Origin of the sequence: Nocardia asiatica NBRC 100129, assembly GCF_000308415.1 — a bacterium.
Classification (GTDB): Bacteria; Actinomycetota; Actinomycetes; order Mycobacteriales; family Mycobacteriaceae; genus Nocardia; species Nocardia asiatica.
Genome location: NZ_BAFS01000472.1, coordinates 1 through 55,515 on the forward strand (window position 1 = coordinate 1; position 55,515 = coordinate 55,515).

Consider the following 55,515-nt stretch of genomic DNA (forward strand, 5'->3'; position numbering starts at 1 on the left):
GGCCCATCGACCACTGCGCCAGCCCGCCGAGCAGGTGCGGGCCCCGTTCGGCGGCCACCGCCAGCAGCCGCTCGGCGAAGCCGGTCGCGCGCGGGTCGCCGAGCACCAGCGCGCACACGAAGGCGAAGGCGAGGCTGTCCATTTCCATCGCGTGGTGGCCGCACTCCGCGGCCAGGTGGGTCGCCGTCTCGGCCGACTCGAGCGCGCGAGCGGTGTCGCCGTCGTTGAAGGCCAGCAGCGCCGAGTCCAGCATCGCCTCGGCGAGAATGTCCGGAGCGTTCAATTTCCTTGCCAGCGTGACGCATTCGTCCACCAGCTGGCGGGCGGACCCGCGATCGGACAGCAGTGCCGCCAGCGAGGCGGCCGCGGACAGCGCGCGGGCCCGCGGCTGGGCCGGTTCGCCGGACTTGGACAGCGCGTCGGTCAGCCAGCGATAGCCCTCGGTGAGGAAGCGATTGTGCTCCCAGAACGGTCGCAGCGCCGCGGCCATCTCCAGCGCCCACTCGGGCCTGCTCGCCAAGCCGCACTGCAGCGCCGCGCGCAGGTTCGCGTGCTCGCGGTTGAGTTCGCGGAACCAGTCCACGTCGTCGGAGCTCCAGTACGCGGTCCGGCCGCGCAGCGCCAGCCTGCGGTAGTGCTCCAGGTGGCGCGTCCGGGCCGCGGGTTCGCCGCCTCGGTCGACCAGCCGGTCGTGGGCGAACTGCCGGATCGGCTCCAGCATCGCGTACCGGCCGACCTCGCCGTCGTAGCGCAAACTCAGCACCGATTTGTCGACCAGGCCGGTGAGCGCGTCGAAAAGCGCGCGCTGACCGGCCTCCGCCGCGCACACCGCCTCCGCCGCTTCGATGTCGAAACCGCCGGCGAACACCGACAGCTGCTCCCACAACCGCTGTTCGGCGGGAGCGCACAGGTCGTAACTCCAGCGGATCGCCCCCTCGATGGTCTGCTGTCGTTGCGGCGCCAGGCGCGGTCCGGCGCTGAGCAGGCCCATGGTGTCGTCGAGCCGGGCCAGGATCTGTTCGGGGGTGAAGATGCGAAACCGCAACGCGGCCAGTTCCAATGCCAACGGGATGCCGTCGAGCCGACGGCAGATCGCCGTCAGCGCGCCGCGGTTCGCGGCCGTGGCCGCGAAACTGGGGTTGGCGGCCGCGGCCCGCTCGGCGAGCAGTCGCATCGCGTCGCTCTCGGCGGTCTCGTCGTCCGGTAGCGGCAGGGGTGCGACGGGCATGACCTGTTCGCCCTGCACCCCCAGCACCTCCCGGCTGGTCGCCAGCACCCGAACGTCGGCGGTGGCGGTCACCACCTCGCCGACGAGCTCCGCGCAGGCATGGATCAGGTGCTCGCAGTTGTCCAGGATCAACAGCAACCGTTTGTCCGCGAGGAACTCGGTCAGGCGCGGCAGCGGCGCCGCCGTGTCGTCGCGCAGCGCCAGCACCTCCGCGACGGTCACGGTCACCAGGTCGGGATCGTGCACGTCGGCCAGCTCCACCAGCCACACGCCATCCGGGAAGGCGCGCGCGACCGCGACGCCGACCTGGCGGGACAGTCGCGTCTTGCCGACGCCGCCCGGCCCGAGCAGGGTCAGCACCCGTGTCGTGGGCAGCAGCCGCTTCGCGGCGGCGAGTTCCTCCCGGCGCCCGACGAAGCTGGTGACCTCGGCAGGGAGATTGCCGATTGGACGCCGCGCCATGGGTGTCAACCCTAGGTACCGCGCGTGGCGCGCAGGAGCGTTCTGGGCGAATTCGACACCGAACCGCCGCTGATCATCGGGCGGCGACCGCGGCGTCGATCCCGCTCAACTGATGGCGCATGCGGTCCCGCTTGGCCCGCAGATAGCGCACGTTGTGCTCGGTGGGTCTGGTCTGCAAGGGTATTCGCCGCTGGACGGCGATGCCGTACTCGGTCAGCCCGGCTTGCTTGGCCGGGTTGTTGCTGAGCAAACGGACCGACCGCACGCCCAGATCGGCCAGGATCCGCGCGGCGGCGTCGTAGCGGCGGGCATCGACCGGCAGCCCCAGTCGCAGGTTCGCGTCGACCGTGTCGGCGCCTTGGTCTTGCAGCTCGTAGGCGCGCAGCTTGTTCAGCAGACCGACGCCGCGTCCCTCCTGCCCGCGCAGGTACACCACGACGCCGCGGCCCTCGGCGGCCACAGCTCGCAGGGCGGCGTCCAACTGCTCGCCGCAGTCGCAGCGCAGTGAGCCGAACGCGTCGCCGGTGAGGCATTCCGAGTGGATACGGGTGAGCACGTCCTCGTCGCCGGGCGCGCCGAACACCAGCGCCAGGTGCTCGGCGTCGGTGGTCTCGTCCCGGTAGCCGATCACCCGGAAGTCGCCGAAACGGGTGGGCAGGCGGGTCTCGACGATCCGGGCGACGCCCGACTCGATCCGGTGGCGGTAGCCGATCAGATCGGCGATGGAGATGATGGGGATGCCGTGCACCCGGGCCATGGTCAGCAGTTCGGGCAGCCGAGCCATCGACCCGTCGTCGCGGACCACCTCGGCGATCACGCCTGCCGGGCGCAGACCCGCCAGTCGCACCAGGTCGACCGCGGCTTCGGTGTGGCCCGGCCGACCCAGAACGCCCGCCGGATGGGCCCGGAGCGGGAACACGTGCCCGGGGCGAGTGAGATCCGCCGCCGTGGTGGCGGGATCGGCCAGCAGGCGCATGGTGCGCGCCCGGTCGGCGGCCGAGATACCGGTATCGATGCCCCCCGCGGCGTCGACGGAGACCGTGTACGCGGTGCCCTTCGGATCCTGGTTCACCGCCGTCATCGGCGGCAGGTCCAGCCGGTCCAGATCGCCGCCCGCCATCGGAACGCACAGGACGCCGCTGGTGTGCCGCACCAGGAACCCGATGTTCGCCGCGGTCGCCTTCTCCGCGGCGAGCACCAGATCGCCTTCGTTCTCGCGGTCCTCGTCGTCCACCACGAGCACCATGCCCCCGCTCGCGATCGCCGCCACCGCGGCAGGCACCGAGTCCAGTTCACCGGTCATGTCCGCCACCTCCATATGCCTGATCGAAATATGGCGGGGCCGGAACTACCAGGCGGCGTCTCACTCAGTGAGGCGATCGATGTCCGCGAGCAACTCCCGGGCGAGATCGCGCTCGGCCTCGTAGTGCCGCACACACCAGCGCAGCACCAGTTCCGGATAGGCCCAGTCCGGATTGGCCTCGGCGCCCTCGGCGTCGGCCTCGGCGCGCCTGCGCATCCGCTCGGCGTAAGAGATGTGCTCGGTGAGGATCTCGCGCATCCGGTCGGGCTCGGCGAGGTTGCCGAGCCACGCTCGCAGCATCACGCTGTGCTTGAGCACCGGCGCCTCGACCGGCGCGTGGTTGACCCAGTTCGCGGCGGCGGCACGGCCTTCCGGCGTGATGGCGTACATCCGCTTGCCGCGCACGCCGTCCTCCTGCGCGACGGTGCGGGAGGTGGCGTAGCCGTGCTTCTCCAGCCGTTTGAGTTCGGCGTAGATCTGGCTGAACGACGGACTCCAGTAGAAGAACTGGAGACTCCAGTCGGCCCACTTCTTCAGGTCGTAGCCGGAGAGTTCCTCGGCGTGCGAGAGCATTCCGAGCACGGCCCACGCGGTGGTCGGCAGATCGGGCACCGCGGGTGTGAGGCCATCGGTCATCGTCGGACTGTACCGCCCGGACATCTGCGGATTCCGGACTAGCGCCAGCGCGCCCGGCGGGCGAACAGCGTCCGGCCTGCCTCGTGGGAGATCTCCAGCAGCACTCGCGCCAGCTTGTCGAAACTCATCGCTTCCGCCCGCCCGGACAGCGACAGGGCCGCGGGTGCGGTGCCACGGCCGCGCAACGGCGCCGCGACGCAGGCGATTCCGTCCATCGACTCCTCGCGGTCCAGCGCCACGCCCTGCCGCAGCCGGATCTGGGCCAGGGTGCGATGCAGCGCGCCGGGCTCGGTGATCGTGTGCGCGGTCAGTCGCGGCAGGGGGGTGCGGAACGCGGCTTCGGCGATGCTCGGCTCCAAACCGGCCAGCATCGCCTTGCCGAGCGCGGTGCAGTGCGCGGGCATGCGGCCGCCGAGCCGGGTGGGCAGCATCGCCGCCAAGCGTCCACCGGCTTTGTCCAGGTAGACGACTTCGCGTCCGTCGAGCACCGCCAGATGCCCGACCATGCCGGTGCGCTGACACAGCTCGTGCAGCAGCGGGCTGACCGCGTCGCGGATCTCGTTGTGATCGGCGGTGAGCCCGCCCAGCTCCAACGTGCGCATGCCGAGCCGGTACCCGCCGGAGGCGTGGGCCAGCCAGCGCAGCCGGATCATCTGATCGAGGATCCGATGGACGGTGGAGCGCGGCAGCCCGGTGCGCTCCACCAGTCCGAGCAGCGTCAACGACGGGGTCGCGGCGTCGAACGCGTCCAGGATGAGGGTCATCCGCTCGATCATCGACACCGGCACGTCGGCGGAGCCGGGTCCGTCCGCCGGGGGCCGGCCGCGGTGCGGGACGCGGCCGGTGCTCGGCTGCGGGTCGGGCAGCAGGGTGACGGTCATCTGAACCTCCGTCGGTCGGATTCGGTCGAGGTCGACCAGGCATCGGGTGCTAGATCGCTTGTGTCTCCCATCACACTGACGGGTTCGGGACCGGGCCGAATCGGGAGAACTACGTAGCTTCCACGGATCTCTATCTCGGTGACCGGACATCGTTCTTGACGCTCGCCGTGCGGTGCCTGCTGTCATAGCTGTCAGGTATATGCCTGACAGAAAGAGGAAGGCCAGATGGAACCGGTGCTCGAGATGGACGGATCGCCGCTGGACCCGCGCGACTTCAAGGCGGTACTCGGCCGCTTCTGCACGGGCGTCACGGTGATCACGGCGCGATCCGAGAACGGGCCGGTCGGTTTCACCTGCCAGTCGTTCTCGGCGCTGTCGCTGGAGCCGCCCGCGGTCTGCTTCTGCCCCGCCCGTACGTCCACCTCCTGGCCGCGCATCCGGACGGCGGGCCGGTTCTGCGTCAACATCCTGGCGCACGACCAGCAGGAGATCTGCAAGCAGCTGGCGCGCAGCGGCACGGACAAGTTCGCGGGTGTCGACTGGGCGCCCTCCCCGAACGGCTCGCCCAGGCTGGCCGGAACCATGGCGTGGCTCGACTGCGAGCTGGAGCGGGAGGTCGACGGTGGTGACCACACCATCGTGATCGCGCGCGTCACCGCACTGTCGGAACATCGGGAGGTCCCGCCCCTGCTGTTCTACCGCTCCGCGTTCGGGCGGCTCGATTCGGCCTGAACGTCGCCCGGCCAGTGGGACTGCGCATTTCCGCAACGGCAAGACGAACCGAAGTATCGAGGCGACAAACGTGCGCGAATTGTGGAGGAACCGATGACTACCGACCCCGAGATTCGAGTGATCGATGCGGGCGCTCCGCCGGCCCGGTACGCGCGCGGCTGGCACTGCCTGGGGCTGGCGGCGGACTTCCGGGACGGGAAGCCGCACACCGTAGAGATCTTCGGCACCGAACTGGTGGTCTTCGCAGGCTCCGGCGGCGAACTCTCCGTGCTGGACGCCTACTGCAGGCACATGGGCGGAAACCTGGGCGACGGCCGGATCGAAGGGGACTCGATCGCCTGCCCGTTCCACGACTGGCGTTGGGGCGGCAACGGCCGCTGCACCGGCATCCCCTACGGCCGCCGCGTGCCGCCCCGGGCGCGGACCCGCTCGTGGCCGACGTTGGAACAGAACAAGCAACTGTTCGTATGGAACGACCCGGAAGGCAATCCGCCGCCCGAGCAGGTCAGCATCCCGCGCATCGAGGGCGCGTTCAGCGACGAGTGGACCGACTGGACCTGGAACACCATGGCGATCGACGGCGCCAACTGCCGTGAGGTGGTCGACAACGTGGTGGACATGGCGCATTTCTTCTACGTGCACTTCGGGTTCCCCACCTACTTCAAGAACGTCTTCGAAGGCCACGTCGCCAGTCAGTACATGACGTCGGTCTCCCGCGAGGACATGCTGGGGGAGACCGCGAAGGCGCTGGGCGGCAAGAACGTGCTGCATTCGGACGCTTCCTACTACGGCCCGTCCTACATGATCGATCACCTCCGCAGCGAGAGCGCGGGCCTGACGGTCGAGGGCATCCTCATCAACTGCCACTACCCGGTGTCACCCACGAAATTCGTGCTGCAGTACGGAGCGATCGTGAAGAAGCCGCACGGCGTGCCGCCGGAGCAGGCCGAGGAGATCGCGGCGAAATTCGCCAGCGGTCTGGGGCGCGGCTTCGAGCAGGACGCCGCGATCTGGCAGCGCAAGACCCGCATCGACAATCCGCTGCTGTGCGAGGAGGACGGGCCCGTCTACCAGCTGCGACGCTGGTACGAGCAGTTCTACACCGACGTGGCCGACATCGACCCGAAGATGACCGACCGCTTCGAATTCGAAGTCGACACCACCCGGGCGGTCACCGCGTGGGAGGCGGAGGTCGCCGAGAATCTCGCCGCGCGCCGCGCCGCCGCCGGAGCCTGAGCGGTCATGGCACCGATCACCTGCCATACCTGCGAGGCCCGCGTGCTGGCGGAGAAGTTCAGCCCGCAGCACACCAGCGTGCAATGGACCGGCGTCGCGGTGGCGGCCTGCGCCGAATTCGCCGGAGCGGACAGTGCACGGACGCGGACCTGCGCCGCGCTGCGCGACAGCATCGACGCCGCCGTCGCGGACGGCTCGCTCGCGGTCAGCACGCGCGACGGAGACGTGCCGTGAGCGCGCGGCACGCGACAGCCCCGCACGAGCGGAGAGACACGACAGTGGATCGCGTGGAAGCGGCGGCACTGCCGCCTACCGGCCTTCCCGCCGGGCCGCCGGGCCGACCGGGCGAAATCCTGAGCCTGCGCGTGCGGCGGGTGATCGGGGAAACCGACGACGCGGTGTCGCTCGAGCTGGATCTCGCGGCCGAGCACTCGATGTCGATCGGCTATCGCCCCGGCCAGTTCCTCACCCTGCGCATACCGAGCGAGCTGACAGGCTCGGTGAGCCGCTGCTATTCCCTGTCCAGTGCGCCGCACGAGGATGGGCCGCTGAAGGTCACGGTCAAGCGGACACCCGAGGGCTACGGATCGAACTGGTTGTGCGACAACGCCGTCGCCGGGACGGTCCTCGACGCGCTGCCACCCGCCGGCGTCTTCACCCCGGCCTCGCTCGACGACGATCTGCTGCTGTTCGCGGCGGGCAGTGGGATCACCCCGGTGCTGTCGATCCTGAAATCGGTGCTGGCGGGCGGGTCGGGTCATTGCACCCTGATCTACGCCAACCGCGACGAGCGGTCGGTGATCTTCGCCGCCGAACTCGCCGATCTCACGGCCCGGCACCCAGACCGCCTGCGCGTAGTGCACTGGCTGGAGACCCTGCAAGGGCTGCCGGCCCGCGCGCAGCTGGCGGCGCTGGCCGCACCGTGGGCGGATCGCGAGGCGTTCGTCTGTGGCCCGGGTCCGTTCATGGACGCCGTCTGCGCCGCCCTCACCGGGCTGGGCGCCGACCGCAAGCGAGTGCACGTCGAGAAATTCGTGTCGCTGAACGGCAACCCGTTCCGGACCGATACCTCCGAGCTGACCGATTCGGCCGACAGCGCGGCGGTCGAAGTCGAACTCGACGGCGAGACGCGCGTCCTGCTCTGGCCGCGCGAGCAGGTGTTGCTCGACGTGCTGCTGGTCAACGGGCTGGCCGCGCCCTACTCCTGCCGCGAGGGCGCTTGCAGCGCCTGCACCTGCCGGGTCGTCTCGGGACAGGTCCGGATGCGGCACAACGAAGTTCTCGACGACGCCGACCTGACCGAGGGTTACGTGCTGGCCTGCCAGGCGGTCCCGGTCACCGACACGGTGCGCGTCACCTATTCCTGAGGAGTACGAACAACCATGGCTGACATCGCCGCGCTCGGCTACCTCCGAGTCGCCATCGCCGACGTGGACGCCTGGCGGGCGTTCGCTTTCGACGTTCTGGGTTTCGCGCAGGGCACCGGCCCGAATCCCGGCAGCGTGTACCTGCGGATGGACGAGCACGCCTACCGCTTCGAACTCGTTCCGGCCGAACGCGATCGAGTGCTCGCCGTCGGCTGGGAGGTCCGCGACTATCGCGCACTCGTCCGGGTACGGGAAACGCTGGAACAGGCGGGCGTAGCGGTCACACCGCTCGCTCAGGAGCAGGTCGACGCGCTGCGCGTGGAAGAAGCTTTCACTTTCACCGATCCCGCCGGGTTCACCGTGGAGGTCTTCCACGGGCCCGTGCTCGAGCACAGCCCGGTCGTCACCGCGCACGGGCACCGTTTCGTCACCGAGGGGCTCGGGCTCGGCCATGTCGTGCTGCCGGTGCCGGACCTCGCGGAGGCGAACCGTTTCTACTGCGAGGTTCTCGGGTTTCTGCCCCGCGGTTCGTTCCGGGTGCCGACTCCGCCCGGCGTCGGGCCGGTGCGCGTGCGATTCCTGGGTGTCAACCAGCGCCACCACAGCCTCGCCCTGATTCCCGGCACCCGCTCCGACGGTCCCGGCCTGGTGCACGTCATGGTCGAGGTGGCCGAACTCGACGCCGTGGGCCGGGCGCTCGACCGCGTCGTGCGCGCGGGCTATCCGTTGTCCTCGACCCTCGGCCGGCACACCAACGACAAGATGATCTCCTTCTACGTCCGCACTCCCGGTGGCTGGGATCTGGAATTCGGCACCGAGGGCGCGCTGGTCGACGAGTCCACCTACAGCGCCGAAGAGATCACCGCCGACAGCTACTGGGGCCACGAATGGTCGCGCGGTTGATCCGGCGCCCGGAGCCTGCTTGCGCACGGAGTTCGCCCGAGAGCCGCTCTGCGCCAGCCCGATTCCGGCGCTGCGCCTAGACTGACGGTTCGAGGAGGAAGGACGCTGATGAAGCGGAGACTGAACTGCCCCTGCGGGGAGTCGATCGTCGGAACCGACGAGGACGATCTCGTGGCGAAGACCCAAGCCCATCTGGCCGAGAAGCATCCCGGTCACGACTACTCACGCGACGAGATCCTGTTCATCGCGTACTGACCGACGGATCCGGCCCGAGGACCCGTGCCCGCCGCTCGGTCCGGACGGGTGCTCGAGAGGCGTCGGCCTCGGTTACGACAGGCTCCGGTGCCCCGCATCCGCACCGGCGATCCGTGCCGTGGCCTGCGAGAAACCACCACGGTGCCCGCCGCTCGCGAAGGCGTGCATCAACGCCCGTTCCCGCGCGGTCGAGCGGTGCGGCGAAACGGAATCTCGCCGTAGTCGATGCCCATCCTGGCTCTACGGCGCGCTCGGAGGCGGCGGAGCAGATCCCAATGCCGGTCGAGTTCCTGCTCGATGCGGTGCAGCTCGCGCAGGTCTTCGTTCGTGACATCACGTCCGATCAGGGACCGCTCGAAGACGTGCTCCTCGTCGGCGAGCCGGTTGATCCGCGCGAGAATCTCCCGTTCCTCGTCCAAGTCTCCTCCTAAGTGCACACCCGGCGTCGGCTTCCGCAGCGCCGGACGGGACGTCCGGTCCGCGAATCCGCGATCGGCGCAGACAGTCGAACCCGGCTCCGGCAAGCTCCGTCGGTCCTTTCATCACCCTCGCAGACACGCCGGGCGCTGCGCGTGCACCCGGCAGGACGAACTCGGCCCGGCCGCCTCGGCCTGAGAGACCCACACCGGCACTCGCCCGGAAACGACGAGCGCCCGCACCCACCGGGCGGTCACCCGATGGATCACCGCGGGCGCAGGCCGTCGATCATGTGCGTGATGGTCTCGTCCAGAAGTTCCTCGGCGGTCTCCGCCGCGATCACGCCGGAGCCGACGAAGGTGGCAAGGCCCTGCAGCGTGGCGACCGCGGAGAGCGCGATGCGGCGCGGGTCGCCCTCGATCACCTCCCCGAGTCGCTGCGCTTCGGCGATCAGCGCGACGGGAGTCGCGAACGCGGCGTCCACCACCTGGGACATCGCGTCACCGGCCGCCGGGCTGTGCCTGCGCGCGAACATCAGCGCGACCAGCGCCGGGTTGTCGGTGGCGAACCGGAGATAGGTTCGGGCCAGGGCGCGGACGTGCCCGTCGATCGAGCCGGCGGCCGCGGTCTGCGCCAGGGCGGCGGCCAGGCGCTCGAATCCGGATACCGCGATGGCGTCCAGCAGCGCCTGCTTGTCCTTGAAGTGCCGGGTGGGGGCGGCGTGGCTGACTCCGACGTCACGCGCCAGGCGACGCAGTGACAACCCGTCGACGCCGGATTCGCGCAGGGTCGCCTCGGCCCGCTGCAACAACTCGGCGCGCAGGTCGCCGTGGTGATAGGACCGGCTTCGGGTGATCGGCATGGTGTTCGCAGAATAACAAAATGTAGGCATTGCCTACTTTGTAGGCACTGACTACATTGGCTCGCATGACGGTTCGGACCTTCACCGCCCCGATCGCAGTGCTGACGGTCTTCGCGGCACTGCTCGCCACCATGTATCTCGGCTACGCGGGCAACACCGAAAGGAATCTGCACGACTTCCCGGTGGCCCTGGTGAACCAGGACGTCGGCGACACCCTCGACGGCAAGCCCGCGAACATCGGCGCCCAGGTCGCCGACGCGCTGGTCGCCGGCATCCCGGCGGAGAAGATCGACCTGCGCGTCGTCGGTATCGCCGAGGCGCGCGAGCAGTTGCGGCACGGCGAGGTCTACGGCGCCATCGTCATCCCGTCCGATTTCACCAAGCGGCTGGCGATCCTGGGCGCGGCCGCGGTGATTCCCGGGGAGATCGAGCGGCCGGTGATCACCGTCCACACCAATCCCCGGATCGGCCCTTACACCACCGGCATCATGCAGCGCATCGCGGATCGCGCGTTGCGCCAAGTGGACGAAACGGTCGGCAAGAACCTGACCGACCAGGTGAACGCCGCCCTCGCCGCGGGTCCCGGCGCGCCTGTCGAACTCAGCGGCGCCGCCCGCCTGATGCTCGCCGACCCCGTGCAGATCGTCACCGCGCCGTACCGCCCGATGGACGACGGCGCCGGGCAGGGTCTCGTCGCGTTCTTCTACACCCTGATCCTGCTGCTGGCCGGATTCACCGGCGCGATGATCATCAACACGCTCATCGATTCGGTCCTCGGTTTCACGCCTACCGAGTACGGGCCGTGGTTCGTCCATCCGCCGGCCACCGGGATCTCCCGCTTCCGGACCCTGTTGCTGAAGTGGGTGGTCCTCGTCACCGCTGCGCCGATCCTGTCCGGGACATTCCTCGCCGTGGCGGCGGCGCTGGGCGTTCCGCTGGGCAGCCCGCTGCTGTTGTGGCTGTACGGAACCCTGGCCATCGCCGCCGTCGGAGTCACCGCGCTCGCCGTGCTGGCCGCCTTCGGCACCGCCGGATTGCTGATCAACCTGATCGTGTTCGTGGTACTCGGTCTGCCGTCCTCGGCCGCCACGGTGCCACTGGAAGCGACACCCGCGTATATCGCGCATCTGGCCGCTTTCGAACCGATGCACCAGATCTACCTGGCCGTGCGCGCCATCCTGTTCTTCGACGCGCGCGTCGAAGCCGGTTTCGGTTCCGGGCTGTGGATGACGTTGCTCGGCCTGGGAATCGGTCTGCTCCTCGGCGTCACGGCCACCTGTGCCTACGACCGCCGCGGGCTGCACCGGGCCACAGCGCCCGCCGGCGGCACACCGGTCACCGGTGTGCCCGCCGTCGCCCGATGAGCGCCGACTCGGTGATGCCGTTTCGAATCGCGGCCGGTGTGCCGGGGGATCGGCGCTCAGTCCTCGGCGGCGGCCAGCAGCGCGTCCAGTTTTCCGGGGTCCACGCCGAAACCGATGAGGCGGTTCAGCGGGATGGAGGCGATCATCCGCATCATGTCCACGCCGAGCGCCGTGGCGTCGCCCATGCTCTCGGACATGCCGCCGAACACCTCGGCCAGTGCGGCCGCCGCGGTCGGGTCGGCCAGCGCCTCACCGAGAGTCGACTCCGCCGTGATCGGGATCCGCAGCTCGTCTCCGGTGATGTCGATCCGCCCGGTGACGCGCAGATCCCGGCTCGAGGCGCCCGCCCAAACCTGATAGGCACCGCCCTCCACGACCCAGCGGTCGACGCGCGTCTCCCAGTAGGCCAGATCGTCGCGGGACAGCAGGATCGAGACCTCCTCGGCGGCACCGGGTTCCAGGTCGGCGGTGACCGCGACGCCCTTCAGCTCGCGGACCGGACGCGCGACGGCGGAGCCGGGCACCGCCGTGTAGACCTGCACCACCTCGCGGCCCCCACGGGCACCCGTGTTGGTGATCGTGAGGCGCACCGTGACCCCTGCCGCGTCCGCGGTGAGCGCCAGATCGGTGTAGTCGAACGTGGTGTAGGACAGGCCGTGCCCGAACGGGAAGGTCACCTCCACCTCCCGGCTGTCGTACCAGCGGTAGCCCACGTACAAGCCTTCGCCGTAGCGCACGTGGGAGTTCTCCCCGGGGAAATTCAAGTAGGCGGGGGTGTCCTGCAGCCGTACCGGCACCGTTTCCGCGAGACGCCCCGACGGATTCACCACACCGAACAGCACGTCGGCGAGCGCGCCGCCGCCGGCTTGCCCGAGCAGGCCGCCGTCCAGGATCGCGGCGGCCCGCGCGGCCACCGGGGCCAGCCGCACCACTCCGCCGTGCGCGAGCACGACCACGGTGTCCGGTTGGACCCGGACCACCGCGTCCAGCAGATCCAGCTGATCGGCGGGCAGTTCGAGGTGTTCCCGGTCGAATCCCTCGGATTCCTGGCTGGCGGCCAGGCCGAGGAAGACAATGGCGACATCCGCGTTCTGGGCGGCGGCGACGGCTTCGGCGCGCAGCGCGTCGTGGTCCGCCTCCGTGTCGCTGGTGGTGAAACCCCGGGTGTAGGAGACGGTTTCGGCGCCGGCCAGCGCGCGAATCTCCGTGAGCGGCACATCGAGCCGGGTGGGGGTGACGTGGGAGCTGCCGCCGCCCTGATACCGCGGTTCCACCGCGAATTCGCCGATCACCGCGAGCGAGCGACCCGGGGTCAGCGGCAGCAGGTCGCGGTCGTTCCGCAAGAGGACGACGCAGCGCGCGGCTACCTCGCGGGCCAGCCGATGGTGGTCGCCGGTGGCGCCGGGGGCGTCGCCGAGTTCGCGTCCGGCCACCACCCTCGCCGCCAGTCGCGCCACGTTCCGCGCGGCGCGGTCGACGTCCGCCGGGTCGAGCGTGCCCGCGGCCATGGCCGCCACCACCTGTGCGTCGGAGACGCCGCTGCCGCCGGGCATCTCCAGATCCAGCCCGGCGGTCACGGAGGCGGGCCGGTCGGCCACCGCTCCCCAGTCGGAGACCACCGCGCCGTCGAATGCCCATTCGCCGCGCAGGACCTCGGTGAGCAGCCAGCGATTCTGCGCGGCGTGCACACCGTTGATCCGGTTGTAGGAGCACATCACCGTCCACGGCCGCGCGGTGCGCACGATGTGGGCGAATGCGCGCAGGTAGATCTCCCGCAGCGGGCGCGGATCGATGTCGGAGCTCGAACGCATCCGGTCGTGCTCGGCGTTGTTGGCGGCGAAATGCTTCAACGCGGCGCCCACTCCGGTGCTCTGCATGCCCGTCACCCATGCCGCGCCGAGCAGGCCGGTGAGCAGCGGATCCTCCGAGTAGTACTCGAAATTGCGCCCGCCGCGCGGATCCCGCTTGATATTGACGCCCGGCCCCAGCAGCACGTCGACGCCCAGCCCGCGGGCTTCCCGGCCGAGCGCTTCGCCCACCCGCCGCACCGACTCGGCGTCCCAGCTCTGCGCGAGCCCGACCGCGGGCGGGAAGCAGGTGGCGGGCAGGCTCTCGGCGAGCCCGAGGTGGTCGGTGGCGCCCGCCTGCCTGCGCACGCCGTGCGGGCCGTCGGTCATGGCGATCGAGGCGACCGGGCCGAGGGCCTTCGTGGTCCAGAAGTCGGCGCCGCTGCCGAGCGCCGCGCGGTCCTGCGGCGACAGGTCGGTGAGGTCGGGCTCGGTCGTCATAGCAGCTCCTCGGGTGGAAACCGGTCTACGCCCGATTCTCCGCCGAGGCCACCCGTCCGGAACATCCCGCCCACGACTACTTCCGCGACCGCTACCGCGACGCCCTCGCCCGCGCCGTCGCCTGCTTCGCGACTCCGGCCGTCTGCCCGCCGACCTCGACCCGGACCGCTTCGCCGTCATCGCCGTCGCCCTGCTCGACGGCCCGCAGACGCAGTGGTTGTACGACCCGGCCGTGGACATGGCCGAGCACGTGGTCTACCTGTGGGAGCTGATCGAACGCCGCGGCGAGGGATCCGAACGATCGCGCCCGCCCCGGTAGTATCGGGATTAGCGGTTTCGCGTCGGCCGTGCCGTATTCGGCCGGGCGGCAGCCGCGGGAGCGGGAGATGAGCGCACGCGACGGCCCCAGCCTGCGGCGGTTGCATCGCAGCACTCGAGTGCTGGTGATCGCCGCCACGGTGTTCGTCGTGCTCATGCTCGTCGTGCCTCGCCTGATCAGGGCTTATGTCAGCTGGCTTTGGTTCGGTGAGGTCGGATTCCGCGGCGTCTGGCTCACCGCGCTGCTCACCCGGCTATCGCTGTTCCTCGTCGTCGGCCTGCTCATCGGTGCGGCCGTGCTGGCGGCGATGTGGCTCGCCTTCGCGTTCCGTCCGCCGTTCGTCCCCCATGCCGGGGAGGAGGACAGCCTCCTGCCGTATCGAGCGATGGTGTTGCGACGGCGGCGGCGATTCGGGGTGGGCATCGCCGCCACGCTCGGCGTAATCTGCGGCCTGATCGCGCAGTCGAGCTGGATGCGGGTCCAACTGTTCCGCCATGGCGGGTCCTTCGGTGTGACGGACCCCCAGTTCGGCCACGACGTCGGGTTCTTCGTCTTCGACCTGCCGTTCTACCGGCTCGTCGTCAACTGGTTGTTCGCGGCCGTCGTGCTCGCGTTTCTCGTCTGTCTCGCGACGCACTACCTGTTCGGGGGGTTGCGTCTGCCCGGAAAGGCGGGCGGTGTGACGCATGCGGCCCGCGTCCAACTAGCGGTACTGGCAGGCGCGTTCATCCTCTTGAAGGCCGTGGCCTACTGGCTCGACCGGTACTCGCTGCTCGCGAGCCGCAGCAAGGAGCCCACTTTCGCGGGCCCGGGCTACACGGACATCAACGCCGTGCTGCCGGCTCGCTTGATCCTGTTCGCCATCGCGGTCATCTGCGCGGTGGCGGTATTCGCCGCCGTCGTCGTGCGGGACCTGCGCATTCCGGCGATGGCCGCCGCGCTTCTGCTGCTGTCGTCGATCCTGGTGGGAGCAGTGTGGCCGTTGGCCGTGGAGCAGTTGTCCGTCCGCCCGAATGCCGCCGACATGGAGCGCGTCTATATCGAACGCAATATCGCGGCGACGCGCCAGGCGTACGGCATCGGCAGCGATCGGGTCGAGTACCAGCCGTATCCCGGGGTGGGCAGCAAGCCGCCGACCGAGGTACCGGCGGACGCCACCACGATCGCGAACATGCGTCTGCTCGACCCCAACGTGCTCTCGCGAACGTTCACCCAGCAGCAACAGCTGAAGAACTTCTACAGTTTCCCGCCGCATCTGGACCTGGATCGCTACCGCGTCGGTGGGCAACTGCGCGACTACGTGGTCGCGGCGCGGGAGCTGACTCCGAGCGCGCTGAGCGGCAACCAGCGCCACTGGGTCAACCGGCACACCGTCTACACCCACGGCAACGGGTTCGTCGCCGCACCCGCCAACCGCGTCAACGCGGCCGTCCGTGAGGCCGCCGGTGATGCCGCCAGCAGCAACAGCGGATACCCGATCTATGCGGTCAGTGACATAGCCTCGCAGGCATCCGGGAACCAGGTGATCCGGGTGGATCAGCCCCGTATCTACTTCGGGGAAGTGATCGCGGGCGCCGAGCCGGACTACGCCATCGTCGGCGGCGGCGCCGAACCCCGGGAGTACGATACCGACGCCAGCAAGTACACCTACACGGGTGCGGGGGGCGTCTCCATCGGGAACTGGCTCAATCGGTTCGCCTTCGCGGTGACCTACACCGAACGCAACATCATCTTCTCCAAGGCGATCGGCCCCGAGTCGAAGATCATCTTCAATCGCGATCCGCGCCACCGCGTCGAACTGGTCGCGCCGTGGTTGACCACCGACAACAATCCCTACCCGGCGGTGGTGGACGGGCGGATCGTCTGGATCGTCGACGCCTACACCGCCATCGACGGCTACCCCTACGCCAAGCGCAGCTCGCTCGAAGCGCTCGAGCCGGGCGATACCCGCCGCGGCTCCCCGCGCCAGGTGTCCTACGTGCGGAATTCGGTCAAAGCCACGGTCGACGCGTACGACGGCACCGTCACCCTGTATCAACTCGACCGGCAGGACCCGGTATTGGCGGCGTGGATGAAGGTCTTCCCCGGTACGGTCGAACCAGAGGAGTCGATCACCCCGGAACTGCGCGCCCACTTCCGCTACCCGGAGGACCTGTTCACGATCCAGCGCGAGATGCTCGCCAAATACCACGTGGACGAACCGCGCGAATTCTTCACCACCAACGCGTTCTGGTCGGTGCCCAGCGACCCCACGGTGGAGACCAACCCGCACCAGCCGCCGTTCTATGTCCTGCTCGGCGGCCAGGACACCGCCGAGCCGTCGTTCCGGTTGTCGAGCGCGATGGTCGGCTACAACCGGGAATTCCTCTCCGCCTACGTGTCCGCGCACTCCGACCCCGCGAACTACGGGAAGCTCAGCGTCTTGCAGCTGCCCACCGACACGCTCACCCAGGGGCCGCAGCAGATCCAGAACTCGATGATCTCCGACACCAGAGTGGCCTCCGAGCGAACCCTGCTGGAGCGATCGAACCGCATCCAGTACGGCAACCTGCTCACGCTGCCGATCGCCGACGGCGGGGTGCTCTACGTCGAGCCGCTTTTCACCGAGCGGATCTCGACCACACCGAACGCCTCGACGTTCCCCCAGCTGGCGCGGGTGCTGGTGAGCTACCGCGAACCCGGGACCGGCGGCGTCCTCGTCGGCTACGCGCCGACCCTCGCCGAGGCGCTCGACCAGGTCTTCGGCCCCGGCACCGGCCGGCTCGCCACGCCGCCGGGCGGCGGCCCCGGCGTTCCGCTGCCCCCGGGCCAGCAGCCGGCCGCCCCGCAGCCCGCGCCTGCTCCGGCGGAAGCCGCGCCGCAGGATCAGGCGAAAATCGCCGAACTCAACGCGCAGATCGACGAGATCCGCGCCGCGCTCGAACGTCTCCAGAAGCAGCTGAACGAACTCGACCGCAACGGCCGCTGACGCTCGCGTCGTCGATCCGCGGAATCGCGCCTGCTCCTACTTCGAGTCAATTGCCGCCGAGACACTTTCGGAGGCGGCGGTGGTCGGGGAGTCGGGCAGGTGAACGAGAATCAACCCGACACCGGCGATCAAGAAGTTCTGCAACGCGGCCGACGACGCATTCACGTCGTCGTTCGCCCACATGCGGAACCATTCGCCGGCGACGGTCAGGAACCCGCCCGCGAACAGCAGCACCGCCATGGTCCAGCCCAGGCTCGACAGCTTGACGGCTACATCGACACCGGCTCGCAGCCGGCGCGGCCGTCCGGTCAGTACCCGGCCCCACACGCCCGCGGCGGCCAGCAGCGCGAAAGCGATCAGGAACTCCCAGATCACCACCAGGATGTAGGCGACGAGCGCGACATTGCCGCTGGTGATCGCGCGCCAGTCGGTGCCGGGATGATGAATCGTCGCCTTCATCGACAGCACGGCGGCCACACCGTTGCGGTTGGTGTCGGTGTCCACACAGTTGGTGAACGCGACGAACAGGTAGTAGAAGCCGGTGATGGCGGCCAGCGTCGCCACCGCCATCCGCCGGCTACCCAGCACGTCGAGAACCTTTGTGCCGCTGCGCGTCATCTGCCTACCTCGGATCGACTGGCGTGAATGTCCGGACATTCGGGCGCCGACGATCATATCGGTCACCGACCATGTCTCCTCCCCACAGCGGGGAGCCGAGGTTGAGCCCGAGGTGACACGAGAAGCTCGTTACCGCAACATGTTCAGAGGTCGGACGGAACTTCGATGTCCAGCGCTGAGACCTCGAACGGCATCAGATGTTGCCGTCGAGCACCTCGCGGAGTTCGGCTGCGAAAGCCTCCGGCTGGCCCGCGTACCCGAACTCTCCGTCGAGGAAGCCGCCGTGGTGGCTGGGGAACACGGTCGCCTGCTGACCGAGCAGCGCGGCGGTCGCGGCGGCCGTACGTCCGGTGAACGTGCCCGCGGACTCCTCGCCCACGGCGACCACCACCCGAGTCGGCGCCGCGGTGAGCGCGGCCGCGTCCGGCAGATAGTCGCTGACCGCCCAGGATCGGTCCGACAGCAGCGGGTCGTCGCGGGTACCGTCGTCCTCGGTCGGCATGCCGAACAGCGCCGGGTCCGCGGCGGGCTGGGCGAAGTAGTCGTCGGTGAACTCGCCTTGCCATGACGTCATGGCGATGAAGGCCGCCATGCCCGCACCGAAACCTTTGGCCTCGTAGGCGTCGCGCACGTCGGCGCGGGCGCGCTCGGCTGCCGCGGCGTCGGGAAGCACCGGGATGAGCGGCGGCTCGTGGGCCACCAGCGTGACCAGGTCGTCCGGGTAGGCGGCCACGAGCGCGAGCGCGGTGACCGCGCCGCCGCTGCTGGCGAACATCTCCACCGGCCCGGCGCCGAGCGCTTCGATCACAGCGTGCACGTCCCGCGCCTGCACTTCGGGCGTATGGTCGACGCGGCCGTCTTTCCGTGTGCTGCGGCCGAGGCCGCGCGGGTCGTAGGTGACCACGGTGCGATCCGGGAAGTGCGCGGCCAGCGCCCGGAAGCCGCCGGCGTCCATCGGCTGGCCGATCAGCAGCAGTGGCGGGCGTCCCGTGGCGGTGGGCAGCGGTCCGTGCACGTCGTAGGCGATATCGGCGCCGGGTGTCTCGAGCAGATGGGTCGTCGTCATACCACTGTCGACGGCGTCCGCGCCGGAAACTCATCGGACCGTTCCGGGTTCGACATCCGCGGAGGGCACCGAACGCGACGACTGCGCCACCTGGCATGGTGGCGCAGTCGCTCCGACAGCTCGACGGGGTATCGGGCGCGTCCCCGCCGAGCTCACCAGGTCCTACTGTGCGGTGGCCTGCCGCTTCGGCAGTTTCCATCCGGGACGCGGGAAGTGGCAGGTGTAGCCGTCCGGGTAGCGCAGCAGGTAGTCCTGATGCTCGGGCTCGGCTTCCCAGAACTCGCTGGCGGGAGTCACCTCGGTGACCACCTTGCCCGGCCACAGGCCCGAGGCATCCACGTCGGCGATGGTGTCGATCGCCACACGCTTCTGGTCCTCATCGAGGTAGAAGATCGCCGAACGGTAGCTGGTTCCGATGTCGTTGCCCTGCCGGTCCTTCGTCGTCGGATCGTGGATCTGGAAGAAGAATTCCAGCAGTTCCCGGTAGTCCGTCCGGGCCGGGTCGTAGACGATCTCCACCGCCTCCGCATGCCCGGGGTGATTGCGATAGGTGGGGTGGTCGTTGCGGCCACCGGTGTAGCCGACGCGTGTCGACACCACCCCTGGTTGCTTGCGGATCAGGTCCTGCACGCCCCAGAAGCATCCACCGGCCAGAACGGCCTTCCGCGTGTCGGTCACGCCTCCTCCTTCGCGAAGAGAGTCCTGTACTGCCCGTATCCTTCCGCCTCGAGGTCGTCGAGGTGGATGAATCGCAGCGCTTTCGAATTGATGCAGTACCGCAGGCCGCCCGCCGCGCGGGGGCCGTCGGTGAACACGTGCCCGAGATGGCTGTCCCCGTGCGCCGAACGCACCTCGGTGCGGACCATCAGATGGCTGAAGTCCCGCTTCTCGACCACGTGCGCGGCATCGATCGGTTTGGTGAAACTGGGCCATCCCGTGCCACTGTCGAACTTGTCGACCGAGGCGAACAACGGCTCGCCCGACACCACGTCGACGTAGATACCCGGCTCGTGGTTGTCCCAGTACTCGCCCGTGAACGCCCGCTCGGTGCCGTTCTCCTGAGTGACGTGGTACTGCTCAGGCGACAGCGCGGCGACCGCCGCGGGATTCCGGTTGTACTCCCGTGCCACATGACCTCCTCATATCGGCCCCACGTACAACCCGTTCGACGGCTCGGAAAATCCCGGCCGAGCCGGGCGTCACACCCCGGTCGAGCCGATCTCGCCCCGCGGTAGCCGGGCCACCCGTCACCGGCGGCGTGGCCGCTCGCCACCAGCTACGTCGTGGGACTGGCAGCTGTTTGCTGCTCAGCAGGGACAGCGCCGTTCTCCGCCGTCTTGCGTGGCACCGTGTATACGGCGATCACGCACAAGATCGCGACGGCGAAGCAGGCGAGGGTGTACCAGAGATTTCCGATCGGGTCCCCTTCGCTCGTCCTGCCGTCGACGGCCCCGAAGAAATCGGGCAACGCGGTCACCCACAGGAAAGCCATCACGCACAGGTACACCACGCTGTAGCCGCGGACGAAGTCGTTGGTGTAAGGCGTGGTGTCCGGGTCGCTCCGCCGCAGCCGCAGCCATTGGCGGGTGAGTACCAGGACGGCGACGATAGTGACGACGACCAGTTCGGCGGCGTAGAGGACGCCGCGCACGGTGGTGCTACCCATGCCGAACACGGTTGCGGGAATGGGCAATACGGCGGTGCCCAGCGATGCGAGCACGCCGATGACGACGGTGCGCCAGACCAATTGCGCACCGGAGAACGCCTGCCCCTGGTCGACGTGGCGGCCGACGAACAATTGGACGCAGAACGCGAGCGACATCGGCCACAGCGCGGCGAACACGACCACGCTCGGAAGCGGCACCGAATCGAACATCGGTTGGTTGATCGGATTGTCGATCGACCATTCCCACCACCGCAACTGCGGGCCGAGGTGATCGAAGATCTCATAGAAGGCGTGGTGGACGAAGCCCACGCAAGCGGATCCGACGAGCACCCCGTACCGGCGGAAGACGCCGAGGATTCTGACCGTCTCGAAGGCCAGCGTGGCCATGAACGGGTAGATCGCGACGATGTAGAGCGGTAACCGGCCCCACAGGAATTCGACGGTGAACAGGTTGTGCGCGAACATCGTGTCGACGTGCGCGTCGATGCCGAAGGCCGCGGGAAAATACAGCGGCGGTTCGATGATGAACAGGTACGCGGTCGCGCCGAACCAGAGCACCAGGTTGGTGGGGTCCGCGTGGCGGCGCAAGCGCACGATCGCGTAGCAGAGCGCGAGTACCGCGCCCAGGACGATCGTGACCTCGAGGACGGGCAGCGTCCAGTTCTCCAACGCGAAGGGGTTGCGTACCTCGACGAGTCCGCCTGCCTCCTCGCACGTGAAGCCGAGCTCTGTCGCGAGCTGATCGAAAGTCGGTGCGCAATGATCTGCCATCGGTCCGGCTCCTAAGGTGTGACCGTGCCGGCGGTGTACCAGTGCGAGACGTCGTAGCCGGCGTCGTAGCGCTGGAACCACACGTCCGCGAGTGCGGGCAGTTTCTCGTGGTCCGGGTTGTGCTTGGGCAACTGGCTGCGAACGACGCCGACCAGGGCCACGAGCTGCTCACGGAGGGGGAGGTGGTCGAAGGCGCGCGGCATCGGGCCGTTGTCCTCCGCGTGCAGGAAGGGCAACCGCCTGCGCAGCTTCTGCATGCGCCGATAGGACGCGAACATCGATAGCGCGTCGACCTTTCGCTCCTCCAGCGGCACATGCTTGTTGAAGCCCGCGCAGGCCAGCCTGATCACCTTCATCACGTGCCGGAAGATCGACGGCGCCATGCGCATCCGGTACACGTCGCTTCCCACCACGGAATCGAAGATGATGAGCGCGGAACTGCGATGCTCCACTTCTTCGACGAAATGCCAGATGAACAGCGACGCGACCCGGTCGTCTCCCGGCCGGAACAAGGTCGAATCGTTGTCGAGCATCAGTTTGAACACCGGGGTGAAGGTCGCCTCCAGGTCGGCGGTGTAGGCCAGCCGGTATTCGACCGGAGTCTGCACCGTGAGGCGGTCGAATTCCGCGATCACTTCGTTGAGCGTCTCCTGCAATCCCGGGTATCGCCGGATCAGGCCGTTGGCGTGCTGGCGATGGGCGGTGGAGTGCTGCCCTTCCTGCCGCACGAACGCGTCGGCTTCCTCCGCGACCGCCGGATCCGTGATCAGGGGCATGGCCTCGCGGATCATGTTGACGATCATCTTCTCGAAGCCGATCGCCAGGAAGGACACCGCGTTGGCCATCGACGAGAAGGCCGGATTCTCCTCGTTCCACAGGAAGGGCACGTCGTAGTCGGCGAATGCGAAGCGCATCTTCCGGACTTGAAGATCGGTCACTGGGCTGTACCTCGTCTTTCGGAATCGAACCGGGCCGGCGGCATCGCTCGACGCCACCGAGCCGCGTTGGACGTGATCATACATACAACGGTCGATGTGTATGATAAGAATCGACGCTCGATCCGCGGAACGGGCGACGGCGCCGCCCTGTGATACCGTCGAGCCCTTGATCCGGATGGTCGGCAGGCTTCCCATCAGGGGATTCGCGAGCTACAGGCCAGGAGTCGAGGAAGCGGGCAGTGGCAGGAAGGCGCGGGTGGGGCGGTAGTCCGCCGAAAGACGACGAGGAAGCGTCTCGTCGCATAGTCGCCGCCGCCGTCGAGCTGATCGGCCGGACCGGTTCGGAGATCAGCATCGCCGACGTCGCCGAGTCGCTGGGCGTCATCCGTCAGACGGTGTACCGGTATTTCCCCAGCGCCGACGCGCTGATGACGGCCGCGGCGATGGCGTCGGTCGACGGTTTCCTCGATCGGCTGACCCGGCACGTCAGCGGTATGGAAGACGCGGTGGAAGCGATGACCGAGGGCGTCGTGTACACCCTGGCCGAGGTGCGCCGGACACCCCATCTGGGCATTCTGCTGTCGAGCACCTACTCGAACGTCCACCCCGAAAGCCTCACCTCCGAAGAGGCGCAAGCTTTCGGGATGACGATGATCAAACGATTCGACGTCGATTGGGAGCGCTACGGGTACGACGACGAATCGCTGCACGAACTCGTGGAATACGTGCTGCGCACGATGCAGTCGTTCTTCATCTCCCCGGGGAATCCGCCGCGCGGGGAAGACGACCTTCGGCGGTATCTACGGCGCTGGATGGGCGCCGCGATCATCGCCCAGTTGAAACCGTCCGCCAGCGTCTAGCGGCTCGTCGCGGTACGGATCACGGCAGCGACCATGAGCAGGGCGACGCGGTCAGGTCAGTAGCCGGTATCCGTTGACATCGAAACGGCGATCAGCTCGCGTCGTCCAGCCGCACCTTCACGAAGACGCGGCCGCGTTCGTCGCGCTGCGCTACCGCGTGCCCGCGCCGATCCGCGCCGTCGAGGTGCAGCGTGATCGGGCCGCCCTCGTCCGTGAAGTTCCGCCACCAGCTCTTCTTGTCCGGCATGGCGACGCCGATGACGAGCTCGTCCCCCTTGCGCCAGTAGTTGACCGGCGTGCTGAACGTCCGCCCGGACCGCCGCCCCACATACGTGATCACCACGAATCCCTTGCCCAGCAGCTTCCCGAGCAGCGGCACGTCGAGCAGGGCGACCACCCCGCCGTTCACCGCTCGCACGGTACGCCCCAGCACCGTCTTCAGCGCCACATCTTCCTCCCGGCCGTCCCGCGGACACATCCAACACCGCCACCCTATCCGCCACGGTGTCGATCGGCCCGTCCAAGCCCGCGCCCGTGCAGGCCGGCCGGTTCGAAATTTCCGTTTTGCGACAGTCGAGTTCGGGTTGGAGGCAGGATCCGGCCGTTGCTCGGCCCGTCGGCCGATCTCGCCCTGATACTCGTGCACGACCGTCGTCACGACGGCTGGAAGGCTCACGCGCAGAAGGGAATCCCCATGACAACCAGCCTGCCCGCATTCCCCGCCCCGAACGAGGAACTGCTGGACACCTGCATCCGGCTCCGGGAGATCGCGCCGGTGGTCGAGGTGGAGTTTCCCGGCGGCGTGCCCGCCTATCTGGCGCTGACACACGAGGCGGTGCGCGAGATCCTCGCCGGGGACAACAAGACCTTCGCCCGAGACCCGAAGCACTGGCCCGCCCTGTACGACGGTTCCATTCCGGAGGATTGGCCCTTGCGCGCCATCGTGCAGGGCGATCACCTGTCCACCAAGGACGGCGCCGACCATCGGCGGCTCCGGGGCCTGATCAGCAAAGCGTTCACCCCGGGCCGGGTGCAGGCGCTGGAGCCGCGTATCCAAGCGATCATCGACGGGCTGCTGGACCAGGTCGTGGCCGCGGGCGACGGTGTGGACCTGGTGCCCACCTTCACCGAGGCGTTGCCGATGGCGGTGATCTGCGAATTGTTCGGCGTGCCCGAATCGGAACGGGAGCGGCTGCGGCGCTGGACCGCGACGCTGTTGGCGCACACCACCCCGCCGGAAGAGGCATTCGCGACGCAGAACGCGCTGATGGGGTATCTCTACGAACTGACCGACCGCAAGCAGCGCGAGCCGGGCGACGATTTGACCTCGGGGCTGGTGCAGGCCCGCGACGAAGGCGACAAGCTCACGACCGAAGAACTGGTCGCCGTTCTGTGGATCATGCTGGTCGCCGGTCACGAGACCACGGTGCACATGCTCGGGAACGCCATCCTGGCGCTGTCGCGGCACCCCGAACAGCTCGCGCTGGCCAAGGCCGAGGACCGCTGGGCAGACGTCGTGGAAGAGACTGTCCGATACCGTCATTCGGTGATGATGACCAGCTGGCGGTTCACGCTGACCGAGGTCACGGTGGCGGGCGTGACCGTGCCCAAGGGCAGCGCGGTCGGCGTGGCCTATCAGGCGTGCGGAATCGACCCGGCGGAATACGGCGAGACCGCGAACGAGTTCGACATCACCCGCGAGCAGCGGGGCGGACATCTCGGTTTCGGCCACGGCCCGCGTTACTGCATCGGCGCCGGGCTGGCGCGTCTGGAGGGGCGGCTCGCGCTGGCCTCCCTGTATCGGCGGCTGCCGGATCTCGAACTCGCCACCGACCCGGAGGGTATCCCGTACTCGCCGTCGTTCTTCACCATCGGCCCGCTGTCGGTGCCGGTCAAGCTGGGCGTCGAGAAGCGGTAAGGGTCCGGCTCACCCGAGGACGAACGGGAGTCGCGCGGCCAGCTCGTCCAGTTCGGCCTTCTCCGTGTCGGTCGGCGGACGTCGGCCGGTGCCGACCAGCAGCGCGTCGGTGTCGGAGAACGACGCGGGGAAGGCGACCCCGGCGATCTTCTCCAGCAGTTCGCGCGACCGGGCAAGCCCCTCCGCGGGCGGCTCGTCCACGACCGGGAGGTGCGCGACCAGGTCGAGGTGATGCAAGGTGCTCTCCAAGACGTACGCGCACAGGTAGTCGCCCGCGGTGAGCACCTCGTCGCGGGTGCCGACGCGGCGGCCGGGGTCGGCGAGTGCGGCCGCGCGCCCGGCTGCCGAGCCGACGTCGTCGAAGTGGATTTTGAGCAGCCGTGGCTCCTGGTACGCGGCGGCGAGCCGCACGATCAGCGCGTCGAGCGGGTCGTCGCCGGTCGGCGCGGTATCGGCGACCTCCCAGTAGGTCACCGCGTCGCGCGTGGGTTCGGCCTCGGTGGGGGTCACGAGGGTGATCAGGACGTCCTGAGCATCGATGATCAGATGGCACACCAGATCGCGCACGAGCCAGCCGGTACAGCCCGACGGCTGCGCGAAATCCGCGTCCGAAAGGCCGGCGACCGCCGAGCACAACGCTGCCCAAGAGCGTGAGAAGTGATCCACGGCCGGGAAGCTAGCAGCGCGCGCGACCCTTCGCAGCGTTTTCGCTGGTCATCGGCCTGTTGCGAATGAAGAACACATCGGGTGATCCGGGGACAGGCTGTTGCATGTCGTGTCAAGCTCCTGCTCGTCCGCAGTTCCGGAGTAACTGGCAGGAAGGATCGATGACGCCGATGTCGCAAGGAGATTCGATCGTCGGGACCACGTCCGCACAGCTCGCCCGGATTTCCGCCGAGGGGGTCTGGGACGCGCAGGGGCAGGTCCGCCCGGAAGCAGTGCAGTTCGCGTCGAACTTGGTGACCGCGGTGCGCGAGCGCGGTGGCGAAGGACTGGTTCCCACCGAGGTGGCGGACCTGGTGAGTCGAGCGCTGAGGGTGGCCGTCCCGACGTTTCCGCGGATCGAGGCGTCCGACGGGATCGGGCTGTCGGCGCACATGCTGCGGCAGACCACCGACGAGCCGTGCCCGCTGGTGGTCTTTCCCGCCGGGTGGACGCCCGTGGGCTGGCCGTTGTTCGAGTACGCCTACCTCACCCTCGCGGTCCGGGGCTATCACGTACTGGCCTACACGCCACGCGGCATCGGCTGGTCGGTTCTGCCGGGGACGAACCTGCCGTGGTTCGGCACGTCCGAAGGCACCGTGGACGTCGCCGGTCCGAAGGACCGGGAGGACGGCTCGACCGTCCTGGAGTACGCGATAGAGGCGCTCGCCCCCAGCGGCGTCGCCTTCATGGGCGAGTCGTACGGTTCGGGCATCAGTCAGCTGGTGGCCGCGCACGACGAGGACGTCGACGTCGTCGTCGCGCTCAGTACCTGGGGCAATCTCGCGACCAGCCTGTACGACAACGGCACCCGCCATGTGCGGGCCGTCCAGGCGCTGATCGGCCTCACCGGCGGTGAGCTGACGGACAAGTTCGATCAGAGAGCGCAGGAGATCCTCGCCAAGTTCGACGAGGGCAAGGACATGGATCCGGTCGTCGACTGGGGGACCGAGCGCTCGCCGGAAAGCTACATCGGCACCCGCAGGATTCCGACCTTCTTCTCCAACACCTGGCACGAGGGGCTGTTCCCGGTGAACGAGATGCTGGAGACCTTCGAGAAGCTACCCCGGCCCAAACGGTTGAACATGTGGATCGGCGATCACGCGGCGCCGGAAGGGCCCGGCTTGATCGCGCCCCCCGCGCCGGGAGCCGGGCCGAACGTGCCGCTGCTGGAGGCGTACGCGTGGCTCGATCACCACCTGAAAGGCGAGGACAACGGCGTCGACGCTTGGCCGGAGATCAGCAATCAGGTGATGTTCACCTACGTGACCACTCCCGGGTCCGGGGACGGAAACGTGATCATCGAACCCGCGCGGCGCGAGGAGAAGGCTTCGTGGGGCGACGTCACCACCGACACCGAGTCGCTGACCCTGACCGACACGCGCGAGGGTGGCGACGGTGCGTTGATCGCCGATGTCACGTCTGGTTGGGAGCGTGAATTCACGGTGGGCGAGCTGCCCGAGATCGTCGCCATGGACAAGCTCATGACGACCGGTCAGGAGGAATGGGCCGGCAATCCCAGGATCTACCGGACCGACGAGATCGACCGCGGTCATGCCCTGGTCTGGACGACGGGGCCGCTGCTCGCTGTGCGCGGTGGGGTGGCCCGGCAGATCCGCGGCATTCCCAGGTTGCAGCTGACCGTCGACAGCACCGACGACTGTGCGACGGTGGTGGCCTACCTGCTCGACGTCGATGAGCACGGTTCGGCGCGGATCATCACCCACGAGCCGAAAACCGTCGAGTCGAGCATGCCCGCCACCGTGGCCTGGGAGTTGCAGGCGGCCGCCTACGATGTGCCGGACGGCCACCGGTTGATGCTGGTCGTCGACGGCATGGATCCCCTCTACTCCAGCGTCAACACGGTCGGAGCGAGAATCACCATCAGTTCGCCGCAGGGCGCTCCGTGCTGCCTCGAGTTGCCGCTCGGTTGATCGCCGCGCGTGGCCCGGATCCGGCGACGGGCCCGAGCCACGTCACGATCGATGGATCGAGAACGGCTGATCCACCTCATTCAGCCCGGCGCGAAGGTCACCACCAGGACATCGCGATAGGCGGGGTGGGTCGGGTCCATCGGACGTATGGGGGAGACGCTGTGCAAGGTGCGGCGGTCGTCGCCGAGCAGTAGCGTTCCGGGCCGGTGCAGCGTGGTGCGCAGCAGCCGTCTTCCGCTCGGATCGAACACCGAGCTGGCGCCGCCCACAGCGTTCTGCCTGCCCACCAGAAGTGACGACACCAAGGTGACACCGTCTCGGTGCCTGCCTTCCGGTGTGGGCGAGCCGGTCGTGTCCGCCGAGGCGATCACCCGGAAGGGATGGACCTTCGCACTCCACTTCGGCGGGTCGTCCAATGCCGTCGCCAATCGCGCGAGCAGCCGCAACACCGCCCGGAACACAGGGTCGGCCACGAAGGCGTCCGTCAGCGGCTCGAACCTACGATCGACGCCTACGTAGAGCGGGTTGCTGTTCTCCGGCTGCACGAACGAATTCTGCGGTCGCAGCCCGATCGGCCCGTCGGGGTCGGTGAGCGAGAAGTGACCGTATCGGCGCAGCCTGCACGTACCACGGGCGCCGGCGTAGATGTCCGTGCTCAACTCGTCCCAATGCCGTCGGAAGCGGTCCCAGTCCGCTGTCGCCACGCCGAGGCGAGATGTCGTGACGGCGGCGGGCATGAGGTGCACGCCGTCGCGGGACAATGCGAGGCGTGCTGCTTCGACCGCCTGCTCGCTGCGTGGGAGGGCAGTCCGCGTATCCGCTGCTGCCGCGGTAGAAATCCGCTTCACTGGTGGTCCGCCTTCCTCCGATCGCTAGGGACTCGGTCGGTCAACCGGCCTTGGATTCGGTGGGCGCGGAGAGGATGCGATTGGCCCTGGCCTTGATCGAGTCGGGCAGCACATGGTTGGCCAAGCCGAAGGCCTTGGAGAACAACGACGCGGCGAAGATTTGCGGCCGGTCGCTGAGCAAGGCCGAGACACCTTGGCGGGCGACTTCGGCGGGGTCGTCCTTGGGCAGTCGCCCGATCCGGGTGCCGAGCATCCCGGCGCGGCGGAAGAAGTCGGTTTCGGTGGGGCCGGGGAGCAGAGCGGTCACCGTGATGTCGGTGTCGCGCAGTTCTTCGCGCAGCGCCTTGGCGAAGGACTGAATGAAGGATTTGGACGCGTTGTACACCGCTTGCCGGGCGCCCGGCATCGTGGCGGCGATAGAGGAGGTGAACAGCAGTTTGCCCTCGCCGCGCTCGACCATGTCGCGCAGCACGAGTTTGGCCAGGTGCACCGTCGAGCGGACGTCGAGGTCGATGACGGCGAGTTCGTCGTCGAGGTCGGTCTCCGTGAACGCGCCGCCACGGCCGACTCCCGCGTTCAGCGCGACGGCAACGGGCTTTCGCCCGTTCTCGGTGGCCGCCCGGTACAACTGTTCGACTCCGTCCGCCGTGCGCAGGTCGACCTGCACCGGCCGCACCTCGTGCCGCGGGTCGTGCAGCGCGGCGGCGGCGGTCTTGATGGCGTCGTCCTCCGCGGTGACCACGACGTCGTAGCCGTGCTCGAGGAACTGCCGGGCCAGTTCGAAGCCGATACCGCTGGACGCCCCGGTGACGAGTGCTAGGGGTTTCTCGGTCATGTGCTGCGGCTACCCATTGCCGCGGCACCCATACCCGCTATCGTGCGTCGAGCCTTCAGCGCTCATCCGGGCCTGGACGCGGAGCCGGGACGCGGTCGCTCGGTAGTCTGCAGGGGTGTCCGCCGCGCCCGCCGACGCTGACGCACCGCTCGTGCCGGTGCGCAACGGCGTGTTCTTCACCCTCCCGGAGGCGCTGCCCCGCGGCAGGCACAATCTGGCTCGGGAGCAGGTGATGGCCGCGCAGCGGGAGCGACTGCTCGCCGCCGTGACCGAACTGCTGGCCGCTCGCGGCTACGCCGGGTTCGGCCCCGCCGACATCGCGAAACGTGCCGGGGTCTCGCTGGCGGCCTTCTACGACGCGTTCGCGAACAAGGACGAGTGCGTATTCGCGGGTTACGACCGCTTCATCCAAGTACTGCTGACGCAACTGACCGCGGCACGGATGGCGGGCCGGGACCGCCGGTCCATCGTTGCCGACGCGCTCGGACAGTACCTGGGCACTCTGCAGAACGACCTGGTGGTCGCCCGCGCCTACCAGGTGGAGATCGACGCGCTGGGGCCCGCCGTGCGCGAGCGCAGGCGGAAGTCGCTGCGACTGTTCGCCGCATACATCCGCGAGCTGGTGCGCAGCGCGAGCGGGAATCGGCTACCGGCGCTGTCGGTCACGGCTTATGTGGGCGTGGTGTACGCGGTGCGTCAACTCACCGCCGACGCGCTCGACGAGTCGAAGGAGCCGGACCTGACCGCGCTGAGCGCCGACCTCGAGCCGTGGCTCACCGATCTCTTCCGCGAGCGCTGACGCAGGCCCGCGGCCGCAACGCCCGCTTGACACGACAGCTGCCGTCCAGCAGCATTGGCGTAAATTTTGTTACTCCGATACCCGCCTCGGCCGTGGTGGTTACCGCAGCCGAATGTCCGATAACCGCCGTCGCGATCCGCTCGACGGATGCCAGTCGTCGAAAATGACCATCGAATGGCCGTAACAATCGCACTTTTCACCCGTGACCTGCGTGTCAATGACAACCCGGTTCTGTTGGCCGCCGTGCGCGAGGGCGCCGCGGTGGTTCCGCTCTTCGTGGTCGACGACCGCATCGTCGGCAGCTCCCGCCCCGCGGGCAATCAACTTCGATTCCTGTCCGCCGCGCTGGCCGAACTCGACGCCGAACTCCGCTGCGCGGGAGGGCAACTGGTGATCCGGCACGGAGACTATGTCGACGCGGTGGACAAGGTGGCGGCGCAGGTGCACGCCGACACTGTCCATGTCGCCGAAGACGTCACCTGGTACGGCCGATGCCGGGCGCGGGCTCTGCGCGAACGGCTGGCCCGGCGCAGCTGCCTGGTGCACACCCATCCCGCGACCGTCACGGCCGTGGATGCCGCCCATAGCGCCCAGCCCGGTCGCGACGACCTGATACCGGACTTCGCGACATACTTCCGCCGGTGGCTGGAGGCTCCCAAACGGCTCCCGCTGGACAAACCCGAGGAGTTGATCGTCCCGCGCGTCGACAGCGATCCCGTGCCCAAGTTCGACGAACTCGGCGATGCGGCGGTGTCACCGCAGCTGGCCGTCGGCGGCGAGATCACCGGCCGCGCCCTGTGGCGGGGCTGCACCGCGGGCCAGAAACAGGCCCTCGGCCGAGCCCGCGGCGACCTCACCCGGGAGGGATTCTCCCGGCTGTCGCCGTACCTGCATTTCGGCTGCCTTTCCGCGGCCGAAATGGTGTACCGCGCCGACATGGCGACGGCGGACGGACGCGCCTTCGTCCGCCTGCTCGCCCGGCGCGACTTCCATCTCCAGTTCCTCGCCGCCCGCGCCGACATCGCGCGGTCCGACGATCGTCACCGTGGGCGACGGGCGCACGACCCGATCGTGGTCGGCGCCTGGCGGGACGGCCGCACCGGATACCCGATCGTCGACGCGGGCATGCGGCAACTGGCCGCACAGGGATGGATGCCCGAGCGCGCCCGGGTGATCGCCGCCAGTTTCCTCACCACGACGCTGCACGTGGACTGGCGCGTCGGCGCCGACCATTTCCGTCGCTGGCTGCTCGACGCCGACGCCGCGAGCAACCGCTTCACCTGGCAGCAGGTGGGGCGGCTCGATCCGCGAGCCGCGGGCCGGGCCGAACGTTACGATCCCGAGGGAAACTACGTGCGACGCTGGATACCGGAACTGGCTTCGCTGCCCGGTTCGGAAATCCATCGTCCGTGGCGCCACAGTGTGCCGACCTCGATATATCCCGCCCCCATAGCGGATACCGGCCGTAATTGACGGGCCGGTGGCGCGATTCGTCGGAATGCTGTCGGTAGCGCAGCGGCGAAACTGTCCGCCGTCGGCTGTCGACACCCGCGGCGCGCGGCTGGTGCCGCCGCGCGCCGCCCGTCGACGGCTCGGCCATCAGACCGCGATGGTCAGTCCGGTATGTGCGATTCGTGGGTGAACGGTTTGCTGCCCTGGACCGCGGGCTCGCCCGCCGGGTTGGTCTCGGCACCGTGATTCACACGGTCGTCGGATTCGAGCCATTCGGTGACCGGATTGTCGATGTAGCGCCACTCCGTCCCCGTGGGCCATGGGCCCTGCCCCTCGTTCCACGGGCCGCGGGCGCTCGCCGCGCCGTTGGACATGTTGAACGCGACGTTCTGGAACCGGTCGTCGCCGGGCAGCGCGCCCGGCGGGAAATTGACCGGCAATTCGTTCAACGCCGCGGTGAACTGCTGGAAATGCGCGATCTCGCGGGTCATCAGGAACGAAAGCGTGTCCTGCACACCCGGGTCGTCGGTGAACTGCTTGAGATACTCGTAGACGATCTTGGCGCGTGACTCGGCTGCCAGGTTGCTGCGCAAGTCGACCGAAGGCTCCCCGTTGGCGTCGACGTAGGAGCCCGACCACGGCACGCCCGCGGCGTCCTTGACGACGGGCCCGCCGCCGCTGAGCGCGAAGTACAGCGGATTCACCGCGACCTGATGGATCACCTGGTCACGTCCCTCGGATGTGCCCACCACCGGCATCCAGTCGCACCGCTCGTTGGCTTGCTTGAGATCGTCGTTGAGCCCGTCGAGCAACATGGTGATCATGGCGCCGACGATTTCCAGGTGACTCAATTCCTCGGTGGCGATGTCCATGAAAAGGTCGTAGGTTTTCGGATGCTTGCCACGCAGCATGAATGCCTGGTTGAAATATTGCATGGCGGCCTTCAATTCGCCGTTGGCGCCGCCGAACTGTTCTTGCAGCAGGGTCGCGAAACGCGGATCGGGACGGTCCACGCGAACCTCGAACTGGAGATCCTTGTTGTGTGTGAACATCGCTCTCCTTACCAGTATGGTCGGCCGTTCGAATGCCTTGCCACCCGGCGATTCGGCATCCGTGCCGACGACGTCCGAACCACGCTGTTCGGCCCGGCGGCAGCAGTTCCGGTGTGGACTGCCATAGCTGCGCCTCCAGCGCGTTTTCGTGCCTTACCCAGCGCAGGACGAGAAAGAGATGCGGTACTTGATTCGGTGGCGACGATACGGGCTCCAATAGCCGGTCGTTCGCAACGACACGAAGTGCCACCGGGCGACGGTCCTTCCTCGCGGCTACGGGCGATCGCGCCGATGCATGCCGCGGGGACGTTGGCTCTGGTGCGACGGGCGGCCGACCTCGATCCGCCGGGCGGGCGCCAGGGGCGGGCTGTGGCCGGTCTGTCCGGCACGCAGCGCGGACACCAGTTCCGCGCACACCTCGTCCGCGCCGAAGCGGGGCGCCCAGCCGAGCTCGCGCCGCGCCTTGGCGGAGTCGATCAGGGACGCGCGGTCGGCGAGCGCGAGCCATGCCGGATGCAGGGGTTGCAGGCCGCTGCGCCATCCCGGCCAGGCGACGGCGTCGAGCGCCCACCGCGGGGTCGGTAGGAGGAAACCCCCGAAGATCGTCGCGAGCGCGTCCGCGCGCAGGCACGGCTCGGCGGATAGGTTGAACGCTCCCTCCGCACGACGGCGCACTATCTGCCGGATCGCGGCGGCCACATCGCTGCTGTGCACCAGTTGCAGCCGGAACTCCCGCCACAGCGGCACGGGCAGCAAGCGCCGGCCCAGCAGCCGCCGGGGCAACCACGGCGGCAGGATCCAGTCCGCGAGTTCGGCGGCGGCCTCGGTCCCGGCGATGCCGCAGGGCCGGATTCGAGCGGTGCGGATTCCGGGGTGGTCGGCCTCGAAGCAGTCCAATCGCGTCTCCAGCTCCGCCTTGGCGATGCTGTACGCACTCCCGGACACGCCCGAGGTCCGCCATTCCTCGGAAATCCGGCGCCACCGCTCGGCGGGGGTGTAGGCGGCACACGAGGAGGCTACGACGAGCTGGGGGACCGCCGTCTCCACGACGGCGCGCAGCACGTTCTCCGTGCCGGTGCGGTTGGTTCTGCGCATCGGCGGGTCCCCGCGCCGCGGATGGATCGCCCACGCCAAATGGACCACGGCGTCGGCGCCCGCGCACGCGGCGCGCAGCGGCTCGACCGCGTCGTCGGTTCCGATGTCGCGGACGATCCAGTGGGCGGCCGAATAGGGCTCGTACGCGAGATCCGGTGCGCGGCGGGCTATTCCGACGATCTCGCATCCGTCTGCGCGTAGCGCGCGCAGCAACGCCGTTCCGACGTTGCCAGTGGCGCCCGTGACGACCACCTTCATGTGTCACGCCGCTCGGGCCCGGGTGCGCCGAAGGGCATGATCTCGCGGCGCACGCCATGCCTGGGAACCGACGCAGCGCGAGGACCCCTGAGGTGCTCGGCAGCCAGGATCGGGCGCCTTCCCCGGACCCGAGGTGGTCCTGGCGCAGGTGTGGCGCCCGGCGGTGCAGCCACGGGGTCGCACCACCGAGAGGTATCCACAGTCATGTCCCGCCTCCTCTCGGCTCGTTCCAGGCCGGGTACCCGAAATCGCCGCTCATATCGTGGTGGGATGTTTCGAGTCCATCGCGCGGAGCGTGGCCGGGGCCTGGGGCGGGGTGTGGTCTGTGCCCGTCCGGGTAGTCGCGGAACATGGCTACTACAGCTCCACTTCCGGAAGAACGGGCAGGCGCTCCGCGGCGAGCCGTGGTGACCGGAGGCGACTCCGGCATCGGTGCGGCGATCGCGGTCGCGTTGGCCGCGGGCGGGACCGATGTCGGGTTGACGTTCCGCAGTGACGAGCAGGGTGCGCGCGACACCGCGGCGCAGGTGCGCGAACAGGGCAGAACCGCCGCCGTGCGCCGCCTCGACCTGGCGAATCCGTCGACCGCCCGCACGGTCATCGATGAACTGGCCGACGAACTGGGCGGCCTCGATGTCCTGGTGAACTGTGCGGGCACGGGGTCGGCGCAGAAGGTCATGGACATGGACTTCGACACCTGGCGGCAGGTGCTGTCGGTCGATCTCGACGGCGCGTTCGTCTGTGCGCAGCGCGCCGCCGAACACATGATCGCCGCGGGGGAGGGCGGCCGGATCGTCAACATCACCAGCGTGCACGAACACGCTCCGCGAGTCGGCGCCGCGCCGTATTGCGCCGCCAAAGCGGGCCTCGGAGCGCTGACGAAAGTGCTGGCACTGGAACTCGCTGAACACGACATCACCGTCAATTCGGTGGCGCCGGGGGAGATCTCGACGCCGATGACCGGACAGGAAGACGCCGATCCGCGTGAGCAGCACCGCCCCGGCGTGCCACTGGGACGAACCGGCCACGCCAAGGAGGTCGCCGCCGTAGTGGCGTTCTTGGCCACCCCGGCGGCGAGCTATATCACCGGGGCGTCATATGTCGTGGACGGCGGCATGCTTCTCATGGGCCCGCAGGCGAGCACCCTGCTGTCCGACGAGAAATGGCGCACCCCGTAGGACACCGCCATCTCTCGCCGCTCGGGCAGCGCACCGAGTCGTGAAAACGTCGGCGAGCGGTGCAGCTGCTATCTGTCCGCTACCGGGGTCGTGCAGCTGGCCGGAGGGTCGACGAACAGGCAGATGGCCGGGCCGCGAGTGGGACGGTAGTTGTCGGGGACGCCGCCCGCGGCGATGATCTGGGTGTAGGCGCCGACGGCGTCGGTGGGGCGGCGGGTGAGGGTGGGGTCGGTGCGCACGTCCACCGTGTAGAGGCCGAATCGTGGGGTGTAGCTGCCCCATTCGTAATTGTCGGTGAGGCTCCAGTAGTTGTAGCCCATGAGGTTCATGCCGTCGGCCTTGGCGCGCTGGAGCCAATAGACGGTGTCGCGCAGGTGATCGCCGCGGGCGTAGCCGTCGGCGCGGGGACGGCCGTTCTCGGTGGGCATGCCGTTCTCGACCACGTAGAGCGGCTTGCCCGGAAAGCGGCGCGAATAGAATTGCAGCGCGTAATAGATGCCCTCGGTGCGCAGCGGCAGCTCCCAGATCTGCGGCCCCGGCAGGTTCGGCATCGCCGAGCCGCTGGCCCGCACGATGGACTCGATCAGCGACTGAGCCGGATCGTAGGCGAAATAGTAGTCGACGCCGACATAGTCGAGCCGGTCGCCGATGCGGTCGACCAGCGGACCGTTGACCTGGGCCTCGGAGCCGGCCACATAGCCGACATTGCTGGTCACCTGGGCGCCCGGCTGCCGCGAATGGATGTGGTCGTAGATGGCGTTGTGCGCCTGCGCGACTCGCTCCAGCATCTCTGCGGCGTCGGCGGCGCCGCGGCGCACCTCGTGCATGATGTAGGCGACCGGCTCGTTGATGGTGACCCACAACGGATTACGGGACGCGTAGCGGTCGACGACGTTGCGCATATTGGCCAGCCAGTCCTCGACCATCCGCGGATTACGCCATCCGCCGCGGTCCACGGCCCAGCCGGGGTAGACCCAGTGGTCGAGAGTGAGCATGGGGCGCATCCCGGCCCGCTCGACGCTCGCGATGACCGCGTCGTAGAAGCGGAACGCGCCCTCGTCCCACACCCCCGGCGCGGGTTGCAGTCGCGCCCATTCGATCCCGATCCGGAACACCTGCGTGCCGAGCCCGGCCGCGAGCTGGATGTCCGAGTCGTACCGGTTGTAGAAGTCGACCGAATCGCGCAGTTCGTCGTAGCCCGGGTTCGCGGCGACGTACCGCGTCCAATTGCTGTCGGGCGCATGGCCTTCGGACTGGAATCCCGAAGTCGAGACGCCCCAGAGGAAGTCCGAGCCCAGCGGCGGCGGGCCTGCGACCGGCTGGATCAGCGGGTCGGCCGTGGCGTGAGCGGCCAGCAGCAACGTGGATGCCGCGGCGGCGAGCGCGGCCAGGACGTACCGACGGAACCGAGATCGCATCCGCCCAGGGTAGCCGCGCTCGTCGGGCGCGTGTCGAAATCCGCGCATCAGGGCGATTCGAAGACGTGGACAGCCGACGCCGAACGCACCGTGGCTACTGCATCGCGAAACGCAGCAGTGCTTGCATGTCACCCTGCTTGATCTTGCCTTGGCGGTTGAGGACTTCCAGCTGCCACTGATCGCCGTTGCGGAAGGCGCGGGCGACCGCGTTGGCGTTGTCGGTGCCCAGCAGCGAGGGCCAGATATCGGCGACCTGCTGACTGTTGCCGCCGGTCGCGTCGTAGATCTTGAAGGAGATGTTGTTCGCCTTCTCGAAAGAGCTGCCCTTCTTGAACGCGGCGGCGACGAAGATGATCGCGGTGATCGCGGTGGGGACGTCGGCGAAGGTGACGTGGATGGTCTCGTCGTCGCCGGAAGCGGCGCCGGTCTGCTCGTCACCGGTGTGCGCGACCGCGCCGTTGCCCAAGGGGTCCAGCGAATCCAGGCCGGCGAAGCGCACCGGGTCGTTGCCCTGCATGAGGATGGCGATCAGATCGAGATCGACACCTTTCTTGCGGCGCGCCCAGCCGAGTGCACCGCCGCTCGTGCCGGAGGACGGATCCCAGCTCACCCCCACACTCAACTTCGAGATACCTGCGAGGTCTGCGGCACCGTCTTCTTTTCTGAGCGTAATCACGACATCAGGATACTGATGGTTTCCGGTCGCGCTGGCCGAGAAACCAGTTCGCGCCCGCGAGGCGAGCAGCCCGCGGGATACGTCACCGTTCCCGCCGCAACCGTCACCGATTCACTCGGCGCGCCCACCATGCTTTGGCGAGTCCGGCAGCCCCGACCCGGGCCCGCCGCCGGTTGGGCACGGTGGCGCGATGGTGGAACACGGCGAAGTCGCTGTCCTCGATGCGGTCGAGGATTTCGGAGTACAGCGTCGCCGCCGTCGCGACACACGGGCGCGAGCGACCGTGCAGCAGAGCGGTTCCGGCGTCGGCGAAGCGGTAGATGTCGCGAGTGAGCGCGCATTGGGCCGCCAGTGCCCGGCGGACCCGGGGTTCGGTGCGCTGCCGAGCCAGGCACCAGTGCATGAGGTCGCGATCGACGCCGCAAGCGGCCAATTCGTCGGCGGGTAGGTACACCCGGTCGCGCAGCAGGTCTTCGCCGACATCGCGCAGGAAGTTGGTCAGTTGGAACGCCTTGCCGAGTGCGGCGGCATAGGGTGCGGCCTCCGTCGCGCAGGCGGTCCCCAACACCGGCAGGAGCTGCAATCCGATCACTTCGGCCGAACCGTAGATGTAAGTGTCGAGCGCGGCGCGGTCGGGATAGTCGGTCACGGTCAGATCCATCTGCATCGATGCGAGGAAAGCGTCGAACAGGGCTGCGGGGATGCGATAGCGATCAGCGGTGTCGAGAACCGCGGGCAGGACAGCGTCGGCACTGGCCTGGCGCTCGCGCAAACATGCTGCGAGAGCGTCCAGTTGCCGAGCTCTTTCCGCGGTGCCGCGCTGCGGGGCGAACTCGTCGAGTATGTCGTCGGCTCGCCGTGCGAATCCGTACAAGGCGTGCACAGCGGGGCGTTGATCGGCAGCGAGCAATCGGGTCGCCAGGAAGAAGGTCTTCCCATGGCGCGCGTTGAGCTGCCTGCAGTACCGGTAGGACCGGTGCAATTGCGGTTCGCTGATCCGGGGGGTGCCGAGGGCGGTACGAGTCATCTCGATTCCGATCACAGTCATCGATCGATGCGGGCGGCGGTTGGCGCTGTGCCCACGGGCACGGTGGGGCGATGCCGAGCGGGCCGGAGGCCGGTGATGCGGTCCGCGGCGAGCCTGCCCGAGATCAGCACCGGCGGAATTCCCACGCCGGGCACGGTCGAGCCGCCGGCCAACACGACGTTGTCCATGCCGCGCGGCATGTTGGCGGGCCGGAACGGACCGGTCTGGGCGAAAGTGTGGGCGAGCGCGAACGGACTTCCGGCGAGCATGCCGCGGCGCGCCCACTCGGCGGGCGTGTCCACGCGCAACAGGTCGACCTCGCCGAGGCGGCAACCGAGACGCTGCTGCGCGATCTCCACGATGCGCTCGGCGTATCCGGATCTCTCGCGATCCCAATCGATAGGTCCCCGGTCGAGATTCGGGACCGGCGCGAGAACCGACAACAGGTCCCGCCGCGCCGGAGCCAGCGACGGATCGCTGACCGTGGGACGAGTGACCAGCAGCGACGGATCGCGCATCACCTGCCCCCGGTCGATGACGTCTCGGAAGGACTCCTCCCACGCGTCCCCGAACAGCAGACTGTGGTGCGATACCCCGGTCGCGGGCGCGCATGAGAGATGGGCGATCACCGCCGATGGGGCCGAGGTCAGCGCGACCGGCCGCCGTGGTGCGCGCCCGAGCAGCCGGTATGCCTCGTGTAGTTCCGTCGTCAGCACGACGGCGTCGCAGGGTATCCGGTCGCCGTCCTGGGTGAGCACGCCGGTGATCCGGGAGCCCACGCGTTCCAGGGCGGTCACCGCGGTGCCGTAGCCGAATCGGACACCGGCGTCGGTTGCCGCGCCTGCGAGCGCGTCCGGAAGCGCGCGCATCCCGCCCTCCGGGAAGAAGACGCCGCCGATGGTGTCCATATAGGCGATGACCGCATAGGCGGCCAGCGCCCGAGTAGGCGCGACGCCCGCGTAGAGCGACTGAAAGGTGAAGATACGCCGCAGCTCCGGGTCGTGTATGTAGCGAGCGACGGCGCGATCCCACCTCCCGAAACCGCCCAGCGCGACCAGCCGGGCCAGCGAAGGAGTCAGCATCGACAGCGGTGAGTCGAAATTCGCCGCGATGAACCGGTCCATCTCCACTCGGTACAAACGCGTCAGCCAGTGCCGCAGTCGGCGGTAGCCGTCCGCGTGAGCCGCGCCCGCGAAGCGGCGGATCTCCTCCTGCATCCGCTCGGCGTCCGTGTGTACCTCCAGCGTCCGCCCATCGGCGAAATGCGCCCGGTACGCGGGGTCGACCGGCAGTAGCCGCAACCGGTCCGCGGCGCGGAATCCGGCGGACGCGAAGACGCCTTCCACGAGTTCCGGCATGGTGAGGACCGTCGGGCCGGTGTCGAGGCGATAACCCCCGAGATCCGCGTGGCCTGCTCGGCCGCCCGGTACCGAATCGCGTTCCAGTACCGTCACCTCCCGGGACCGGCCGACCAGGTGCATGGCCGCGGATAGGCCCGCCAGACCGGCCCCGACGATCACGACCCGGTCGGTGGCGCCATTGACGGTGCGCATCGATACAACCTCCTGTCAGGCGACGCGCTCGGCGCAGGCGGTGGCCATGCTTCCGAGGGCGGCGCGCAGTGGTGCGGTGAAGATCGCGCTGTCCAGTGCGCTGTGTGCTCGGGCTACCCGCTCGGCGATCATCGCCTCCGCTGCCGCGGGCGCGCCCGATTCGGCGATCAGGGCGCGGGCTCGCTCGAATTCCTCGGCGCCGAGCCGGGGGCGGTTCAGCAGCTCCGCGAGTTCGGCGCGCGCCGACGGGGTCGCCATCTCGCGCGCGAGGACCACCACGGTGGTCGCCGTGCGCTCCGCGAGATCGCCGTCCGCGGGCTTGCCGGTGACCGCCTGCGATCCGAAAACGCCCAGAATGTCGTCGCGCAACTGGAACGCCTCGCCGATCGCGGTGCCGTATCGGCCCAGCGCCGCGAGGACGGGGGCACCGCAACCGGCGAGTGCGGCGCCCATCTCCAAAGGGCGTCGCACCGTGTAGTTGCCGGACTTGGCTCGCGCGATAGCCAGGACCGAGGCTGTCGTGGGCTCGGTGCGCGCGTCATTGAGCAGATCGGCGAACTGCCCGGTCGCCAGCTCCAACCGCATGGCGTCGTAGCGCGGCCATACCGCGCGCAGTGCCGACTCGGCGCAGCCGCTTTCCCGTAGCATCTGCTCGGCCCACACCAGGCACATGTCACCGAGCAATGTCGCGGCCGATTCGCCGTACCTGGTGGAGGAGCCGGGCGCGCCGCTCTCGCGGTGCAGTGCGGCGAACCGGACATGCGCGGCCGGGGCGGCTCGGCGGGTCGCGGACTGGTCCATGACGTCGTCCTGCAGCAAGGCGAACGCGTGGAGCAGTTCCAGGCTCGCGGCGGCCCGCAGCGCCGCCGCGTCCTCCGATGCGCCGCACAGCCAGCCGAGATACATGAACGTCGAGCGCAGGCACTTGCCGCCGATCGCGTACCGGCGCAGGACCTCCGGCGCGCCGAGGCGGTGAAGGGCCGGGGGGCATTCGCGAAGGAGGAAACCGCGGATCTCGTCGAGCACCGCTCGGCGCACCGCCGCACGCCACTGCGGGAACGAGTCCCCCACCTCGAGCGCCGGGATTCCCCCGACCGGATCGGCGGCCGTCGATTCGGGCGACGCGATGCTCATCACCGATCCCTTTTCCATGCTTCGGGTTACCACTCGAACCTCCAAGACGTTACATTCAACGATGCACTATCGCTGCGAAAGGCAGCTCTGCCAGGTTTGGAGATCACCGGCGAAGGCGAAACCGCCGCCGCACGTCGGCGCCGAGGTTCCGGTCACCGCGACCGTCGCCCCGGGGCCTGCGATGCCGATCGACAATCCAGGGCGCACGCCGGTGGTCGTGACGGTCGCGCCCGGTCCGATGGCGATCGCGGCGGGGCCGGACAGGAAGGTCGAGTTCGAACTCGCCGCGCCCCCGTTCTGGGCGATGGCCAGCGACAGGCTGGTCGGCGCGGCATTCGCGGCGGCGGTGCCGTCGAGCCCGTAAGCGGCGGCCGCACCGCCCGCGGCACTGGTGGCCGAACACGAGGCGCTGCCGTCCGAGGTCTGTGTCGTCGCGGCGCCCGGGGCTTGGCAGGCCGCGGGAGCGGCGGTGCTGGTCGGCGCGGCGACGAGGATGCCCAACGCCGCCGCCGCGACGCCGGTCGTCAGTCCGATAGTTCGTGTGCTGATCGGTCGAAGCATGACGTCTCCTCCGGTTGGTGGGTCTATAGCGCTTCACACTACGCCATTAATGATGCAAAATCGATGCATCATTCGGATGTTTTGTCCCGCCTCGCTGAAAGCCGGGTTCGGATGCCGGACGGTTCGCGCAACCGGCCTCGGCTCGCTGGAGGGCGGCACGAAGCCTGTTCTCGGTAGGAGGAATACCAGTTGAGTCGAGAGCCTCCGGCTACGGAGTACACCGTGGGCGCGGTGGCGGCGCGACTCGGTGTTCCGGTCGCCACGCTGCGCAGCTGGAATCAGCGCTACGCGATCGGCCCGCCGAGGGAGCGGACCGGCGCCCACCGGCGCTATTCCGAAGCCGACATCGCGACCTTGCGGCGCATGATCGGGCTCGTCAGGGCGGGCGCCACGCCCGCGAGTGCGGCGCGACAGGCGCTCGACGAGGCCGAAACCGATCCGGCGGCCGCGGATCGCGGCGCCCTGCTGACGGCGGCCGAAGGGCTCGAACCGGATATCGCGCTCACCCTGCTCACGGCCCGGCTCGCGCGCGACGGCGTCGTCTCGACCTGGAACACGCTGTGCCGCCCGGTATTCGCGGCGATCGTCGCCGGTCAGGAGCGGGGCCGCGGCCTGATCGAGGTCGAGCATCTGCTGTCCTGGGTGACGATCGCGGCACTGCACCGCGTGTTCCCGCCGGCCCGGCGCCCACGTTCCCAGGCGCCGATTCTCCTGGCCTGCACGGCGGGGGAGAACCACGTGTTGCCGATCGAAGTGCTGCGGGCCGCGCTGGCGGAGCGCGGCATCGTCGCGCTGTTGCTGGGCGCGGCGGTGCCCGACTCCGCCCTGACCGATGCCCTGTCGCACCAGCGGCGACCGAGCGTGCTCTTGCTATGGGCGCAGACGCGGGCGACCGCCGGGCCGGAAACGGTGTCCGCCGTTCGACCGGCGGCGCGGGTGCTGGTCGCCGGACCGGGCTGGGCCTCGGTTCCGTTGCCGTCCGAGGTGGTTTACGTCCGGGCCTTGGAGGACGCGCTCGACGCGCTGAGCGGGCACGGCGTTCGCCACGACATCTGGTGATCGATCCACCCGGCGGGGCTCATGCGGGCCGGAAGCGCGTGCCCCGCAGATGGTTCGGCCGGGCTCCGTACGCCGCCCCGGAACTCGGACGCGACAGGATCCGGCGTCGAACGCGCGACACGATCTCGGCCGCGTGACGATCGAGATCTGCTCGGCGCGACGGCCTAATCGCCAGCGGGCGGCGGCCGCAGAAGATGCTCTCCGGCGAGTTGAACGGCTTCGCGCCTGGAGTATCCGGGATGGTCGGCCACGATGAAGTGGCGGCCGATCGCCAGGGCGAAGGTCAGGGTGCTGCGTGCCTCGATCTCGTCGGGGTCGGTGATGAAGGCTCCGAACATCCTGCGCAGGTAGGCCATGCGCTCGTTGTCGATACGCCGCAGGCGCGCCGCGACGGATTCGTCGTTGCGGGCCCAGGCGCGGACCGCGAGATCGATCCGGTGCAGGTCTTCGGCGAAGGTCAGTCGTCCCGCGCGGCGGATTCGATCGGCGGCGTCGACGCCTTCGACGTCGGCTTGGGCGATCACTTCCGTCGTGCAGCGCCGCTCCCATTCGTCGAGCATTTCGCCGAGCAACGCGGGGCGGCCGTCGAAGTGCCCGTAGAAACCGCCTTTCGTGACGCCGAGTTCGGCGGCGAGCGTCTCGACGCGGACCGCCTCGGGTCCGCCTCGGGCCAAGGCGGCGAGTCCGGCTTCGATCCAGCGGGCTCGTGTTGTGCGGGGAACAGCGGGAATCGGGTCACCTCCATTGATCGCCCCGGATTTATACGTTACCGTACAGAACAACCGTACGGCACCGTATAAAAGAGCGGCCGCACCCTGCCCCGCGCCAGCGCGACAGAGTCGGGCGGAAGACAGGAAGGTCACCATGGACGCCAAGGGAAAGCTCCGCTGGGCAAGCGGCATCATGCTCGTGCTGGGCGCCGGACATCTACTTCTGCTGGCGCTTGCCGCCTGGGAGGAGGTCACCGGCTGGGTGGAGAAGGGGATCTGGGCGGCCGTCCCGCTCACGCTTTCCGGCGCGGAGACAGCGCAGACCGTGGAATCCCTGGAGAACAAAGTCACCTTCTGGGCCGGGCCTGGAAGTTTCGCCGTGCCGCTGATCCTTCTGGGTCTGCTGATCTGGCACCTCGCCGGCCGTGGGGTGGCCGTACCCGCCTGGCTCGGCTGGAGTCTTGCGCTGTGGTGTGTGCTGGGCGGCGTCCTTCTCGTGCCGTCCCCGTACTTCGTCGGCGTCATCGCCGGGGTGCTGGTCATCTGGGCGGCGCGACAGGACGATGGAGCGCCGATCGAGGGGGCATCTGCATCGTCCGCGGCTGAGCGAATCTGATCAACCATGGCGAGCGGCCATGCCGCATTTCCGGGCCGGGGGCGAATCCACGCCCCCGGCCCGTCTGCTACTTGGCCGGCACGATCGGCGTTGCTCCGCCCGGACCCGGCGCGGGCGGAACCAGCGCGCCCGCGGGCGTATTGGTGTTCGGCGCCGACCGCGCGGGCGGGGGCGCCAGCATCTGCAACGGTAGGGCTGGTGGCGGAGCCGCAGGCCCGCGGGCTCCGGGCGCGGGCTTGTCGGGGCCGCACCCGGGAGACGCGGACCCGCCCGGTGTGTCGCCGCAGGTCTGCGGAGGGCCGGCCGGAACAATGGGTTCCGCGGAGGCGGTGGCGGCAGCCAGGATCAGGGAAACCGACACACCAGCCGGTGCGATCCAGCGCCGCAGCGCCCGCATCGGGATCACAGCCATATCGGGTCACCGTAGACCGCGACCGAATTGTCGGCCGTCGCCGTGGAGATCGACACGATCGCGAACGAGCGCAGGCTGACCGCGCCCGCACACGCGTCGATCTTGATCTGGATCTGATCGACGGAGATCGAACCGTGCGCGCCGGCGAGCGCTTTCGTGCCGAACGTGATGCTGCTGATGGTGCCGGGCTTGATGGTGGTGGACATGTTCGGCAGCGCCAGCGCGCTGCCGCCGACCGCGAGCCCGGGCGACGGGACGACGGTCACCGAGGCGTTTGGGCCGATCGCCGCGGATATGCCCACGGTGAGGCCGTTGGAGACATCGGCCTGGCAGCCGATCTGGTAGCCCAGCTGCAACGTGCCCGAGTTCACCGCCGCACTGCCTTCTCCACCGATGTCGGCCGCCGCCGACAACGTGACGAACCCTTCCCGGGTGAACGGGGTCGCGGCCAGATTGGGTACGCGTTGCACGTCTTCGGCGGTCTTGCTGATCCGCAACTCCCAGCCGTCCTCGGTCTCGATGACGCGAGATTTGTCCGCCACCGGGTCAGCGGCCGCGGGGGCGGTGGTCATGCCGAACGCCGTGGTCGCAGCGATGCCGAGCATCGCTATCGTCGAGCCCTTCAATGAAATCCTTAGTCCTGTTAACAGTCGGACGTGATAGTACTGACTCGGCGCTCGGCACCGCACGAAAGACCGCTCATTCCGCGGCCCGGCAGCGGATTTTCGTCACCGATGGATGTATCCCCGGGTGAGTGGCGCGTCGTCCAGGCGCGGGGCGATCGACTCGCCGCCGAGCGCCTGCCGCAGCAAGGCCTGCTCGTCCTGGATGACGTGCATCACCGCGTTGATCAGGGCGAGGTGGGTGAACGCCTGCGGGTAGTTGCCCCAGTGCCGTCCGGTTCGGGGATCGATCTCCTCGGCGTAGAGCCCGAGGGGGCTGGCGTAGCCGAGCAGTTTCTCGCACAGCTGTTTGGCTCGCTTCTTCTCGCCGATCTCCGACAACGCCGAGACGAGCCAGAACGAGCAGATCGTGAAAGCGCCTTCCTCCCCGGCGCAGCCGTCGTCGGTCTCGCCGACGCGGTATCGCAGGACGAGGCCGTCTTCGGTCAATTCCTCCGCGATGGCCAGTACGGTGTTGCGCACCCGGTCGTCGTCCGGGGGCAGGAAACGAACCAGCGGGATGAGCAGGGTCGAAGCGTCCAGCGCCGTGCTGCCGTAGTACTGGGTGAACACCCGCCGCGAGTCGACCGCATGTGCGCAGATATCGGCGTGGATCTCGTCGGCGGCCCGTTGCCAGCGATGGGCGCGGTCGAAATCCTGGTGGATGCGAGCCAGCCGGGCGCCGCGATCCGCGGCGACCCAGCACATCACCTTGCTGGAGGTGAAGTGCTGGGGCTGCCCGCGCACCTCCCAGATGCCGTGGTCGGGCTCGCGCCAGTAGGTGAGGGCGCTCTTGACCGCGCGCCCCAGCAGCGGCCAAGCCCGCGCGTCGATCTGATCCTGGTGGCGGGCATAGAGGTAGACCGCGTCCAGCGCCGCGCCCCACACGTCGTGCTGGCGCTGGCGATAGGCGTCGTTGCCGGTGCGCACCGGACCCGCGTTGTCGTACCCGCGCAGATGGGGGAGGGTGTGTTCGGTGAGATCGGTTTCGCCCCCGATGCCGTAGACGATCTGCATGTCCCTGGCTTCCTCGGTCAAATCGAGGATGTAGGAGAAGAAGTCGTTCGCCTCCCAGCTGAAGCCCAGCGTGTACAGGCCCCACAACGCGAAGGCGGAGTCGCGGATCCACGAGTAGCGGTAGTCCCAATTGCGTTGTCCGCCAGGGGTTTCGGGTAGCGAGGTGGTGGCGGCGGCGGCGACCGCGCCGGTCGGGGCGAAGGTCAGGCCCTTGAGGGTCAGCGCGCTGCGGGTCAGTTCCGCGGTCCACGGATGATCAGGGAAGCGCCCGCCGGCCAGCCAGTGCCGCCAGTGGTGAATCGTCCGCAGCAGCCGTTCTTCGGCCTCTTCGACGTCGCCGGGAGCGTCGCGAGTGCCCCAGGAGAGCGCACAGAAGCGGGTGTCGCCCGTCTTCAGCATGGTGCGGGCGACCGCGTGCGTGCCTTCCAATCCCAACCGCATGTCGGTGCTCAACGTCAACTGCAGATCGGTTCCGTCGGCGCCGGCTTGTGCGAGGTAGTAGCTGCCGAGGTAGTCCCACCGCGCGCGGTATCTGCCGTACTCGAAGGCCGGTTGGCAATCGAGGTTGAAGTGGATCTGTCCGGTCTCGCAGTGCACCGTCCGCAGCAGGATGTGCTCGGCGTCGTAGTCCGTGGGAGTGCGCCGATGGGCGCTGCGGCCCGGCGTCTGGTGCCGCCACGGCCCGACCAGCAGCACGTCGCGCACCGTCGCCCAGCCGTCGCCGCTGCGCCAGCTCGTCTCCATGACCATGGTGCCGGGGATGTACCGGCGGTCGGTGGGCACCATGAAGTCGGCGGGAGCGAACCGGAACGAGCCGGCGGATCGATCGAGTATCGCGGCGAAGACGCTGGGGGAGTCCATCCTCGGCAGGCACATCCACTCGATGGCTCCGCTGGGGGCGATGAGAGCGGTGACCTCGCAATCGGAGATGAACCCGTAGTCGTCGATGCGCGGGAACGCCGTGAGCCGCGGCGCGCGTTCGATCTCGTCCATGCCTTGCTCCATCGTCGTCTCGGCCCCACCTTCGGCCGGGCATCCGCGCGATTACCTGCTGGACCGCCTTCCCTCAGCGCTGCGAGCGATACGGGCGTGCGTGATGTGACGCTCTTCTAGCCCATCACCTTCGGGGCTGTGTCGGCAAGCCCCTGCGAAGTCAGCGACGGTCTTCCGCGCGGTGCGCATCCGGGCTGACCAGGCGTCGGGCGGCGAGAACGGTGGCGGCGCGGCGTTCGCCGATGTTGTGGTGGTCGGTGCGGGTGGCGTGCATGGCCGCGGTGCGGGCCAGATCGGTCAGCATGACGATCAGGGTGACGGGCCCGAACGCCGACGTGATCCAGCCCCGGTCCTGTCCATGGCGGATCTCGGCGAGTTTTCCGGCGATGACGCGGCGGATGGCGTCTTCGGCGGCGGGGATGTGGGTCTGCTCGATCTCGGCCCAGGCCTGCAGCCGGGCGTTGTCGGGGTGCGCGATGTAGTGGTCGAAGAGTCTGCCCACGTAACCGGGCAGGTCGGCGGCGTCCAGGGCGGTTTCGTCGGTGGTCTGGGCGACCCATTGCTCGGTGACCGCGGCGTAGAGCTCGTCCTTGCCCGCGAAGTACGCGTAGAGCCGGTCCTTGCTCGCCCTGGCCGCGGCGGCGATCCGGTTGATGCGCGCACCGGCGATGCCGTACCGGGCGAACTCCGCTTTGGCCGCGACGAGAATTCGGTCGCGGGTGGCCTGACCTGCTGCGCGCATGGCGGCATCCTATCTTGCCGAACCGTTTGGTTCGGATATACAGTTGCCGAACCAAACGGTTCTGAAACTGCGGCGGGAACGAGGATGGACATGGGCTCTGCAGGGCGTGGCTGGCGGGATCTCGCCGAGCGGGAGGCCGGGGTGTCGGCGGCCGAGTTGGATGCGCTGTGGGCCGGCCTGCCGGTCGCGCATGCCGAGGACATCCTGGGTGAGTGGAAGGGGGCGGCGTTCCCGACCGGGCATCCGCTGCGCAAGGCGCTGTCGGTGAACCGCTGGTACGGCAAGACCTTCCACGGCCTGCTCGATGCGAAACCGTTGATCTGCCGGGCCGAGGACGGGTCGCTGTTCTCCAATGTCGAACTCGGCGGCGGTGGGGAAGCGACGTTGTGGAACGTCGAATTCCGCGGCGAGGTGACCGCCACCATGGTCTACGACCGCCGCCCGGTCCTCGACCACTTCAAATGGCTCGACGAGAACACGCTGATGGGCATCATGAACGGCCGTCCCGACGTGGTGCTCGTCGATGGCGAGCACTTCTACTTCCTGCTCGAGCGGGTCTGAGCGATGCTGACCACCACCGCGGTGCTCTCCCGCGATCCCGCCGCGCCGTTCACCGTCGAAGCCGTCGAACTCGACGCACCCCGCGACGACGAGATCCTGGTGCGGGTGCTGGCCACCGGCATCTGCCACACCGACCTGGTCACCCGTGCGGCGGGCGGCGCCGACCATCCCGTGCTGCTCGGGCACGAAGGCGCCGGAGTGGTGGAGACCGTGGGCGCGGCGGTGACCGGCGTGCGGCCCGGCGATCGTGTCGTGCTGACCTTCCGGCATTGCCGAACGTGCCGGAACTGCCAGGCGGGACGTCCGGCGTATTGTGTGCGCGCGGTGGAACTCAACCAGTTCGGCGCCCGAGCGGACCGGACGCGCCGGGTCACCGTCGCGGGAACGCCGGTGCGGGACGGGTTCTTCGGCCAGTCCAGCTTCGCCGCGTACGCCCTGAGCACGGCCGACAACACGGTAGTCGTCGACACCGAGGTCGACCCTACGGTGCTGGCTCCGCTGGGATGCGGGTTCCTGACCGGTGCGGGAGCGGTGCTGAATGTGCTGCGGCCGGACCGGGTTGCCCGGGTCGCCGTCTACGGCGCGGGCGCCGTCGGCATGGCCGGTGTGCTGGCGGCGCTGGCGTGCGAGGTCGCCGAACTCGTCGTGATCGAGCCGTCCCCGTTCCGGCGGGCGTTGGCGCGGGACCTCGGCGCCACCGCGGTCCTCGATCCGGCGGCCGACGACGTCGTGCCCGCGGTTCGCGAGCTGACCGACGGCGGGGCCACCCACGCACTCGACACCACGGGATCGGCGAAAGTACTCGCCGCGGCGGCCGCCGGAGTCGCGATCGGCGGCACCGTGGTCGCGGTCGGTCTCGGCGCCGGAGTCCCGCAGATCGACCTGCGCGACATCGTGTTGGGCGGCAAGGTGATCCGCGGCTGTCTCGAAGGCGACGCGGTACCCGCTACCTTCATCCCCCACCTGCTGGACTTGCACGCCGCCGGCCGCTTCCCGATCGATCGGCTCGTCACCACCTACCCGCACACCGACATCAACCTCGCGCTGGCACAGCAGCGTGCGGGCACGATCGTCAAACCTGTTCTGACTTGGTGACCGCCCGGCCCGTCGGCAGCCGGGCGGGTTCGGACGGAGGGAGCACGGCGAGTCGCCGTTTCGCGGACTCCTGCCGAGCGGAAACCATTTGAGAGCCGAAGGCTCCGGTCCTTACCCTCAGCGTGTGAAGGGGTTCACCGGGCTGCTGAATGTGGTCGATGTCGAGGCGACGTGCTGGGAGGGGAAGGTTCCTGCGGGCGCGGTCAGCGAGATCATCGAGATCGGGCTGACCGTGGTCGACTTGGACGCGCGGGAGCGGATCGCCAAGCACCGCATCCTGGTTCGGCCGGTCCGGTCGGCAGTCGGCGAGTTCTGCACCGAACTGACCGGGCTCACGCAGGCCGAGGTCGACACCGGCATGGAATTCGCCGACGCCTGTCGTCTGCTCGCGGCCGAGCACCGGGCGGGACTGCGGCCGTGGGCCAGCTGGGGCGACTACGATCGCAAACAGTTCGAACGGCAGTGTGCCGCCACCGGTGTCGAATATCCCTTCGAACACCGTCACACGAATGCCAAGCAGGTCTTCTCGGAGGCTTACGGATCGGCTCGCCGTCCGGGCATGGCCGAAGCGCTCCAGCTCGCCGGGCTGCCGCTGGAGGGCCGTCACCACTGCGGTGCGGACGACGCCTGGAATATAGCCGCTCTCGTCTTGGACATCGTCGGCCGCAGCGCTTGGCGCACCACCACGGGAGCCTGACGTGCCGGTGTCGCAGGAGGTGAGCCGTCGGCGGTCCTGGTCCGATCGGCGCTAGGCCGATTCCGCTGAACGCAGCCCACGAGCGGCACTGTTACGCACGACTCTCAGCGCTCGTGGACTCGGGCGGTGGGCGGCAGTGCCGGTTCGATCACCGCAGGCGCCCTGCGATCGTGGTGGCGACGTCGATTGTCTCGGCGCACACGTCCCAGTCGACGCCCGAAGTTATCCCTGGGACGGCGATCCCCAAATAGAACGATCCGCCAGAAGGCACCGACACGTGCACGTCGCAGCTGCCGTTACGGCCGTCCGGCCGGATAGTGGGCTCCAGTACGGCGCGCCGTCCGGCTACCGTGACGGTCCGCTCCAGCGGCCGGTGAATCTCGCGTTGTCCGAGATCGCTGAGGTCGACGTTATGGGGCGCGAATCCGATCGTGAAGCTGCCGGACGCTCCGGTTTGGATGGAAGACCACGAGCAGCGCGGCAGCTGCTTCGGGGGCGTGGACGCCTCGGCCTCGGGCTCGAGCACGAAGCGAGCGATATCGTCCGGCCCGAGCACGCTGCACGGGTGATAAGTGAGTTCGGCCGGCGTCCACGGCTGCGGCGGCAGTGGTACGGCCGGCGACGTGGTGACGCTGCTCGGCGATGCCGTCTTCGGCGGCGTGTCGGCGGTCTCGCAACCGGCCACCGTCGCGGCGGCCACGACACTGCCGATTACCCCGGACAGCCAGCGGTGCCGATCTCGCACAGAATTCCCCATCGGCGCTCCTCCCTGCACCGATCACACCACAATCCCCGCGAATGTCGATAGTCACGGGATCCCGTGGGCCGGAATCCGGATATGCCGTCCCAGCCCGCGAAGGCGGAGCGACTTGCTGGTTTGTGCACTGCGAATGGGGATACCACGCGAAAGGGCCGGAGTGCGCGGGATGCGGCTCCCGAGACCGCGGAAAGGTGGCTGGCATGGTGTCGAGCACGCTCGTCGCGCTTTCCCACGCGTCGGCGGAGGCGCCGCCCGGTCTGCTGCCCGCGCGCCAGCAGATGGCGTTCTCGCTGGGATGGCACATCGTGCTGGCCTGTTTCGGGGTGGCGTTCCCCGCCATGATCTACGTCGTGCACCGCCGTGGCATCGTCCACGACGACCCCGTCGCCCTGGGGCTGGCCAAGCGGTGGGCGACGGTGTCGGCGATCCTGTTCGCCATCGGCGCGGTCTCCGGAACGGTTCTCAGTTTCGAGATGGGCCTGCTGTGGCCGGGACTCATGGGCCGCTACGGCGACGTGCTGGGCTTGCCGTTCGCCTTCGAAGGGCTTTCCTTCTTCATCGAAGCGATCTTCTTGGGCATCTACCTCTACGGATGGGGTCGCATGCCGCCGCGCCGGCATCTCGCGATGCTCGTGCCGATGGGCCTCGCGGGGGTGGTCGGCACGTTCTGCGTGATCAGCGTCAACGCGTGGATGAACAATCCGACCGGCTTCCGGCTCGTCGACGGCGAGGTGACCGACGTCGATCCGTGGCGAGCGATGTTCAACGACGGCGTCTACCTGCAGTTCGCGCACATGTGGGTCGGGGCGTTCATGCTCGTCGGATTCCTGGTGGCCGGTGTGTACGCGGCCGGTCTGCTGCGCGGCCGCCGGGACGACCACCACCGGCTGGGCTTCACGGTCCCCTTCGTCTTCGCTACCGTCGCCGCGCTCGCGCAACCGCTCATCGGGCACGTTCTCGGCATGCGGGTGCACGATACGCAACCGTCCAAGTTGGCCGCGTTCGAACTGGCCACCACCACCGAGGGCCCGGCCCCGCTGCGGTTGGGCGGCGTGCTGGTGGACGGTGAGGTCCGCGGAGCGCTCGAGATCCCCCGCCTGGGTTCGGTCATCGCCCGCAACTCGCTGACCGCCCCTGTCCCCGGTCTGGACGCGGTCCCCGTCGAGGATCGGCCACCGGTCAACATCACCCACCTCGCGTTCCAGACCATGGTCGTGATCGGCACCCTGCTCGCGCTCCTGGTGCTGGTGTTCTGGTTGCTGCGCTGGCGGCGCCGCGACCTGCGGGACGAGCGCTGGTTCCTGTGGGCGGCGGTTGCCGCCGGTCCCTTGGCCGTGGTCGCGCTCGAGTGCGGCTGGATCGCCACCGAAGTGGGCCGCCAGCCGTGGACGGTGTGGCAGGTGCTGCGCACCACCGAGGCCGCCAGTACGAGCACCGGCCTGTGGTGGAGCTATGTCAGCGTGCTGCTGGTGTATGTCGGGATGACGGTGGGCGCCGTCGTCGTCCTGCGTTCCATGGCTCGCCGCTGGCGCGGCGGCGCCACCACCATCACCGCTCCCTATGGGCCCGGGGCGTCGCCGGTCGACCAGGCGCAGCGCGCCCGCAGCATCGGAGAGCCGTGACGATGGATCTGTCGGACGTGGTCGCGACGGCGATGTTCCTCGGTGTGGTGGCGTACGCGCTGTTCGGTGGCGCGGACTTCGGCTCCGGATTCTGGGATCTCACCGCGGGCGGAGCCCGGCGCGGCAGCCGTCTGCGGGTGCTCATCGACCACAGCATCGGGCCGGTGTGGGAAGCCAATCACGTCTGGTTGATCTACATCCTGGTGTTCCTCTGGACTGCCTATCCGACGGTGTTCGCGGCCATCATGACCACCCTGTTCATCCCCATGAGCCTGGCCCTGCTCGGAATCGTGTTGCGCGGGGCGAATTTCGCCTTCCGCAAATACTCCGCGACGCTGGGCCAGGCGCGCCTGTTCGGCGCCTTGTTCGCCGGCGCGTCGCTCATCACGCCGTTCTTCTTCGGCACCGCCGTCGGGGCGATCGCCTCCGGCCGGGTGCCCGCCGAGGGGTACGGCGACGTGGTGACGTCGTGGCTCAATCCGACCTCCCTGCTGGGCGGCACGCTGGCCGTGGGAACGTCCGCCTTCCTGGCCGGGGTCTTCCTCACCGCCGACGCCGCGCGTTCGGGTGACCACGCCCTCGCCGGCTATCTGCGCAACCGCACGCTCCTGGTCGGCGGTGTGACCGGGGCGGTCGCGATCGCGGCGATCGCGCCGATCCGGCGGGACGCGCCGACCCTCGGCGCCGGACTGCTCGGGCGCGCGCTACCCCTGATCGCGCTCTCGGCCGCCGCGGGCGTGCTCACTCTCGTGCTGGTGTACCGCCGCCGCTTCGGGTGGGCGCGGGTGCCGGCGGCGGCCGCGGTCTCGGCGATCGTCGTCGGATGGGCGGTCGCGCAGACGCCGTGGATCCTCGTGGACGAGATGCTCATCGCCGATGCCGCAGGCGCCAGGGCGACACTGCTGGGACTGCTCGCTGTCGTGGCCGTCGCCGCCGTCACGGTGCTACCCGCCCTGGCTTATCTGTTCTGGCTCACCCAGACCGACGCGTGGGTCCGCGACGAGCGGGTGCCCAGCGAGTCGCCGGAGCACGCGCAGTAGCCGGCCGAGCGGCCCGCGTTCGTGCTCCCTATGTGCGGAATGGGTACCGATAGATCGGTTTGTTTACGGTCGCGCGTGGTATCCGCTGCACGTATCGGCTCGACAGCGCGGTCGTGCCGGTACCCATGGGGCCCCCTCACTGCTCGAACGATGTCGCGAATGCTCGCGCCGTGCGAGGGCGAGGTGCCTGTTGTCAAGGATGGACGGCGCAGAGGAATTGCATCGTGATCGAGAACGCGAACATGCCCATCACCGACGAGGAAGACCGGGACCGGATCATCTGGCCCGAGTCCAGCAAGATGAGCGCCTGGTGGGCGGACGTGATGGGGCATCGGTTCCCGCGAACCCAGACCACGCCATCGAGTTGATTCCGCCCTCCGGCACGCGGGTGCGCTGCCCGGCCTCTGCGTGATACGGATGCACGCCGGACTGCCAGGGTGGTGCCGTACTCCCGCTCGCTGGGCTCGACACGCACGGCCTGAATCGCGGCGCTGCGGTACACGGAGCGTGTGTCGAGGCCGCCTGTGTGCGGTGCTCTACGCGCCCGAGCCTTCCGGCTGCGGTGGCCGGCGCAGTGCGAGGAGTTTGTCGATGATCTCGATCGCCGTCAGCGGAGGCGGTGCGGCGCCCGCCGCGGCGTCGGTGCGGATCCGGGCGGCCAGGCCCGCGGGGCAGCGGTCGCCCGGCCGCGCGGTGGTGGCGCATGCCGTACAGCCCTCGACAGCATCGGCGAGATGGGCTTCGACATTGCGCACATCGAGCGCGGCGATCAAATCCAGCCCGCTCAAGAAGTTGATCGGCATGTCGATGGGTTCCTCTGGTTCAATATCCGATCGGGTCGGCGGTCGCCCAGGATTGTTCCAGCCTTCCCCGCACCGCGCAGTCCGACACGGCCGGATATCGGACGGCTTTCCGGTGACGAGGTAGCCACCGGGTTCGCACGCAGTTCACGAGACGGGCTGGAACACTTGTCCGGCGGGTGCGGCCCCGATTGCGTGGCCGACGACTTTGTCGGCCTTCCGACGTCATTGTCGGGGCGGATATCCGGTGACAGCGTTGTCGTTCGGACGTAGGGCTCACCCGTTTATATAGGCTCCGCATCGGTAATGTAACAGATGGATATACCTTCTGGGAACCCCTAGCGAATTGCGGGGTGATTGCGCTTGTCCCAGGTCGCCCGTGCTTGTCGCGCGCGTTGCCGGGAGCAGGCAAAGACTCAGCGAAGATCGCGCCACGGCCTCCGGTGCCGGAGGCAGCGATCGCTCAGCCGCCGGGCGTGGTCGACAGCCGGGCCCGACGGGTGAGGGTGAGCCCTATTCCGTCGGCAGCCGCGCGGACGGATGCCGCGTGGGCCTCGGGACGAAACCGGTGAGACGGGCCCGCCACGCTGATCGCCGCCACCACCTGGTCCGCCTCGCTGACCGGGGCGGCCACGCAGACGAGACCGGGAGCGGACTCTTCGAATTCGAACGCCACGCCCTCGGCCGCGATGCGATCGAGCTGGTTGCGCAGCGTGCCCGGCAGGACCATCGTGCGCGGAGTGTGGCGACGGAGCGGTCCGGCCAGTATCCGGTCACGGAGCGCGGCGTCGGCATTGGCCAGCAGCACTTTGCCGATGGCTGTGCAATGCACCGGCATGCGGCCGCCGATCCGGGACGGGGCGCTCGCCTGCCTGCGTCCGCCGATCTTCGTCAGGTACACGACATCCGTTCCATCGAGAACGCCGAGATGCACGGTCTCGTGGATCCGCGCGTTCAACTCCTCCAGGAACGGAATGGCCACCTCGAGCAAACTCCGCTCGACCGACGCGCGCATTCCCAGTTCGAACAGGTGCCCCCCGAGCCGATACCCGGCTTCGGTCCGGTCCAGCAGCCGCACCGCCACCATGTCGCCGAGGACCCGGTGCAAGGTTCCCTTCGGTATTCGGGTCCGCCGCCCCAGTTCGGCCA

The 55,515-nt window shown here is 68.9% G+C and carries 56 protein-coding genes (1 of these 56 only partly in view); 23 read left to right on the forward strand and 33 right to left on the reverse strand.

Annotation, left to right across the window (positions count from 1 at the left end; all coding sequences use genetic code 11):
* The 4 genes from ON27_RS38035 to ON27_RS38050 form a co-directional block, all read right to left on the reverse strand.
* Positions 1 to 1,690, reverse strand: a 1,690-nt coding sequence (locus tag ON27_RS38035; protein WP_051047514.1) for an ATP-binding protein, incomplete at its 3' end; no start/stop codon positions are given.
* Positions 1,691 to 1,763: 73 nt separating this feature from the next.
* Positions 1,764 to 2,993, reverse strand: a complete 1,230-nt coding sequence (locus ON27_RS38040) for a bifunctional 3,4-dihydroxy-2-butanone-4-phosphate synthase/GTP cyclohydrolase II (protein WP_043738836.1) — start codon at positions 2,991 to 2,993, stop codon at positions 1,764 to 1,766.
* Between the two features lie 60 nt (positions 2,994 to 3,053).
* A complete protein-coding gene (locus tag ON27_RS38045) occupies positions 3,054 to 3,629 on the reverse strand; it encodes a PadR family transcriptional regulator (RefSeq protein ID WP_043738774.1) in 576 nt (191 codons plus the stop codon).
* Between the two features lie 38 nt (positions 3,630 to 3,667).
* A complete protein-coding gene (locus ON27_RS38050; RefSeq protein ID WP_043738776.1) occupies positions 3,668 to 4,510 on the reverse strand; it encodes an IclR family transcriptional regulator in 843 nt (280 codons plus the stop codon).
* 225 nt (positions 4,511 to 4,735) lie between these two features.
* Here ON27_RS38050 and ON27_RS38055 point away from each other — a divergent pair, with 225 nt between their 5' ends.
* The 6 genes from ON27_RS38055 to ON27_RS40975 all read left to right on the forward strand — a co-directional run bounded on the left by ON27_RS38055 (position 4,736) and on the right by ON27_RS40975 (position 9,003).
* Positions 4,736 to 5,242 carry a flavin reductase family protein gene (locus ON27_RS38055; protein WP_051047515.1) on the forward strand — a complete coding sequence of 169 codons (507 nt, stop codon included), beginning with the start codon at positions 4,736 to 4,738 and terminating at the stop codon, positions 5,240 to 5,242.
* 93 nt (positions 5,243 to 5,335) lie between these two features.
* Positions 5,336 to 6,478: a 3-ketosteroid-9-alpha-monooxygenase, oxygenase component gene (locus tag ON27_RS38060; protein ID WP_043738840.1), complete on the forward strand. Its 1,143-nt coding sequence runs from the start codon at positions 5,336 to 5,338 to the stop codon at positions 6,476 to 6,478.
* A 6-nt stretch (positions 6,479 to 6,484) separates the two neighbouring features.
* Complete coding sequence (locus tag ON27_RS38065) at positions 6,485 to 6,712, forward strand: hypothetical protein (protein ID WP_043738777.1); 228 nt, start codon at positions 6,485 to 6,487, stop codon at positions 6,710 to 6,712.
* Positions 6,713 to 6,780: 68 nt separating this feature from the next.
* Positions 6,781 to 7,845, forward strand: coding sequence for a 2Fe-2S iron-sulfur cluster-binding protein (locus ON27_RS38070; RefSeq protein WP_425295234.1), 1,065 nt, complete (start codon positions 6,781 to 6,783; stop codon positions 7,843 to 7,845).
* 15 nt (positions 7,846 to 7,860) lie between these two features.
* A complete protein-coding gene (locus ON27_RS38075; protein ID WP_043738779.1) occupies positions 7,861 to 8,748 on the forward strand; it encodes a VOC family protein in 888 nt (295 codons plus the stop codon).
* A gap of 108 nt (positions 8,749 to 8,856) precedes the next feature.
* On the forward strand, positions 8,857 to 9,003 hold the full coding sequence (locus ON27_RS40975) for a DUF1059 domain-containing protein (RefSeq protein ID WP_063711458.1): 147 nt from the start codon (positions 8,857 to 8,859) through the stop codon (positions 9,001 to 9,003).
* A 167-nt stretch (positions 9,004 to 9,170) separates the two neighbouring features.
* Here the strand turns inward: ON27_RS40975 and ON27_RS38080 are convergent, their stop codons facing one another.
* Positions 9,171 to 9,422, reverse strand: a complete 252-nt coding sequence (locus ON27_RS38080; RefSeq protein WP_051047516.1) for a DUF2630 family protein — start codon at positions 9,420 to 9,422, stop codon at positions 9,171 to 9,173.
* 263 nt (positions 9,423 to 9,685) lie between these two features.
* Entirely contained in the window at positions 9,686 to 10,282 is a 597-nt protein-coding gene (locus tag ON27_RS38085; protein ID WP_043738781.1) for a TetR/AcrR family transcriptional regulator, read from the reverse strand.
* Positions 10,283 to 10,347: 65 nt separating this feature from the next.
* Between ON27_RS38085 and ON27_RS38090 the strand changes: the two genes are divergently transcribed.
* The gene (locus tag ON27_RS38090) at positions 10,348 to 11,646 is read left to right on the forward strand and encodes a YhgE/Pip domain-containing protein (RefSeq protein WP_051047517.1); all 1,299 of its coding nucleotides are present in this window, start codon (positions 10,348 to 10,350) and stop codon (positions 11,644 to 11,646) included.
* Between the two features lie 56 nt (positions 11,647 to 11,702).
* Here ON27_RS38090 and ON27_RS38095 read toward each other — a convergent pair whose 3' ends face one another.
* Positions 11,703 to 13,934 carry a glycoside hydrolase family 3 C-terminal domain-containing protein gene (locus tag ON27_RS38095; RefSeq protein WP_043738783.1) on the reverse strand — a complete coding sequence of 744 codons (2,232 nt, stop codon included), beginning with the start codon at positions 13,932 to 13,934 and terminating at the stop codon, positions 11,703 to 11,705.
* 13 nt (positions 13,935 to 13,947) lie between these two features.
* Between ON27_RS38095 and ON27_RS43750 the strand changes: the two genes are divergently transcribed.
* Positions 13,948 to 14,253 (forward strand): hypothetical protein, encoded by a 306-nt coding sequence (locus ON27_RS43750; RefSeq protein WP_157227931.1) that lies wholly within the window; start codon positions 13,948 to 13,950, stop codon positions 14,251 to 14,253.
* A gap of 67 nt (positions 14,254 to 14,320) precedes the next feature.
* The gene (locus ON27_RS38100) at positions 14,321 to 17,221 is read left to right on the forward strand and encodes a UPF0182 family protein (protein WP_043738785.1); all 2,901 of its coding nucleotides are present in this window, start codon (positions 14,321 to 14,323) and stop codon (positions 17,219 to 17,221) included.
* 36 nt (positions 17,222 to 17,257) lie between these two features.
* Here the strand turns inward: ON27_RS38100 and ON27_RS38105 are convergent, their stop codons facing one another.
* The 6 genes from ON27_RS38105 to ON27_RS38130 all read right to left on the reverse strand — a co-directional run bounded on the left by ON27_RS38105 (position 17,258) and on the right by ON27_RS38130 (position 22,280).
* On the reverse strand, positions 17,258 to 17,839 hold the full coding sequence (locus tag ON27_RS38105; protein ID WP_051047518.1) for a DUF2165 domain-containing protein: 582 nt from the start codon (positions 17,837 to 17,839) through the stop codon (positions 17,258 to 17,260).
* A gap of 193 nt (positions 17,840 to 18,032) precedes the next feature.
* Entirely contained in the window at positions 18,033 to 18,905 is an 873-nt protein-coding gene (locus tag ON27_RS38110) for an alpha/beta fold hydrolase (protein ID WP_043738787.1), read from the reverse strand.
* Positions 18,906 to 19,067: 162 nt separating this feature from the next.
* A complete protein-coding gene (gene msrA / locus ON27_RS38115) occupies positions 19,068 to 19,583 on the reverse strand; it encodes a peptide-methionine (S)-S-oxide reductase MsrA (protein ID WP_043738788.1) in 516 nt (171 codons plus the stop codon).
* On the reverse strand, positions 19,580 to 20,035 hold the full coding sequence (msrB, locus tag ON27_RS38120; RefSeq protein WP_043738789.1) for a peptide-methionine (R)-S-oxide reductase MsrB: 456 nt from the start codon (positions 20,033 to 20,035) through the stop codon (positions 19,580 to 19,582). Before msrB ends, msrA begins: the two co-directional genes overlap by 4 nt.
* Before the next feature lie 146 nt (positions 20,036 to 20,181).
* Positions 20,182 to 21,342, reverse strand: coding sequence for a hypothetical protein (locus tag ON27_RS38125; RefSeq protein ID WP_043738790.1), 1,161 nt, complete (start codon positions 21,340 to 21,342; stop codon positions 20,182 to 20,184).
* 11 nt (positions 21,343 to 21,353) lie between these two features.
* Complete coding sequence (locus ON27_RS38130) at positions 21,354 to 22,280, reverse strand: metal-dependent hydrolase (RefSeq protein ID WP_043738791.1); 927 nt, start codon at positions 22,278 to 22,280, stop codon at positions 21,354 to 21,356.
* A gap of 239 nt (positions 22,281 to 22,519) precedes the next feature.
* Here ON27_RS38130 and ON27_RS38135 point away from each other — a divergent pair, with 239 nt between their 5' ends.
* Positions 22,520 to 23,140 carry a TetR/AcrR family transcriptional regulator gene (locus ON27_RS38135; protein ID WP_043738792.1) on the forward strand — a complete coding sequence of 207 codons (621 nt, stop codon included), beginning with the start codon at positions 22,520 to 22,522 and terminating at the stop codon, positions 23,138 to 23,140.
* 91 nt (positions 23,141 to 23,231) lie between these two features.
* On the opposite strand, the gene ON27_RS38140 is transcribed toward ON27_RS38135, so the two are convergent.
* Positions 23,232 to 23,618, reverse strand: coding sequence for a nitroreductase/quinone reductase family protein (locus tag ON27_RS38140; protein WP_280412153.1), 387 nt, complete (start codon positions 23,616 to 23,618; stop codon positions 23,232 to 23,234).
* A gap of 216 nt (positions 23,619 to 23,834) precedes the next feature.
* Between ON27_RS38140 and ON27_RS38145 the strand changes: the two genes are divergently transcribed.
* A complete protein-coding gene (locus ON27_RS38145; RefSeq protein WP_157227940.1) occupies positions 23,835 to 25,058 on the forward strand; it encodes a cytochrome P450 family protein in 1,224 nt (407 codons plus the stop codon).
* A gap of 9 nt (positions 25,059 to 25,067) precedes the next feature.
* Here the strand turns inward: ON27_RS38145 and ON27_RS38150 are convergent, their stop codons facing one another.
* Complete coding sequence (locus ON27_RS38150; RefSeq protein WP_043738793.1) at positions 25,068 to 25,724, reverse strand: maleylpyruvate isomerase N-terminal domain-containing protein; 657 nt, start codon at positions 25,722 to 25,724, stop codon at positions 25,068 to 25,070.
* A 161-nt stretch (positions 25,725 to 25,885) separates the two neighbouring features.
* Between ON27_RS38150 and ON27_RS38155 the strand changes: the two genes are divergently transcribed.
* On the forward strand, positions 25,886 to 27,694 hold the full coding sequence (locus ON27_RS38155) for a CocE/NonD family hydrolase (RefSeq protein ID WP_043738794.1): 1,809 nt from the start codon (positions 25,886 to 25,888) through the stop codon (positions 27,692 to 27,694).
* 80 nt (positions 27,695 to 27,774) lie between these two features.
* Here the strand turns inward: ON27_RS38155 and ON27_RS38160 are convergent, their stop codons facing one another.
* A complete protein-coding gene (locus ON27_RS38160) occupies positions 27,775 to 28,431 on the reverse strand; it encodes a 2OG-Fe dioxygenase family protein (RefSeq protein WP_051047531.1) in 657 nt (218 codons plus the stop codon).
* A 151-nt stretch (positions 28,432 to 28,582) separates the two neighbouring features.
* Positions 28,583 to 29,377, reverse strand: coding sequence for an SDR family NAD(P)-dependent oxidoreductase (locus tag ON27_RS38165; RefSeq protein WP_043738799.1), 795 nt, complete (start codon positions 29,375 to 29,377; stop codon positions 28,583 to 28,585).
* A 115-nt stretch (positions 29,378 to 29,492) separates the two neighbouring features.
* Between ON27_RS38165 and ON27_RS38170 the strand changes: the two genes are divergently transcribed.
* On the forward strand, positions 29,493 to 30,176 hold the full coding sequence (locus ON27_RS38170) for a TetR/AcrR family transcriptional regulator (RefSeq protein ID WP_043738801.1): 684 nt from the start codon (positions 29,493 to 29,495) through the stop codon (positions 30,174 to 30,176).
* 174 nt (positions 30,177 to 30,350) lie between these two features.
* Entirely contained in the window at positions 30,351 to 31,649 is a 1,299-nt protein-coding gene (locus tag ON27_RS38175) for an FAD-binding domain-containing protein (protein WP_043738802.1), read from the forward strand.
* Between the two features lie 140 nt (positions 31,650 to 31,789).
* Here the strand turns inward: ON27_RS38175 and ON27_RS38180 are convergent, their stop codons facing one another.
* Both ON27_RS38180 and ON27_RS38185 read right to left on the reverse strand, forming a co-directional pair.
* Positions 31,790 to 32,680 (reverse strand): manganese catalase family protein, encoded by an 891-nt coding sequence (locus tag ON27_RS38180; protein ID WP_043738803.1) that lies wholly within the window; start codon positions 32,678 to 32,680, stop codon positions 31,790 to 31,792.
* Between the two features lie 273 nt (positions 32,681 to 32,953).
* Complete coding sequence (locus ON27_RS38185) at positions 32,954 to 34,033, reverse strand: NAD-dependent epimerase/dehydratase family protein (RefSeq protein WP_043738804.1); 1,080 nt, start codon at positions 34,031 to 34,033, stop codon at positions 32,954 to 32,956.
* 350 nt (positions 34,034 to 34,383) lie between these two features.
* Here ON27_RS38185 and ON27_RS38190 point away from each other — a divergent pair, with 350 nt between their 5' ends.
* Positions 34,384 to 35,211: an SDR family oxidoreductase gene (locus tag ON27_RS38190; protein WP_051047520.1), complete on the forward strand. Its 828-nt coding sequence runs from the start codon at positions 34,384 to 34,386 to the stop codon at positions 35,209 to 35,211.
* A gap of 68 nt (positions 35,212 to 35,279) precedes the next feature.
* Here ON27_RS38190 and ON27_RS38195 read toward each other — a convergent pair whose 3' ends face one another.
* The 6 genes from ON27_RS38195 to ON27_RS38220 form a co-directional block, all read right to left on the reverse strand.
* Positions 35,280 to 36,629: a family 1 glycosylhydrolase gene (locus tag ON27_RS38195; RefSeq protein WP_043738805.1), complete on the reverse strand. Its 1,350-nt coding sequence runs from the start codon at positions 36,627 to 36,629 to the stop codon at positions 35,280 to 35,282.
* A 94-nt stretch (positions 36,630 to 36,723) separates the two neighbouring features.
* On the reverse strand, positions 36,724 to 37,305 hold the full coding sequence (locus ON27_RS38200; protein ID WP_043738806.1) for a TerD family protein: 582 nt from the start codon (positions 37,303 to 37,305) through the stop codon (positions 36,724 to 36,726).
* Between the two features lie 103 nt (positions 37,306 to 37,408).
* Positions 37,409 to 38,332, reverse strand: a complete 924-nt coding sequence (locus tag ON27_RS38205) for a phytoene/squalene synthase family protein (RefSeq protein ID WP_043738856.1) — start codon at positions 38,330 to 38,332, stop codon at positions 37,409 to 37,411.
* A 17-nt stretch (positions 38,333 to 38,349) separates the two neighbouring features.
* Positions 38,350 to 39,885 (reverse strand): phytoene desaturase family protein, encoded by a 1,536-nt coding sequence (gene crtI, locus ON27_RS38210; RefSeq protein WP_051047521.1) that lies wholly within the window; start codon positions 39,883 to 39,885, stop codon positions 38,350 to 38,352.
* A gap of 15 nt (positions 39,886 to 39,900) precedes the next feature.
* A complete protein-coding gene (locus ON27_RS38215; RefSeq protein WP_083888142.1) occupies positions 39,901 to 41,019 on the reverse strand; it encodes a polyprenyl synthetase family protein in 1,119 nt (372 codons plus the stop codon).
* Between the two features lie 66 nt (positions 41,020 to 41,085).
* Positions 41,086 to 41,580 carry a DUF6764 family protein gene (locus ON27_RS38220; protein ID WP_051047522.1) on the reverse strand — a complete coding sequence of 165 codons (495 nt, stop codon included), beginning with the start codon at positions 41,578 to 41,580 and terminating at the stop codon, positions 41,086 to 41,088.
* Positions 41,581 to 41,769: 189 nt separating this feature from the next.
* On the opposite strand from ON27_RS38220, the gene ON27_RS38225 reads away from it, so the two are divergent.
* Positions 41,770 to 42,639 carry a MerR family transcriptional regulator gene (locus ON27_RS38225; protein WP_043738807.1) on the forward strand — a complete coding sequence of 290 codons (870 nt, stop codon included), beginning with the start codon at positions 41,770 to 41,772 and terminating at the stop codon, positions 42,637 to 42,639.
* A 164-nt stretch (positions 42,640 to 42,803) separates the two neighbouring features.
* Here ON27_RS38225 and ON27_RS38230 read toward each other — a convergent pair whose 3' ends face one another.
* Positions 42,804 to 43,505: a TetR/AcrR family transcriptional regulator gene (locus ON27_RS38230; protein ID WP_083888131.1), complete on the reverse strand. Its 702-nt coding sequence runs from the start codon at positions 43,503 to 43,505 to the stop codon at positions 42,804 to 42,806.
* Between ON27_RS38230 and ON27_RS38235 the strand changes: the two genes are divergently transcribed.
* On the forward strand, positions 43,504 to 43,965 hold the full coding sequence (locus ON27_RS38235; protein WP_051047524.1) for a DUF6463 family protein: 462 nt from the start codon (positions 43,504 to 43,506) through the stop codon (positions 43,963 to 43,965). The genes ON27_RS38230 and ON27_RS38235 overlap by 2 nt on opposite strands.
* Positions 43,966 to 44,032: 67 nt before the next feature.
* On the opposite strand, the gene ON27_RS38240 is transcribed toward ON27_RS38235, so the two are convergent.
* From ON27_RS38240 to ON27_RS38255, 4 genes are all read right to left on the reverse strand, one after another.
* Positions 44,033 to 44,377 (reverse strand): hypothetical protein, encoded by a 345-nt coding sequence (locus ON27_RS38240; RefSeq protein ID WP_043738808.1) that lies wholly within the window; start codon positions 44,375 to 44,377, stop codon positions 44,033 to 44,035.
* The gene (locus tag ON27_RS38245) at positions 44,368 to 45,003 is read right to left on the reverse strand and encodes an MspA family porin (protein ID WP_245560559.1); all 636 of its coding nucleotides are present in this window, start codon (positions 45,001 to 45,003) and stop codon (positions 44,368 to 44,370) included. Before ON27_RS38245 ends, ON27_RS38240 begins: the two co-directional genes overlap by 10 nt.
* Before the next feature lie 102 nt (positions 45,004 to 45,105).
* Positions 45,106 to 47,049, reverse strand: coding sequence for a glycoside hydrolase family 15 protein (locus ON27_RS38250; protein ID WP_245560560.1), 1,944 nt, complete (start codon positions 47,047 to 47,049; stop codon positions 45,106 to 45,108).
* Between the two features lie 160 nt (positions 47,050 to 47,209).
* Positions 47,210 to 47,791, reverse strand: a complete 582-nt coding sequence (locus tag ON27_RS38255) for a TetR/AcrR family transcriptional regulator (RefSeq protein ID WP_043738809.1) — start codon at positions 47,789 to 47,791, stop codon at positions 47,210 to 47,212.
* Positions 47,792 to 47,875: 84 nt separating this feature from the next.
* On the opposite strand from ON27_RS38255, the gene ON27_RS38260 reads away from it, so the two are divergent.
* From ON27_RS38260 to ON27_RS38270, 3 genes are all read left to right on the forward strand, one after another.
* The gene (locus ON27_RS38260; protein WP_043738810.1) at positions 47,876 to 48,352 is read left to right on the forward strand and encodes a DUF4334 domain-containing protein; all 477 of its coding nucleotides are present in this window, start codon (positions 47,876 to 47,878) and stop codon (positions 48,350 to 48,352) included.
* A 6-nt stretch (positions 48,353 to 48,358) separates the two neighbouring features.
* On the forward strand, positions 48,359 to 49,447 hold the full coding sequence (locus ON27_RS38265; RefSeq protein WP_174377925.1) for an NAD(P)-dependent alcohol dehydrogenase: 1,089 nt from the start codon (positions 48,359 to 48,361) through the stop codon (positions 49,445 to 49,447).
* A 124-nt stretch (positions 49,448 to 49,571) separates the two neighbouring features.
* Entirely contained in the window at positions 49,572 to 50,144 is a 573-nt protein-coding gene (locus tag ON27_RS38270) for a 3'-5' exonuclease (RefSeq protein WP_043738813.1), read from the forward strand.
* A 148-nt stretch (positions 50,145 to 50,292) separates the two neighbouring features.
* Here the strand turns inward: ON27_RS38270 and ON27_RS38275 are convergent, their stop codons facing one another.
* The gene (locus ON27_RS38275) at positions 50,293 to 50,901 is read right to left on the reverse strand and encodes a DUF3558 domain-containing protein (RefSeq protein ID WP_083888134.1); all 609 of its coding nucleotides are present in this window, start codon (positions 50,899 to 50,901) and stop codon (positions 50,293 to 50,295) included.
* A gap of 203 nt (positions 50,902 to 51,104) precedes the next feature.
* Between ON27_RS38275 and ON27_RS38280 the strand changes: the two genes are divergently transcribed.
* From ON27_RS38280 to ON27_RS43755, 3 genes are all read left to right on the forward strand, one after another.
* Entirely contained in the window at positions 51,105 to 52,526 is a 1,422-nt protein-coding gene (locus tag ON27_RS38280) for a cytochrome ubiquinol oxidase subunit I (RefSeq protein WP_043738815.1), read from the forward strand.
* A gap of 2 nt (positions 52,527 to 52,528) precedes the next feature.
* Positions 52,529 to 53,566 (forward strand): cytochrome d ubiquinol oxidase subunit II, encoded by a 1,038-nt coding sequence (locus tag ON27_RS38285; protein ID WP_043738816.1) that lies wholly within the window; start codon positions 52,529 to 52,531, stop codon positions 53,564 to 53,566.
* 224 nt (positions 53,567 to 53,790) lie between these two features.
* A complete protein-coding gene (locus ON27_RS43755; protein WP_157227944.1) occupies positions 53,791 to 53,934 on the forward strand; it encodes a hypothetical protein in 144 nt (47 codons plus the stop codon).
* Positions 53,935 to 54,102: 168 nt separating this feature from the next.
* Here ON27_RS43755 and ON27_RS38290 read toward each other — a convergent pair whose 3' ends face one another.
* Together ON27_RS38290 and ON27_RS38295 are read right to left on the reverse strand one after the other, a co-directional pair.
* Positions 54,103 to 54,369: a hypothetical protein gene (locus tag ON27_RS38290; RefSeq protein ID WP_043738817.1), complete on the reverse strand. Its 267-nt coding sequence runs from the start codon at positions 54,367 to 54,369 to the stop codon at positions 54,103 to 54,105.
* A gap of 460 nt (positions 54,370 to 54,829) precedes the next feature.
* Positions 54,830 to 55,515 carry the 3' portion of an IclR family transcriptional regulator gene (locus ON27_RS38295; RefSeq protein WP_051047532.1) on the reverse strand. It continues 46 nt past the right edge of the window, so 686 of the gene's 732 nt are visible here — the last part of the coding sequence; its start codon lies off the right edge, out of view — the gene reads right to left on this strand; its stop codon occupies positions 54,830 to 54,832.

Excerpts from the sequence above, each read along its gene's own strand:
- ON27_RS38040 (WP_043738836.1), bottom strand. The coding sequence starts at position 2,993 with ATGACCGGTGAACTGGACTCGGTGCCTGCCGCGGTGGCGGCGATCGCG.
- ON27_RS38045 (WP_043738774.1), bottom strand. The coding sequence starts at position 3,629 with ATGACCGATGGCCTCACACCCGCGGTGCCCGATCTGCCGACCACCGCG.
- ON27_RS38050 (WP_043738776.1), bottom strand. The coding sequence starts at position 4,510 with ATGACCGTCACCCTGCTGCCCGACCCGCAGCCGAGCACCGGCCGCGTC.
- ON27_RS38055 (WP_051047515.1), top strand. The coding sequence starts at position 4,736 with ATGGAACCGGTGCTCGAGATGGACGGATCGCCGCTGGACCCGCGCGAC.
- ON27_RS38060 (WP_043738840.1), top strand. The coding sequence starts at position 5,336 with ATGACTACCGACCCCGAGATTCGAGTGATCGATGCGGGCGCTCCGCCG.
- ON27_RS38065 (WP_043738777.1), top strand. The coding sequence starts at position 6,485 with ATGGCACCGATCACCTGCCATACCTGCGAGGCCCGCGTGCTGGCGGAG.
- ON27_RS38075 (WP_043738779.1), top strand. The coding sequence starts at position 7,861 with ATGGCTGACATCGCCGCGCTCGGCTACCTCCGAGTCGCCATCGCCGAC.
- ON27_RS40975 (WP_063711458.1), top strand. The coding sequence starts at position 8,857 with ATGAAGCGGAGACTGAACTGCCCCTGCGGGGAGTCGATCGTCGGAACC.
- ON27_RS38085 (WP_043738781.1), bottom strand. The coding sequence starts at position 10,282 with ATGCCGATCACCCGAAGCCGGTCCTATCACCACGGCGACCTGCGCGCC.
- ON27_RS38090 (WP_051047517.1), top strand. The coding sequence starts at position 10,348 with ATGACGGTTCGGACCTTCACCGCCCCGATCGCAGTGCTGACGGTCTTC.
- ON27_RS38095 (WP_043738783.1), bottom strand. The coding sequence starts at position 13,934 with ATGACGACCGAGCCCGACCTCACCGACCTGTCGCCGCAGGACCGCGCG.
- ON27_RS38100 (WP_043738785.1), top strand. The coding sequence starts at position 14,321 with ATGAGCGCACGCGACGGCCCCAGCCTGCGGCGGTTGCATCGCAGCACT.
- ON27_RS38105 (WP_051047518.1), bottom strand. The coding sequence starts at position 17,839 with ATGACGCGCAGCGGCACAAAGGTTCTCGACGTGCTGGGTAGCCGGCGG.
- ON27_RS38110 (WP_043738787.1), bottom strand. The coding sequence starts at position 18,905 with ATGACGACGACCCATCTGCTCGAGACACCCGGCGCCGATATCGCCTAC.
- ON27_RS38125 (WP_043738790.1), bottom strand. The coding sequence starts at position 21,342 with ATGGCAGATCATTGCGCACCGACTTTCGATCAGCTCGCGACAGAGCTC.
- ON27_RS38140 (WP_280412153.1), bottom strand. The coding sequence starts at position 23,618 with ATGTGTCCGCGGGACGGCCGGGAGGAAGATGTGGCGCTGAAGACGGTG.
- ON27_RS38145 (WP_157227940.1), top strand. The coding sequence starts at position 23,835 with ATGACAACCAGCCTGCCCGCATTCCCCGCCCCGAACGAGGAACTGCTG.
- ON27_RS38155 (WP_043738794.1), top strand. The coding sequence starts at position 25,886 with ATGACGCCGATGTCGCAAGGAGATTCGATCGTCGGGACCACGTCCGCA.
- ON27_RS38160 (WP_051047531.1), bottom strand. The coding sequence starts at position 28,431 with ATGCCCGCCGCCGTCACGACATCTCGCCTCGGCGTGGCGACAGCGGAC.
- ON27_RS38165 (WP_043738799.1), bottom strand. The coding sequence starts at position 29,377 with ATGACCGAGAAACCCCTAGCACTCGTCACCGGGGCGTCCAGCGGTATC.
- ON27_RS38175 (WP_043738802.1), top strand. The coding sequence starts at position 30,351 with ATGGCCGTAACAATCGCACTTTTCACCCGTGACCTGCGTGTCAATGAC.
- ON27_RS38180 (WP_043738803.1), bottom strand. The coding sequence starts at position 32,680 with ATGTTCACACACAACAAGGATCTCCAGTTCGAGGTTCGCGTGGACCGT.
- ON27_RS38185 (WP_043738804.1), bottom strand. The coding sequence starts at position 34,033 with ATGAAGGTGGTCGTCACGGGCGCCACTGGCAACGTCGGAACGGCGTTG.
- ON27_RS38190 (WP_051047520.1), top strand. The coding sequence starts at position 34,384 with ATGGCTACTACAGCTCCACTTCCGGAAGAACGGGCAGGCGCTCCGCGG.
- ON27_RS38195 (WP_043738805.1), bottom strand. The coding sequence starts at position 36,629 with ATGCGATCTCGGTTCCGTCGGTACGTCCTGGCCGCGCTCGCCGCCGCG.
- ON27_RS38205 (WP_043738856.1), bottom strand. The coding sequence starts at position 38,332 with ATGACTCGTACCGCCCTCGGCACCCCCCGGATCAGCGAACCGCAATTG.
- crtI (WP_051047521.1), bottom strand. The coding sequence starts at position 39,885 with ATGCGCACCGTCAATGGCGCCACCGACCGGGTCGTGATCGTCGGGGCC.
- ON27_RS38215 (WP_083888142.1), bottom strand. The coding sequence starts at position 41,019 with ATGAGCATCGCGTCGCCCGAATCGACGGCCGCCGATCCGGTCGGGGGA.
- ON27_RS38220 (WP_051047522.1), bottom strand. The coding sequence starts at position 41,580 with ATGCTTCGACCGATCAGCACACGAACTATCGGACTGACGACCGGCGTC.
- ON27_RS38235 (WP_051047524.1), top strand. The coding sequence starts at position 43,504 with ATGGACGCCAAGGGAAAGCTCCGCTGGGCAAGCGGCATCATGCTCGTG.
- ON27_RS38230 (WP_083888131.1), bottom strand. The coding sequence starts at position 43,505 with ATGGTGACCTTCCTGTCTTCCGCCCGACTCTGTCGCGCTGGCGCGGGG.
- ON27_RS38240 (WP_043738808.1), bottom strand. The coding sequence starts at position 44,377 with ATGGCTGTGATCCCGATGCGGGCGCTGCGGCGCTGGATCGCACCGGCT.
- ON27_RS38250 (WP_245560560.1), bottom strand. The coding sequence starts at position 47,049 with ATGGACGAGATCGAACGCGCGCCGCGGCTCACGGCGTTCCCGCGCATC.
- ON27_RS38255 (WP_043738809.1), bottom strand. The coding sequence starts at position 47,791 with ATGCGCGCAGCAGGTCAGGCCACCCGCGACCGAATTCTCGTCGCGGCC.
- ON27_RS38260 (WP_043738810.1), top strand. The coding sequence starts at position 47,876 with ATGGACATGGGCTCTGCAGGGCGTGGCTGGCGGGATCTCGCCGAGCGG.
- ON27_RS38275 (WP_083888134.1), bottom strand. The coding sequence starts at position 50,901 with ATGGGGAATTCTGTGCGAGATCGGCACCGCTGGCTGTCCGGGGTAATC.
- ON27_RS38280 (WP_043738815.1), top strand. The coding sequence starts at position 51,105 with ATGGTGTCGAGCACGCTCGTCGCGCTTTCCCACGCGTCGGCGGAGGCG.
- ON27_RS38285 (WP_043738816.1), top strand. The coding sequence starts at position 52,529 with ATGGATCTGTCGGACGTGGTCGCGACGGCGATGTTCCTCGGTGTGGTG.
- ON27_RS38290 (WP_043738817.1), bottom strand. The coding sequence starts at position 54,369 with ATGCCGATCAACTTCTTGAGCGGGCTGGATTTGATCGCCGCGCTCGAT.